Source organism: Streptomyces sp. Xyl84 (assembly GCF_059731885.1).
In genome coordinates, this window is record NZ_AP029182.1 from 6,655,696 (window position 1) to 6,711,680 (window position 55,985).

48 protein-coding genes and 3 pseudogenes are annotated in these 55,985 nt (G+C 74.8%); 23 read left to right on the forward strand and 28 right to left on the reverse strand.

The features are described from left to right. Positions 1-124: 124 nt before the first annotated feature. The 4 genes and pseudogenes from AC6I72_RS29015 to AC6I72_RS29030 all read left to right on the forward strand — a co-directional run bounded on the left by AC6I72_RS29015 (position 125) and on the right by AC6I72_RS29030 (position 2,509). Entirely contained in the window at positions 125-640 is a 516-nt protein-coding gene (locus AC6I72_RS29015; RefSeq protein WP_498004088.1) for a MarR family winged helix-turn-helix transcriptional regulator, read from the forward strand. Positions 641-684: 44 nt separating this feature from the next. Continuing rightward, positions 685-963: pseudogene (locus AC6I72_RS29020) on the forward strand (ABC transporter ATP-binding protein); the annotation flags it as partial. Further along, positions 923-1,775, forward strand: a pseudogene (locus AC6I72_RS29025) (ABC transporter permease). The pseudogenes AC6I72_RS29020 and AC6I72_RS29025, both read left to right, overlap by 41 nt. A gap of 203 nt (positions 1,776-1,978) precedes the next feature. Then, positions 1,979-2,509: a hypothetical protein gene (locus AC6I72_RS29030; protein ID WP_498004089.1), complete on the forward strand. Its 531-nt coding sequence runs from the start codon at positions 1,979-1,981 to the stop codon at positions 2,507-2,509. A 118-nt stretch (positions 2,510-2,627) separates the two neighbouring features. On the opposite strand, the gene hemC is transcribed toward AC6I72_RS29030, so the two are convergent. Beyond that, entirely contained in the window at positions 2,628-3,563 is a 936-nt protein-coding gene (gene hemC, locus AC6I72_RS29035) for a hydroxymethylbilane synthase (protein ID WP_498004090.1), read from the reverse strand. A 55-nt stretch (positions 3,564-3,618) separates the two neighbouring features. Then, positions 3,619-4,602 carry an ATP-dependent DNA ligase gene (locus tag AC6I72_RS29040; protein ID WP_498004091.1) on the reverse strand — a complete coding sequence of 328 codons (984 nt, stop codon included), beginning with the start codon at positions 4,600-4,602 and terminating at the stop codon, positions 3,619-3,621. Positions 4,603-4,816: 214 nt separating this feature from the next. Here AC6I72_RS29040 and AC6I72_RS29045 point away from each other — a divergent pair, with 214 nt between their 5' ends. Together AC6I72_RS29045 and AC6I72_RS29050 are read left to right on the forward strand one after the other, a co-directional pair. Continuing rightward, on the forward strand, positions 4,817-5,200 hold the full coding sequence (locus AC6I72_RS29045; protein WP_498004092.1) for a DoxX-related protein: 384 nt from the start codon (positions 4,817-4,819) through the stop codon (positions 5,198-5,200). Further along, positions 5,197-5,670: pseudogene (locus AC6I72_RS29050) on the forward strand (peroxiredoxin). The gene AC6I72_RS29045 and the pseudogene AC6I72_RS29050 overlap by 4 nt, the downstream one beginning before the upstream one ends. 54 nt (positions 5,671-5,724) lie before the next feature. On the opposite strand, the gene AC6I72_RS29055 reads toward AC6I72_RS29050, so the two are convergent. Continuing rightward, positions 5,725-6,342, reverse strand: coding sequence for a DNA polymerase ligase N-terminal domain-containing protein (locus AC6I72_RS29055; RefSeq protein ID WP_498004093.1), 618 nt, complete (start codon positions 6,340-6,342; stop codon positions 5,725-5,727). Positions 6,343-6,568: 226 nt separating this feature from the next. Here AC6I72_RS29055 and AC6I72_RS29060 point away from each other — a divergent pair, with 226 nt between their 5' ends. Beyond that, positions 6,569-7,654 (forward strand): LacI family DNA-binding transcriptional regulator, encoded by a 1,086-nt coding sequence (locus AC6I72_RS29060; protein WP_498004094.1) that lies wholly within the window; start codon positions 6,569-6,571, stop codon positions 7,652-7,654. Here AC6I72_RS29060 and AC6I72_RS29065 read toward each other — a convergent pair. The 4 genes from AC6I72_RS29065 to AC6I72_RS29080 are packed head-to-tail and all read right to left on the reverse strand — an operon-like array spanning position 7,617 to position 12,266. Beyond that, the gene (locus AC6I72_RS29065) at positions 7,617-9,032 is read right to left on the reverse strand and encodes a glycoside hydrolase family 32 protein (protein WP_498004095.1); all 1,416 of its coding nucleotides are present in this window, start codon (positions 9,030-9,032) and stop codon (positions 7,617-7,619) included. The genes AC6I72_RS29060 and AC6I72_RS29065 overlap by 38 nt on opposite strands. Continuing rightward, positions 9,029-9,883, reverse strand: coding sequence for a carbohydrate ABC transporter permease (locus tag AC6I72_RS29070; RefSeq protein ID WP_498004096.1), 855 nt, complete (start codon positions 9,881-9,883; stop codon positions 9,029-9,031). The genes AC6I72_RS29065 and AC6I72_RS29070 overlap by 4 nt, the downstream gene beginning before the upstream one ends. A 14-nt stretch (positions 9,884-9,897) precedes the next feature. Further along, positions 9,898-10,860, reverse strand: a complete 963-nt coding sequence (locus tag AC6I72_RS29075) for a carbohydrate ABC transporter permease (RefSeq protein ID WP_498004097.1) — start codon at positions 10,858-10,860, stop codon at positions 9,898-9,900. Continuing rightward, the gene (locus AC6I72_RS29080) at positions 10,857-12,266 is read right to left on the reverse strand and encodes an extracellular solute-binding protein (RefSeq protein WP_498004098.1); all 1,410 of its coding nucleotides are present in this window, start codon (positions 12,264-12,266) and stop codon (positions 10,857-10,859) included. Before AC6I72_RS29080 ends, AC6I72_RS29075 begins: the two co-directional genes overlap by 4 nt. A gap of 186 nt (positions 12,267-12,452) precedes the next feature. On the opposite strand from AC6I72_RS29080, the gene AC6I72_RS29085 reads away from it, so the two are divergent. After that, on the forward strand, positions 12,453-14,060 hold the full coding sequence (locus tag AC6I72_RS29085) for a glycoside hydrolase family 32 protein (RefSeq protein WP_498004849.1): 1,608 nt from the start codon (positions 12,453-12,455) through the stop codon (positions 14,058-14,060). A gap of 176 nt (positions 14,061-14,236) precedes the next feature. On the opposite strand, the gene AC6I72_RS29090 is transcribed toward AC6I72_RS29085, so the two are convergent. The 3 genes from AC6I72_RS29090 to AC6I72_RS29100 form a co-directional block, all read right to left on the reverse strand. Next, positions 14,237-15,748, reverse strand: a complete 1,512-nt coding sequence (locus AC6I72_RS29090; protein WP_498004100.1) for a metallophosphoesterase family protein — start codon at positions 15,746-15,748, stop codon at positions 14,237-14,239. A 111-nt stretch (positions 15,749-15,859) separates the two neighbouring features. After that, positions 15,860-16,618, reverse strand: coding sequence for a dienelactone hydrolase family protein (locus tag AC6I72_RS29095; protein WP_498004101.1), 759 nt, complete (start codon positions 16,616-16,618; stop codon positions 15,860-15,862). A gap of 178 nt (positions 16,619-16,796) precedes the next feature. Further along, the gene (locus AC6I72_RS29100; protein ID WP_037852315.1) at positions 16,797-17,417 is read right to left on the reverse strand and encodes an L-threonylcarbamoyladenylate synthase; all 621 of its coding nucleotides are present in this window, start codon (positions 17,415-17,417) and stop codon (positions 16,797-16,799) included. A 530-nt stretch (positions 17,418-17,947) separates the two neighbouring features. On the opposite strand from AC6I72_RS29100, the gene AC6I72_RS29105 reads away from it, so the two are divergent. Continuing rightward, positions 17,948-19,459 carry a helix-turn-helix domain-containing protein gene (locus AC6I72_RS29105; protein WP_498004102.1) on the forward strand — a complete coding sequence of 504 codons (1,512 nt, stop codon included), beginning with the start codon at positions 17,948-17,950 and terminating at the stop codon, positions 19,457-19,459. An 837-nt stretch (positions 19,460-20,296) separates the two neighbouring features. Beyond that, positions 20,297-21,778: an MFS transporter gene (locus tag AC6I72_RS29110; protein ID WP_498004850.1), complete on the forward strand. Its 1,482-nt coding sequence runs from the start codon at positions 20,297-20,299 to the stop codon at positions 21,776-21,778. Between the two features lie 30 nt (positions 21,779-21,808). Here AC6I72_RS29110 and AC6I72_RS29115 read toward each other — a convergent pair whose 3' ends face one another. From AC6I72_RS29115 to AC6I72_RS29125, 3 genes are all read right to left on the reverse strand, one after another. Continuing rightward, the gene (locus AC6I72_RS29115; protein WP_498004103.1) at positions 21,809-23,026 is read right to left on the reverse strand and encodes a PP2C family protein-serine/threonine phosphatase; all 1,218 of its coding nucleotides are present in this window, start codon (positions 23,024-23,026) and stop codon (positions 21,809-21,811) included. Positions 23,027-23,106: 80 nt separating this feature from the next. Beyond that, entirely contained in the window at positions 23,107-24,120 is a 1,014-nt protein-coding gene (locus AC6I72_RS29120) for a Gfo/Idh/MocA family protein (protein ID WP_498004104.1), read from the reverse strand. A gap of 134 nt (positions 24,121-24,254) precedes the next feature. After that, complete coding sequence (locus tag AC6I72_RS29125) at positions 24,255-24,578, reverse strand: hypothetical protein (protein WP_498004105.1); 324 nt, start codon at positions 24,576-24,578, stop codon at positions 24,255-24,257. A 226-nt stretch (positions 24,579-24,804) separates the two neighbouring features. Between AC6I72_RS29125 and AC6I72_RS29130 the strand changes: the two genes are divergently transcribed. Beyond that, positions 24,805-25,623 (forward strand): SAM-dependent methyltransferase, encoded by an 819-nt coding sequence (locus tag AC6I72_RS29130; protein WP_498004106.1) that lies wholly within the window; start codon positions 24,805-24,807, stop codon positions 25,621-25,623. Between the two features lie 216 nt (positions 25,624-25,839). On the opposite strand, the gene AC6I72_RS29135 is transcribed toward AC6I72_RS29130, so the two are convergent. Together AC6I72_RS29135 and AC6I72_RS29140 are read right to left on the reverse strand one after the other, a co-directional pair. Beyond that, positions 25,840-26,760: a helix-turn-helix domain-containing protein gene (locus AC6I72_RS29135; protein ID WP_498004107.1), complete on the reverse strand. Its 921-nt coding sequence runs from the start codon at positions 26,758-26,760 to the stop codon at positions 25,840-25,842. A gap of 129 nt (positions 26,761-26,889) precedes the next feature. Then, positions 26,890-27,123: a DUF397 domain-containing protein gene (locus tag AC6I72_RS29140; protein ID WP_498004108.1), complete on the reverse strand. Its 234-nt coding sequence runs from the start codon at positions 27,121-27,123 to the stop codon at positions 26,890-26,892. A gap of 441 nt (positions 27,124-27,564) precedes the next feature. Here AC6I72_RS29140 and AC6I72_RS29145 point away from each other — a divergent pair, with 441 nt between their 5' ends. The 3 genes from AC6I72_RS29145 to AC6I72_RS29155 all read left to right on the forward strand — a co-directional run bounded on the left by AC6I72_RS29145 (position 27,565) and on the right by AC6I72_RS29155 (position 29,431). After that, entirely contained in the window at positions 27,565-28,110 is a 546-nt protein-coding gene (locus AC6I72_RS29145) for a hypothetical protein (RefSeq protein WP_498004109.1), read from the forward strand. Between the two features lie 565 nt (positions 28,111-28,675). Continuing rightward, on the forward strand, positions 28,676-29,032 hold the full coding sequence (locus AC6I72_RS29150; protein WP_498004110.1) for a WhiB family transcriptional regulator: 357 nt from the start codon (positions 28,676-28,678) through the stop codon (positions 29,030-29,032). 141 nt (positions 29,033-29,173) lie between these two features. Then, the gene (locus AC6I72_RS29155) at positions 29,174-29,431 is read left to right on the forward strand and encodes a DUF5133 domain-containing protein (RefSeq protein WP_498004111.1); all 258 of its coding nucleotides are present in this window, start codon (positions 29,174-29,176) and stop codon (positions 29,429-29,431) included. 78 nt (positions 29,432-29,509) lie between these two features. Here AC6I72_RS29155 and tgmB read toward each other — a convergent pair whose 3' ends face one another. The 3 genes from tgmB to AC6I72_RS29170 all read right to left on the reverse strand — a co-directional run bounded on the left by tgmB (position 29,510) and on the right by AC6I72_RS29170 (position 31,145). Further along, positions 29,510-30,466: an ATP-grasp ribosomal peptide maturase gene (gene tgmB / locus AC6I72_RS29160; RefSeq protein WP_498004112.1), complete on the reverse strand. Its 957-nt coding sequence runs from the start codon at positions 30,464-30,466 to the stop codon at positions 29,510-29,512. A gap of 15 nt (positions 30,467-30,481) precedes the next feature. Beyond that, a complete protein-coding gene (gene tgmA, locus AC6I72_RS29165; RefSeq protein WP_498004113.1) occupies positions 30,482-30,673 on the reverse strand; it encodes a putative ATP-grasp-modified RiPP in 192 nt (63 codons plus the stop codon). Positions 30,674-30,794: 121 nt separating this feature from the next. Continuing rightward, positions 30,795-31,145 carry a YkvA family protein gene (locus tag AC6I72_RS29170; protein WP_498004114.1) on the reverse strand — a complete coding sequence of 117 codons (351 nt, stop codon included), beginning with the start codon at positions 31,143-31,145 and terminating at the stop codon, positions 30,795-30,797. Between the two features lie 160 nt (positions 31,146-31,305). Here AC6I72_RS29170 and AC6I72_RS29175 point away from each other — a divergent pair, with 160 nt between their 5' ends. Further along, entirely contained in the window at positions 31,306-32,556 is a 1,251-nt protein-coding gene (locus AC6I72_RS29175; protein WP_498004115.1) for a hypothetical protein, read from the forward strand. Between the two features lie 83 nt (positions 32,557-32,639). Here the strand turns inward: AC6I72_RS29175 and AC6I72_RS29180 are convergent, their stop codons facing one another. From AC6I72_RS29180 to AC6I72_RS29195, 4 genes are all read right to left on the reverse strand, one after another. Continuing rightward, positions 32,640-34,739, reverse strand: a complete 2,100-nt coding sequence (locus AC6I72_RS29180; protein ID WP_498004116.1) for a xanthine dehydrogenase family protein molybdopterin-binding subunit — start codon at positions 34,737-34,739, stop codon at positions 32,640-32,642. 164 nt (positions 34,740-34,903) lie between these two features. Next, positions 34,904-35,896 carry an FAD binding domain-containing protein gene (locus AC6I72_RS29185; protein WP_498004117.1) on the reverse strand — a complete coding sequence of 331 codons (993 nt, stop codon included), beginning with the start codon at positions 35,894-35,896 and terminating at the stop codon, positions 34,904-34,906. Next, entirely contained in the window at positions 35,893-36,432 is a 540-nt protein-coding gene (locus AC6I72_RS29190; protein WP_498004118.1) for a (2Fe-2S)-binding protein, read from the reverse strand. Before AC6I72_RS29190 ends, AC6I72_RS29185 begins: the two co-directional genes overlap by 4 nt. Before the next feature lie 614 nt (positions 36,433-37,046). After that, on the reverse strand, positions 37,047-38,297 hold the full coding sequence (locus tag AC6I72_RS29195) for a hypothetical protein (RefSeq protein ID WP_498004119.1): 1,251 nt from the start codon (positions 38,295-38,297) through the stop codon (positions 37,047-37,049). 436 nt (positions 38,298-38,733) lie between these two features. Here AC6I72_RS29195 and AC6I72_RS29200 point away from each other — a divergent pair, with 436 nt between their 5' ends. Beyond that, positions 38,734-38,967, forward strand: a complete 234-nt coding sequence (locus AC6I72_RS29200) for a chaplin (protein WP_498004120.1) — start codon at positions 38,734-38,736, stop codon at positions 38,965-38,967. Positions 38,968-39,306: 339 nt separating this feature from the next. On the opposite strand, the gene AC6I72_RS29205 is transcribed toward AC6I72_RS29200, so the two are convergent. Beyond that, positions 39,307-40,671, reverse strand: a complete 1,365-nt coding sequence (locus AC6I72_RS29205; RefSeq protein ID WP_498004121.1) for an FAD-dependent oxidoreductase — start codon at positions 40,669-40,671, stop codon at positions 39,307-39,309. A 188-nt stretch (positions 40,672-40,859) separates the two neighbouring features. On the opposite strand from AC6I72_RS29205, the gene AC6I72_RS29210 reads away from it, so the two are divergent. Together AC6I72_RS29210 and AC6I72_RS29215 are read left to right on the forward strand one after the other, a co-directional pair. Next, on the forward strand, positions 40,860-41,783 hold the full coding sequence (locus AC6I72_RS29210; protein WP_498004122.1) for a DMT family transporter: 924 nt from the start codon (positions 40,860-40,862) through the stop codon (positions 41,781-41,783). A 259-nt stretch (positions 41,784-42,042) separates the two neighbouring features. After that, on the forward strand, positions 42,043-43,701 hold the full coding sequence (locus AC6I72_RS29215; protein WP_498004123.1) for a catalase: 1,659 nt from the start codon (positions 42,043-42,045) through the stop codon (positions 43,699-43,701). A 146-nt stretch (positions 43,702-43,847) separates the two neighbouring features. On the opposite strand, the gene AC6I72_RS29220 is transcribed toward AC6I72_RS29215, so the two are convergent. From AC6I72_RS29220 to AC6I72_RS29230, 3 genes are all read right to left on the reverse strand, one after another. After that, positions 43,848-44,693, reverse strand: a complete 846-nt coding sequence (locus AC6I72_RS29220; RefSeq protein ID WP_037852345.1) for an RNA polymerase sigma factor SigF — start codon at positions 44,691-44,693, stop codon at positions 43,848-43,850. A 105-nt stretch (positions 44,694-44,798) separates the two neighbouring features. Continuing rightward, on the reverse strand, positions 44,799-46,268 hold the full coding sequence (locus AC6I72_RS29225) for an FAD-dependent oxidoreductase (protein ID WP_498004124.1): 1,470 nt from the start codon (positions 46,266-46,268) through the stop codon (positions 44,799-44,801). After that, on the reverse strand, positions 46,268-47,689 hold the full coding sequence (locus tag AC6I72_RS29230; RefSeq protein ID WP_498004125.1) for a polysaccharide pyruvyl transferase family protein: 1,422 nt from the start codon (positions 47,687-47,689) through the stop codon (positions 46,268-46,270). The genes AC6I72_RS29225 and AC6I72_RS29230 overlap by 1 nt, the downstream gene beginning before the upstream one ends. Before the next feature lie 259 nt (positions 47,690-47,948). On the opposite strand from AC6I72_RS29230, the gene AC6I72_RS29235 reads away from it, so the two are divergent. Next, the gene (locus AC6I72_RS29235; protein ID WP_498004126.1) at positions 47,949-49,526 is read left to right on the forward strand and encodes an MFS transporter; all 1,578 of its coding nucleotides are present in this window, start codon (positions 47,949-47,951) and stop codon (positions 49,524-49,526) included. A 109-nt stretch (positions 49,527-49,635) separates the two neighbouring features. On the opposite strand, the gene AC6I72_RS29240 is transcribed toward AC6I72_RS29235, so the two are convergent. Then, positions 49,636-51,249, reverse strand: a complete 1,614-nt coding sequence (locus AC6I72_RS29240; RefSeq protein ID WP_498004127.1) for a right-handed parallel beta-helix repeat-containing protein — start codon at positions 51,247-51,249, stop codon at positions 49,636-49,638. A gap of 185 nt (positions 51,250-51,434) precedes the next feature. On the opposite strand from AC6I72_RS29240, the gene AC6I72_RS29245 reads away from it, so the two are divergent. Next, positions 51,435-51,608: a CsbD family protein gene (locus tag AC6I72_RS29245; RefSeq protein WP_498004128.1), complete on the forward strand. Its 174-nt coding sequence runs from the start codon at positions 51,435-51,437 to the stop codon at positions 51,606-51,608. A gap of 202 nt (positions 51,609-51,810) precedes the next feature. Here AC6I72_RS29245 and AC6I72_RS29250 read toward each other — a convergent pair whose 3' ends face one another. Beyond that, positions 51,811-52,344 carry a DoxX family membrane protein gene (locus AC6I72_RS29250; protein ID WP_498004129.1) on the reverse strand — a complete coding sequence of 178 codons (534 nt, stop codon included), beginning with the start codon at positions 52,342-52,344 and terminating at the stop codon, positions 51,811-51,813. Between the two features lie 238 nt (positions 52,345-52,582). Here AC6I72_RS29250 and AC6I72_RS29255 point away from each other — a divergent pair, with 238 nt between their 5' ends. From AC6I72_RS29255 to AC6I72_RS29265, 3 genes are all read left to right on the forward strand, one after another. Further along, positions 52,583-53,116 carry a hypothetical protein gene (locus AC6I72_RS29255; RefSeq protein ID WP_498004130.1) on the forward strand — a complete coding sequence of 178 codons (534 nt, stop codon included), beginning with the start codon at positions 52,583-52,585 and terminating at the stop codon, positions 53,114-53,116. 348 nt (positions 53,117-53,464) lie between these two features. Next, complete coding sequence (locus tag AC6I72_RS29260; RefSeq protein ID WP_498004131.1) at positions 53,465-54,028, forward strand: hemerythrin domain-containing protein; 564 nt, start codon at positions 53,465-53,467, stop codon at positions 54,026-54,028. Positions 54,029-54,278: 250 nt separating this feature from the next. Continuing rightward, a complete protein-coding gene (locus AC6I72_RS29265; protein ID WP_498004132.1) occupies positions 54,279-55,883 on the forward strand; it encodes a N,N-dimethylformamidase beta subunit family domain-containing protein in 1,605 nt (534 codons plus the stop codon). The last annotated feature ends 102 nt before the right edge of the window (positions 55,884-55,985 follow it).

A 55,985-nucleotide genomic window follows, 5' to 3' on the forward strand; every position in this document is an offset into this window, starting at 1 on the left:
GGTCACGAAAATCTACGGCGGAAAATGATGTGCCTTCAACCAAGCCTTGGGCGTGGTGCTCGCCGCGCTCGGTTCGACCGGCCTTCGGGGATGCTCGCCTCTGCTGCAGAGGTGACGTCGGACCATGGATCCGGAAGCCGGTCCCGGCCCTGTCGCCGCACCCGTGTCCGATCCCGTGCCCGGGCCCGCACCGGACGCCTCCGCCGAAGAGCCGGCCGATGCCCTCGCCGGGGTGCAGCGGCTGATCCGGCGCAGGCTGCGGGCCGGGCCGACCGTGGCCCGGCTGCGCGGCGCCGAGGCCGAACTGCTGCGCCTGGTCGAGTCCCGGCCCGGCATCGGCGTCTCGGAGGCGGCCGAGGAACTGCACCTGGCGGGCGACTCCGTCTCGACGCTGGTCGACCGGCCGGCCGCCGACGGGCGACTGGTGCGGGAGACGGACCCCGCCGGCCGCCGGGCCGTCCGCCTGCTGCTGACGGAGGCGGCCGGGGCGCGGCTGCGGGACTGGCGCCCGCGCCGCGCCGCCCTGGTCCGCACCCAGGTCGACCGGCCGGCCCCCGCCGACCGCGACGCGCTGCGCGCGGCGGTCCCCGCCCCGCGCAGGCCGGCCGGAAACCTGCGCGAGGACGCCGACCGCCCCTGACGAACGACCTCCCCGGCGAACCGGACCGCGGCGCCCGCGACGCCATGACGGTCCTGGTCACCACGCACTACATGGACGAGGCCGACCGGTACTGCGACCGGGTCGCCCTGATGCACCGCGGCCGTGTCCGGGCGCTCGGCACCCCCGCCGAGCTGCGGCAGGGTCTCGGCGAGCGGCGCCGCGCCCGGGGCGGCCCGGCCACCGGCGCGCCGCCCGCGCTGGAGGACGTCTTCCGTGACGTGGCCGGCAGCGGCCTCGACGACACCGCAGGAGATCTCCGCGATGTCCGAAGCACCCGCCGCACCGCCCTCCGGTTCGGCTGACCCCGCCGCGCGGACGGCATCGGCCTGCTGGTGCGGCCCCCGCAGGCCCGCGCGGGCTGCTGCTGCCCGCCCGCGTCGCCGCCGTGTGCGCCGTGGAACTGCGGAAGCTCCGCCACGACCGCACCGAGCTGTACACCCGTGCCGTCCAGTCCGCCCTGTGGCTGCTGAACCTCGGCCAGACCTTCTCCCGCATCCACGCGATCCCGGCCGGCGGCCTGCCATGCCTGGACTTCATGGCGTCCGGCGTCATCGCCCGGTCTGCCATGTTAGTCGCCCTCTTCCACGGCATCCAGATCATCTGGGAGCGCGACGCGGGCGTCCTGGGCAAGCTCCTGGTCACGCCGCGCCGCGCGCGGCGCTGGTCACCGGCAAGGCGTTCGCGGCCGGGGTGAAGCCGCTGATCCAGGCCTCGTGGTCGTCGTCATCGCCGCGCTGCTCGGGGTGGTGACGACCTGGAACCCGCTCCGGCTGCTCGGCGTCACCGCGGCCGTGCTCCTCGGCCCGGCGTTCTTCTCCTGCCTGTCGATGACCATCGCCGGCATCGTGCTCGGCCGTGACCGGCTGATGGGCATCGGACAGGCCATCACCATGCCGCTGTTCTTCGGTTCCGACGCCCTGTACCCGGTGGCCGTCATGCCCGGCCTGCTGCAGGCCGTCAGCAGGGCCGACCCGCTCAGCTACCAGGTCGACGTCCTGCGCGGCCCGCTGCTCGGCCCCCCCGGCACCTCGCGCCCGACTTCGCCGTGCTCGTCGGGGCCGCCGCGGCCGGCGTCGCCGCGGCCTCCGTGCTCCTCGGCCGGCCGGCCCGGTGACGGCCGTCCGCCCGGCCGCCGCCGAAGTGATCTGCGGCACGCTCGCTGCGGCCGCTCCGGCCGCCCGTCCGGCGATTTCTCCAGCGCACGGCTTGATCACCGATCAATGCGAGGGAATTCCCTGGCCACGGCGCATTCCGCGCATTTGACAGTGCACTCGGCCCACAGATAGGAAGCAGCTCTTGGAAGTCGAGAGGTGCACTGTGTACGAGCCGAACGTGGTCGGGGACTGGCAGGAGTACGAGGAGCATGCCGGCCTGCGCGTCCGCGTCCACCGACTGGAGCAGGCCGAGCCGCCCCGCGGACGTGACGACGCCGCCGACGGGCTGACGTACTTCCGCATCCGGGTCACCGTCGAGAACCGCGGTACCGAGCACTTCGGCGTCCACCTGGAGGACGGCCAGATCGACGTGCGGATCGGCCCCGACGGGGAGGGCGCGTTCGTCGACTGGCGCAACTCGCAGTTCATCGAGGGTTACGACGTGCACCCGCTGCGCCGGGCCACCGCCGTGCTCTACGCGGCCGGTCCGGAGGAGTTCCTGACCCAGGTCGACATCCAGGTCCAGCTGCGCGTCGACGAAGAGTGGACCGACCGCCGTCTGTGGAGCGGCGGCATCGGCGTGCACGAGGGGCCCGTCGGCGCGGGCGCGTGCTGTCCGGGCGGGCAGGGCGGCCTGGCCCACCAGATCAGCGTCTTCCTGCGCGACCAGGCGGAGCCGGGCGCCACCGGCTGACCGGGCCGTCCGGCCCGGCCAGCCGGCGCGCTCTCGCCCGTCCGGCCCGGCCGCCGGCGCGCTCGCGCCGCGGCCGTCCGGCCCCGCTCCGCCCGCTCCGTGCGCCGTTCCCGTGGCGTCAGTGCGGAATGCCGTCGATGATCTCGCGGGCGCCCTGGCGCAGCAGGGCCACGGCGACCGACGTGCCCAGCGTCGCGGCGTCCAGCCGGCCGGCCCACTCGTGGGCGTTCAGCCGGGTCTTGCCGTCCGGGGTGAACACACACGCCCGCAGGGACAGTTCGCCGCTCCGGTCGACCTGCGCGTACCCGGCGATCGGGCTGTTGCAGTGGCCCTGCAGCACGTGCAGGAACATCCGCTCGGCACTCGCCGCGCGCTGCGTGTCGCCGTCGCCGAGCCCGCTGACGGCCTCGATCAGCGCGTCGTCGTCCTCGCGGCACTGCAGGGCGAGGATGCCCGCGCCGATCGGCGGCATCATCGTCTCCGCGGACAGCACCTCGGTGACCACGTCCTGCCGTCCGATGCGCTCCAGACCGGACGCGGCCAGCAGCAGCGCGTCCGCCTCACCGGCCGCCAGCTTCTCCAGCCGCCGGTTGGCGTTGCCGCGGAAGGGCACGCACGTGAGGTGCGGGTGGGACGCGGCCAGCTGGGCGATCCGGCGCACCGCCGACGTACCGATCCTGGTGCCGGGCGGCAGCTCGTCGAGGGTGAGCCCGCCGGGGTGGACGAGGGCGTCCCGGACGTCGTCCCGTTTCAGGAACGCGGCGAACGTGGTACCGGCCGGCAGCGGCCGGTCCGCGGGCACGTCCTTCAGACAGTGCACCGCGAGATCCGCCTCGCCCGCGAGCAGCGCCGCGTCGACCTCCTTGGTGAACGCCCCCTTGCCCTCGACCTTCGCCAGGTCGCCCAGCCATTTGTCGCCGGTGGTCCTCACCGGCACCACCTCGGTGCGCACACCGGGGTGCAGGACGGCCAACTCGGCGCGGACGCGCTCCACCTGAGCGAGCGCCATGGGCGAGTCGCGGGAGACGATACGGATCAGTTCGGGCACGGACATGCGGGACACGATAGACCTTCCCCGCGCCCTCCTGGCCCCGGGCCCGGCCGCTCCCTCACGGCCGCGTGTCGTCCGGCAGGTCCGCCGCCGCGTCCTCGGGGGCGAGGTCGGGGCGCAGCCGCAGCCACGACGGCTGGCGCAGCATGCCCGCCCGGGTGCGGACGCTGTAGCGCACCTCGCCGACCAGACGGGGCAGCACCCAGTGCGCCCCGCGCGCGGCCGGTACGGGGGCGAACGGGCACACGGGGGTGGCCAGCGCGGCCAGCAGCCCGGCCAGCTCCGTCCGCTCGGCCTCGCTCCAGCCGGTGCCCACACTGCCCACGTACCGCAGTCTCCCGCCGCCGCGCTGGCCCACCAGCACCGCGCCCGGCAGACCGGTGAGCCGCCCCTTGCCGGGCAGCCAGCCGCCCACCAGCACGTCCTCGCTGCGCATGTTGCGGATCTTGATCCAGGCGCGGGAGCGCACCCCCGGCTCGTACACCGAGTCCAGCCGTTTGCACACCAGCCCCTCCAGCCCGTGCTCCCGGGTCGCGGCCAGGGCACGGGCGCCGTGACCGACCACGGCGGTGGGCGTGGACCAGTACGGCCCGTGCAGAGCGAGTGCCTCCAGCCGCTCACGGCGCCGGACGTAGGGCAGTGCGAGCAAGGGGTCCCCAGCCAGGTGCAGGACGTCGAACAGCACGAGGTGGACGGAAACCCGCGCGGCCCGGCGCGCCGCGAGAGCGGGCGCGTGGGCCAGCCCCATCCGGCCCTGGAGCAACTGGAAGCTCGCCCGGCCCTCCTCGTCCAGCGCCAGCACCTCCCCGTCCAGCACCGCGGGCGTGGCTCCGAGCGCCCCGCCGAGCGGCGCCAGTTCGGGATAGGCGGCCGTGATGTCCTGCCCGGACCGGGCCCGCAGCAGCACCGAACCGTCGCCCGGCAGGTAGACCACCGCCCGCTGACCGTCCTGTTTCGTCTCGTACGCCCAGCGGGCGTCCTGCGCGGCGGGCGGCAGGGGGCCGGGCGTGGCGAGCATGGGCGCGATCAGTGGCAGGGTCACGGCTGAGGTGTCGACGCGCGGGCCGCCCGCCACGCGCCCCGCCCGCCGCTTTCCCCTGATCGGGCGCGGCCCCCGGCCGGCCGGGGGCCTCCCCGCCGTACCTACTGTCCAGTAGGATCGCGCCCCGGATCCGCCCGGGAGCCGCCCCCGGATCTGCCGTGCCCCGGCGCGGACCTGCCGCGGGCCCGCGGCAGGTCTCCTGGAAGGAGCAGCCGTGTCCCGGTCCCCACGCTCACCCCTGCTGCTCGCCGGTCTGCCGGCCACCGCGGGTGCCGCCCACTTTTGTTCGCAGCTCTCAGCCTCCCCCCGGCGGTTCGACGCGATCGTCCCGCGCGCCCTGCCGGGCAGCCCCCGCGCCTGGACCTGGGCCGGCGGCGCCGCCGAACTCGCGCTCGCCGCCGGCCTGGCCGCGCCCCGGACCCGCGAGACCGCCGCGCCTGCCACGGCCGTCTTCTTCGTCGGGGTCTTCCCCGCCAACGTGAAGATGGCGGTGGACCGGCGCCACCGGCCCGCCCGGCAGCAGGCCGCCGCCTTCGCACGGCTGCCGCTCGTGCTGTGGGCCAGGGGCGTCACCCGGGGCGCGGAGCGCGCCGCGTGAGCGCGCGCGGCGCGGTGCGCGAGGGCGACACCGTCGAGGACTTCGCGCTGCCCGACGAGACGGGCACCACGCGGACCCTGACCGCGCTGCCGGCCGAGGGACCGGTCGTGCTCTTCTTCTGCCCGGCCGCCCTCACCCCCGGCTGCACCGCCGAGGCCTGTCACTTCCGTGACCTCGCCGCCGAGTTCGCCGCGCTCGGCGCGCGGCCCGTCGGCATCAGCGGTGACCCGGTGGACCGCCGGCGGGAGTTCACCGGGCGGCACGGCCTCGGCATGCCCCTGCTGTCCGACCCCGAGGGCGCCGTCCGCGAACGGTTCGGCGTGCGGCGCGCGCTGAGGCCGGCTCCGACCTGACGCGCGACCTTAGTCGTCGCCCAGGACCGCACCGTCCTCGCGGTCGTCCGCAGCGAACTGCGCATGAACACCCACGCCGACCGCGCCCTGGCCGCGCTGCGCGCCCACCGCGCCTGAGCGCGGCGGCCCCGCGGCGGGCACCGGCCCGGGAGGCGGCCGCGGCCGGTCCGCTCACTCCTCGCCGCCCTCCGCGGCGACCTGCGCCAGCGTACGGCCGGTGCGCACCGAGCGGGCCCGCCGCGGATCGGGGGTGCCGTGCCCGCCCCCGGCCCGGCCCTCGGCCTTCTTCACCAGCAGCCAGGCCTCCTCCCCGCCCTCGTCCCGGTCGTCCCGGAAACGGGTGAGGGCGTACTCGCCGCGCAGCTTGGAGCCGTGCAGCCGGAAGGTGGCGTGCCCGCGCTCCAGCGACTCGGCGAAGTCCACGGGGCGCCCCCCGCGGTCGTGGCTCAGCGGCTCGTACGTGCCCCGGTCCCAGACGACCACGGTGCCGCCGCCGTACTCGCCCTTCGGGATCACGCCCTCGAAGTCCTCGTACTCCAGCGGATGGTCCTCGGTGGGCACCGCGAGCCGCTTGTCGTGCGGGTCGTCGGAGGGGCCCTTGGGGACCGACCAGGATCTCAGCACGTCCCCCACCTGGAGCCGGAAGTCGAAGTGCATCCGGCGGGCGTCGTGGATCTGCACCACGAACCGGGGACCGGATCCCTCACCGGTCCGCCGGCCCGACGGCTCCCGGGTCCGCCCGAAGTCCCGCTTGCCCCGGTACTCACGCAGCCGCTCGTCCCTGGCCACCTCGGCCTCCTCACGTTCGCGCCTACCCGGCCACACCGGGTACCCCCCCTGGCCGGAAGGGACCCGTGCGCCCGCGTGCCCGCGCCGGAACCTTCCCGCCGGCGCCCGGGGCCGCGGCCCGGACGCGTCCGGCGGCCCACGGCGGGCGCGCCGACCGCCCGCCGGCGCCGCGGCCCTCGCCGATAGGGTGAGCCGTGATCGACGGAACGGGCGGGAATCGGGGACGATGACGGCGGACGGCAGCGGCGGCGGCGCCGAGGACAGGAACGGCGGCAGGAGCGGCGCACGGCCCACCTCCCGTGACGTCGCACGGCTCGCCGGTGTCTCGCACACCGCGGTGTCCTTCGTGTTCAACGGCCGGGCCGAGGGCAACCTCTCGCCCGCCACCCAGGAACGCATCCGGCAGGCCGCCGCCCGGCTCGGCTACCGCCCCGACCCGGTCGCGCGCGGCCTGCGCAGCCGCCGTACGGCCGTGCTCGGCCTGGTCACCGACGAGATCGCGTCCTCGCCCTTCGCGGGACGGCTGCTGCGCGGGGCCATGGAGGCCGCCTGGAGCAGCGACCACCTCATCCTCACCGTCGACACCGGCGGCGACCGGGCCAAGGAGGACGCCGCCGTCGCCGAACTCCTCGACCGGAGGGTCGACGGGATCATCTACGCGGCCATGTCGCTGCGCCGGGTCCGGGTCCCCGAGGGGCTGCACCGCACCCACTCCGTGCTCGCCAACTGCCTTCCCGAGGACGGCTCGCTGCCCGCCGTGGTCCCCGCCGAGCGGGCCGGGGGCGGCGGTGCCGCCCGGCTGCTGCTCGCCCACGGGCACCGCAGGCTCGCCGTGATCGGCGGCCTCGACGACATCGCGTCGCGCGAGCGGCTGCGCGGCTTCCGTGACGCGCTGCGCGCCGAGGGCGTCACCGTCCCGCCCGAGTGGGTGGTGCGCACCGGGGGCGAGATCTCCAGCGGGTACGAGGGCGCGGTCAGGCTCCTGGAGGGCGCCCCCGCCGGGCAGCGGCCCACCGGGGTCTTCTGCTACAACGACCGGGTCGCGGCGGGCGTCCTGCACGCCGCGGCCCGGCTCGGCATCGAGGTGCCCGCCGGCCTGTCCGTGGTCGGCTACGACGACCAGGAGCACATGGCCGCCTTCCTCACCCCGCCGCTCACCTCCGTGGCGCTGCCCCACCGGGCGATGGGCGAGACGGCCGTGCGGCTGCTCCTGGACGCCCTCGCCACCGGCCGCACCCCGCCGGCCGCCACCCGCCGGCTGGCCTGCGCGGTGGTCAGCCGCGCATCGGTGGGACCAGTGCCCATCCGGTGACCTCCGCGGCGGGGGCGTCGACCGTGAGTTCCGGGACGTCGCCGGGCCGCCGGTAGACGCGCTCGGTGAGCGTCGCCCGGCCGGCGGCGAAGAGTTCCACGAGCGAACCGTCGACGAGGACCCGCACCGTCAGCCGTGGCCCGCCCGGCAGCCGCACCGTGCGGGGCCCGGAGCCCTCGCGGCCCGCGCGGGGGCGCTCGCCGCCGTCCAGGGTGACGGTGCCCGCGGCCGGGTCCAGCCGCACCGACAGGTCCGCGCGCCCGTCCGGGGAGCGCAGCAGGGTCGCCGTCGTGCGCCCGCGGGCGGTGACCGTGAGGTCGTAGGCGTCCGGGAGCGGGACCCGGCGGCCCGGGCGGGTGACGAACGGTTCCGGGGCGCGCAGCAGGTCGAGTTCCGGGGCGGGGAACACCCGCAGGGAGCCGTCCGGGTGGGTGCCCACGACCCGGGGGGCGGTGAGGACCCCGGCCCACCCCGCCCGTTCCACCTCCGCGGGCCCGCGCGCCTCCCACGACCAGCCCCACATCAGGGTCCGGTCCTCCTCCTGGAGGACGGCGGGCGCGTAGAAGTCGCGTCCGTGGTCGAGCAGGCCCCCGCCGCGCGCCGCGAACCGCAGCCCGCCCCGGCCGTCGTGGACCAGGTCGCCGGTCAGATGGCCGGTGGCGCACGGATCACCGTCCCACAGCGACACGGCCAGCACCCAGGTGTCCTCCGCCGTCCGGAACAGCTGCGGGCACTCCCAGCCCACCGCCCCGTCGCCGAACACGGCGGCGGCGACCGGGTCGGATCCGTCGAGCAGGACCCCGGCGAACCGCCAGTCGGCCAGGTCCTCGCAGTCGTACAGCAGCACGGACGGCGTGCCGTCGGCGTGCCCGGCCCCGACGAGCGCCCAGCGCCGCCCGCCGTGCCGCAGGACGAACGGGTCGCGGAACATGACCACGTCCAGGCCGGCGGGCGGCGCGGACACCACGGGTCCGGGCAGCGGCCGCCACTCGGTGAGCCGGTCGTCGTCCGGGTCGGCGGCCCTGGCCAGGCAGACGGCGCCCACTCCGGTGTGCCGGTGGTCGATGCCGGTGTAGACGGCGGTGGGCGTGCCCGCGTCGTCGACCACGCACCCCGACCAGCAGCCCGCCTCGTCGGGGCCGCCGGGGAGGGGGGTGAGGGCGAGCGGGTGGTGTTCCCAGTGGGCGAGGTCGGTGCTGGAGGCGTGGCCCCAGTGGATGTCGGCGTGCACCGGGGCGCCGGGGTTGTGCTGGTAGAAGAGGTGATAGCGGCCCCGCCAGCGGAAGGGCCCGTTGGGGTCGTTGATCCAGTGGGCGGGCGGGCGGACCCGGAAGCGCGGGGCGTCGGGGCCGGTGGCGGACCGGGGGGCGGGGCTCAACGGTTGACTCCTGCGGAGGTGATGCCCTCACGCAGAGGGCGCTGGCCGACGACGAACACGGCGACGGCGGGGAGCATGGACAGCACGACACCGGCGAGGACCACCGAGACGGAGCCGGTGCCGAGATTGCCCTGGAGGGAGACCAGCCCCAGCGGCAGGGTGTAGTTCTGGGCGGAGGTCTCCAGGATGAGCGGGCGGAAGAACTCGTTCCAGTGGTAGTTGAAGGCGAGCACGCCGACGATCGCGAGGCCGGGCGCGGCCAGCGGGGCGTAGACGGAGCGGAAGATCCGCCAGGGCCCGGCGCCGTCCAGCATGGCCGCCTCGCCCAGGTCCCGGGGCATACCGAGGAAGTACTGCCGCATCAGGAAGGTGCCGAACGCGGTCGGGAAGGCCGGGACGATCAGGCCGAGCAGGGTGTCGGTCAGGCCCATCGACTTCAGCACCAGGAACACCGGCACGATCGTGACCTGCAACGGCACCATCATGGTCGCCAGGACCAGCCCGAACAGCGGCTTCTTGAACCGGAACTCCAGGCGGGCGAAGGCGTATCCGGCGAGCCCCGCCGTGATCATCTGGCCCACCGCGATCAGTGCCGTGACCAGCGTGGAGTTCAGGGCGAGCAGCCACACGTCGAGCTGCTGGAAGACCCCGCGGTAGGCCGCGGCGCTCGGGTGGGCGGGGACGATGCGCGGGGGCAGGTCGAAGGACTGGGCGGGTGTGCGCAGCGAGGTGGAGACGGTCCACAGGACCGGCCCGAGGGTCAGCAGGGCGCACACGGTCAGCCCGGCGATCCGCGCCCACGGCGCGAGGAGGTGCCGGGCGCGGCTGAGGGAGGGGGACGCTTGGCTCATGGCGGTCACCGGGCTCACTGGTAGTGGACGAAGCGCCGGCTGAGCCGGAACTGGAGGGCGGTGACCGCCATGATCAGGACGAACAGCAGCACGCCCACCGCGGACGCCTCACCGAAACGGAGCTGCTCGAAGGCCTTCTCGTAGATGACCATGACGACCGTCCGGGTGGCGTCGCCGGGGCCTCCCTCGGTCAGGACGTACGGCTGCTCGAAGACCTGGAGGGCGTTGATGATGCCGACCACGGACGCGACGAGCAGCGTGGGCGACAGCAGGGGAAGCGTGATGGCGAGGTGCTTGCGCAGCCCCCGGGCGCCGTCCAGGGAGGCGGCCTCGTGGATCTCCTTCGGAATGTTGTTCAGCCCGCCGACGAAGAGCAGGAAGGAGAAGCCGAACTGCTGCCAGACGTAGACCAGGACCACCGTGGCCAGCGCCGCGTGCTCCGACGTCAGCCACGGCACCGGGGCGATGCCGGCCAGCCCGAGCAGCCAGTTGACGACTCCGAAGTCCTGGTTGAAGAGGTACTTCATCACCACGGAGATCGAGGCGGCGGACAGCACCAGCGGGAAGAAGAACGCCGAACGGAACACCGACCGCAGCCAGGCGGGCATCCGCCCGTCCACGGTGAGGGCGAGCGCGAGGGCGACGGTCAGCTGCAGGGCGACCGCGAGCACCATGAAGACGAGCGTGTTGCGGAACGAGACCAGGACGGTGGTGTCACCGAGGGCATCGCGGTAGTTGGCGCCGCCCGCGTAGCCGGGGGAGTCGATCACGTTCCAGTGGAAGAGGCTGAGCACCACCGAACCGGCGATCGGCACCACGGTGAAGACGACGATGCCGAGGACCGTCGGTGCCAGGAACAGCGCCGCCAGCAGCCGCGTGCCCCGCTCGCGCGCGGCGGGCCGGGCGGCGGCCCGGACGGCGGGGGCGGCCGGTGCGGCCGCCCGCGTCCGCCGGGACGGAAGCCGGGTGTTCGTCATGCGTCACGCTCCATGGCCTTCTCCAGGTCGCCCTGCATCCGGCGCAGCGCGGGGCCCACCGCGCGCGGCGCGGCGAGGGCCGTTCCGGTGTGCTTGAGCAGGACCTGCGTCACCTCCGCGACCTGGGGCGGGGCGGGGACGGGGCCGGTGTCGGGGAACTTGTCGAGGGTGTCGTAGAAGATCCGCCAGTGCGCCGGGCCGGTCGCGGCGTACCGGGCGGAGGTCAGCATCGAGCGGCGGGCGGGGGTGGTCTGGTTGGCCCGGAACAGCCGGGTCAGCGTGTCCCGGCGGACGGCGTACTTGATGAACTCCCAGGCGGCGTCCTGCTTCTTGGAGGTGCGCAGCAGCGCGTAGCCGGCGGCGCCGAACTGGTGGCGCCTGCTGAGCCGGCGCGGGAAGTAGCGCACGTCGTAGGCGTCGGGCCTCATGCCCGCCAGGTGCAGCCCGCCCGCCCAGAAGCCGCCCGCCGGGGTGACGCCGACCCGGCCGGTGGAGAACACCCCGACGAGGTTGCTGCCGTTGCCGCCTTCCGGACGGGTGCACAGGCCCTCCGCGACGAGGGAGGCGAGATAGTCGTACGCCTCCTCGACCAGGGCGTCCGTCGCCTGCGGGGTGGTCCACCGGAAGCCGCCGCCCCGGCCGGCGCGCTCGGCGGCGGGGTAGAAGGTGTTCCACAGCCAGTCGCCGCCGGGTGCCCGGGACTCGGCGAGGAGGTTGGTCCCGTTCGCGAACAGCCAGGGCACGACGCCGCCCCACAGGCGGTTGGTCCAGAAGTACGGGGTGAAGTGGGCGCCGCTGGAGCGCTTCATGCGGCGCAGCAGCGCGGTGAAGTCGTCCCGGGTCCAGTCGGCGGGCGGCAGTTCGGCGCCCGCCCGCCGCAGCACCTGCCGGTTGAGGTACATGTCGGCCGCGTTGAACTCGACCGGCAGCTGGTACAGGCTCCCTTCGTACATCATCGACTCCACCAGCGACGGGTGGACGTCGGCGAAGTACTCGCGCAGCTCCGCCGCGTCGCGGCGCACCCAGCCGTCCAGCGGGACGCCGAGCCGCTTCGCGAACAACTGGACGCCCTCGGTGGCGACGTAGACGAGGTCGGGAGCGGTGCCCGCGGCGATCTGGGTGAGGACCTTGGCGAAGAAGTCCGGCCAGTCGACGGCCTGGACAGCGTTGATCCGCACGTCGATGCCGGGGTGCAGGGCGCGGAAGCCGTCGCGCAGGGCGCGCACGGCGGCCGGGTCGAAGGCGGAGCCGAGGGTGGCGACGACGAGGGAGCCGTCGTCGCGGCCCGGGATGTCGGCTCCGGTGAGGCGGTCCCAGCTCGCGGCGGTGCCGGCCAGGGCGGCTGCCCCCGTGCCGTAGGCGCCGTACCTGAGCAGCGCCCGGCGGGAGGGGTGGACGTCGGTCATCGTGGACCTAACTCGTGTTAGTAGGCAGGTGACGCCCCGATGATGAAAACCGTGCGACTCCTCTGTCAAGGGGCGTGAACGCTTGACCTTTAACGAGTTAGGTCTACAGTCCTGGACCCATGAGCCGCCGTCGGCCGGGCCCGCCGCGGCGCATCCCTGCCCGTCCGAGGAGAGGAACCTCGCGTGGTGCGTGACATGTCCAGGAGAGCGCTGTTCGCCGGAACGGCCGCGGGGACGGCCGCGGCGCTGCTGCCCGCGGCCCCGGCGGCGGCGAGCGCGGGCCGGCCACGGGGGGCGGGCGCGGGCCGGCCGGGTGCGGCGGCCCCGGCCGGTCCCCGCCGGCCGGACGCCGTCCCCGCCGCCCGCTACCGTGCCGGATACCACTTCACCGTCCCCGACCAGTGGAAGAACGACCCGCAGCGCCCCCTGTGGATCGACGGCGAATACCACTACTACTACCTGTACAACGCCGACTACCTGGCTGGCGAGGTCGGCACCGCCTGGCGCCTGGCCACCAGCACCGACCTCGTCTCCTTCCGGGACCGGGGCGTCGCCGTGCCCAAGGACACCACGCCCAACGGCGACCTCTGGTCCGGATCCGCCGTGGTGGACACCCACGGCACCGCGGGCTTCGGCCCGGGGGCGGTGGTCGTCATCGTCACCATGTCACCGGGCGGCGGCACCGATCACCAGGAGCAGTTCCTGTACTACTCCACCGACGGCGGACGGACCTTCACCCCTTATGGCACCGGCCCCGTCCTGCCCAACCCCGGCGTGGCCGACTTCCGCGACCCCAAGGTGATCCGCGACGAGGAACGGGGCCGGTGGGTGATGGCCCTCGCCCAGAACGACACCATCGGCTTCCACCACTCCGCCGACCTGAAGTCCTGGACGCCCGCCGGGGGGTTCACCCACCGCGGCCTCGGCGTCCTGGAGTGCCCGGACCTGTTCCGCATCACCGCCCCGGACGGCACCGCCAAGTGGGTGCTGGGCGTCAGCGCCAACGGCAAGGCCGCCGGGCTGCCCAACACCTACGCCTACTGGACCGGCTCCTTCGACGGCGGCTCCTTCACCCCCGACGCCGCCGACCCGCAGTGGCTCGACCACGGCTGGGACTGGTACGCGGCCGTCACCTTCGACCGGCACCGCGCGGACGGCACCCCCGACCCGGCCGTCCGGTACGCGATGGGCTGGCTCAACAACTGGGACTACGCCCACACCACCCCCACCATCGACTGCGACGGCTTCAACGGCACCGACTCGATCGTCCGCGAGGTCGTGCTGCGCCGCGACGACTCGGGCACGTACCACCTGGCCTCACGGCCCGTCGCCGCCCTCGACTCCCATGTCTCGCGCACCGTGCGCCTGGGCGACCTGAGCGTCGACGGCACCCGCCTGCTGGAGTACACCGGCGTCTCCTACGAGGTGAGCTGCGAGATCAGCGCGGACCGTCCGACGGGCGCGGGCCTGCAACTGCGCCGCTCCCCGGACGGCAACCGCCACATCGACGCCGGGATCTGGGGCGACTACGCCTTCCTCAACCGCCGCGCCACCGTGAACCCCGACGGCTCGGGCACCTGGCAGGAGAGCCGCACGCCGCTGGGCGCCGCGGGCCGCCCGGTGCGCCTGCGCATCCTCGTCGACCGCACCTCGGTCGAGATGTTCGTCGACGACGGCCGTCACGTGCACTCCTCGGCGGCCTTCCCCTATCTGGTCGACGACCGGCTCGCACTCTTCAGCGCCGGCGGCCGGGCCGTGTTCCGGAACACCGTCGTACGGGAGTTCACGGTGTGAGGTGCTGTCGCCGTACGCCGCCGAGCCTGCCCCGATCGGTCCGGGACGTGCCGGGCGGCCGGCGGAGCGCGGCCACGGGGCCCGGACCGGCCGCCGGCCGCGACGATCCTGCGGGCCGGGAGCGGCGCGCGGCGCCGGGGCGCGGCGTCCCGCGGCCCCGGGAGGCCGCCGGGCGCTCAGACCCGCGGGGGCAGCGGGATGACCACCTCGTCCTCGACCGGCGGGTCGACCTCCTGCGCGCGGTTGCCGGTCGCCGCGAAGCAGCGCAGCCGGACCGAATCCGGGCTGACGTCCAGCCGCAGGAACGACTTGAAGAAGGGCGGGCTGTAGGTGACCGAACCCGGCGAGAAGAGCTGGGTGTAGATCTTGCGCACCGGGAGGCGGAACCGGGCCCGGCGGTCGGGGCGGCGGCCGGCACCGAGCAGGCTCGCGACCAGGCGGACCCGCCGGGTGAGACGGACCGGGCCGCCCGGCGTGCGGGTGGGCGGTATGCCGAGCCGCTCGGCGATCACGGCCATCCCCTCCGCCTCGGTGAGCGTGAAGAAGCGGCGCAGCCGCAGCCGGCGCGCGTACAGGGAGCTGTAGAACGCCAGCGAGTCGCCGCGCAGCGGGTAGCAGCGGAAGTCGGCCTCCGTCACGTTCGCGACCGACACCCGCGGGATGGTGTGCGTGGCGTGCATGAACGCGCCGCCGCCCCCGGAGACGACGTACTGGACGGTGCGGCCGTCCACGTCCACCGGATAGCGCTGGTAGTTGTGGATGTCACCGCCGATCGCCGCCACGTAGTGGTGGGCCGGGTCGCGGACGATGTCGTCGACGCTGCCCCCGCCCTCGATGGGGCAGGGGTGGTGCTCGCCGTCCACGTACAGCGGGGAACCGGTGACGAGGATCTTCGGGCGGGGCCCGCGGGACACCTCCCGGAGCCAGGCGCCCTGCTCCGCGTCCAGGGTGCCGAGCAGGCCCGTGTCGATGCCGACGATCCGCAGCGGCCCGGCGTCGATCGCCCAGTACGGGCCCGGCTGGACGGCCTGCTGCCCCGGCGCGGAACGCAACTTCCGTGCCTCGGCCAGCCGTTGCTCGTCGGCGGGGCGCGGCTCGTGCCACAGCAGCGCACGCCACCAGTCCCGGCTCAGCGCACGCGGCCGGGGACGTGGCGGCAGCGGCGGCGCGTCGTCGCAGAAGACGCGCATGAACCCGCCGAGGTCCTCGTACCAGTCGTGGTTGCCCGGGATCGCGTAGATGGGCGCCGGATAGTCGCGGTACGGCCGGAAGAACTTCGTGCCGTAGTCGTCCGTGCTGCCGACCGGGTAGATCACATCGCTGGCGAGCACGGCGAACGACGTGTCCCGGGACGCCTCCAGGAAACCCGGCACGACCGCGTACTGCGACTCGCCGCCCTCACCGGTGTCCCCGATGACCATGAAGGAGAAGCGGTCCGTCTCCGTACGCCGGATCACCTTGTCCGCCGGGGCCCCGGCCGCGGCCTGCTGCGCCACCCACCGGGAACGGGTCTGCCCGGTGGGGTCCCCGAACCAGGAGGCGGCCACGCCGTTGCGCGCGGCCCACAGGGTCCGGGGGTTCAGCCACGACAGTTTCTGGACGCGGTCCGGCATCAGCCGGGCGTAGGTGCCGCGTTCGGCGTCGTTCCAGCCGGCGCCTTCGACGGTATCGCGTGAGGAGTCAGACACGCGGTGCACCGTAACAACCGGTGCGCCGCGCGCAGCGGGCGGGTGGCCGGGACAGGGCCCGGACCCCCACCCCAACTGGCCCGTGCCTGGGGGGAGCTGAGTCCCCGTCGGTCAGCCGAACGTGCGCCGCAGCAGGTCGAGCAGGGCCGTCCAGTGCCGTTCGTCCGCCTTGGCGTCGTAGGCGTCGGTGTCGGCCTGGGTGAAGCCGTGCGAGGCGCCCGGATAGACCTCGCAGCGGTGCCGGACACCGGCCGCGGTGAGCGTGTCCTCCAGGCGCTCGATCTGCTCGGGCGGCAGCGAGGGGTCGTTGTCGGCGTGCCCGAAGTACAGCTCTGCGGTGACGTTCCCGGCGCTCAGGTGCGGGCTGTCGGGACCGTCGGTGGCCAGCCCGCCGCCGTGGAAACCGGCCGCCGCCGCGACCCGGTCCGGGTACGCGCCCGCGGTCAGCAGGGACAGCCGGGCGCCCATGCAGTAGCCGGTCACCGCCACCGGGCCGTCGGCGGCCAGCGGATGGCCGGCGAGCACACGGAGGTAGGCCCCCGCATCACGCCGTGCCAGTTCCGGCGTCAGGGCCTGCATGAGCGGGATGATCCGGCCGAAGACCTCCGGGCGCTCGGACAGGTCGATGAACTCCGGCAACTCCACGACGGGCGCCCGTCCGTGACGGTAGAACACATTGGGCACCAGCACGGTGTGACCGGCGGCGGCGATCCGGTCGGCCATGTTGTTGACGTGCGGACGCAGACCGAACGCGTCCGTGTAGAACAGGACGGCCGGGTGCGGACGTCCGTCCCCGGGGTGGGCCAGATAGGCGTCTGCCGTGCCGTCCTCGGTGGGGATCTCGACGGTCTGTCCCTGTACGGCGCTCATGGGGGCTGCCTTCCTGCGCGGCCGCCGGTGAGGACGTCACCGGCGGTGAGGGGTTGCCCGGGGGCCCGGGGATGCCGAATCCGGGCGCGGGGGTCGGGCGGATCATGGTCATGGTGGCACGCGCCCGCCCGCCGGGCGGCGACGGGCCCGCACGGATCCGCGACCGGGGCCGGACCCCTCACTCGAACCGTGAGGTGTCGCCCGCCCCCCGCCGCACGATCTCGGCCTCGCCGCCCGAGAAGTCGACGACCGTCGTCGGCTCCGTACCGCAGTCGCCCGAGTCGACCACCGCGTCCAGCACGTGGTCGAGCCGGTCCTTGATCTCCCAGCCCTGCGTCATCGGCTCGTCCTCGTCGGGCAGCAGCAGGGTGCTGGACAGCAGCGGCTCACCGAGTTCCGCCACCAGGGCCTGCGTGACCACGTGGTCCGGGATGCGTACCCCGACGGTCTTCTTCTTGGGGTGCTGCAGCATGCGCGGCACCTCCCGCGTCGCCGGCAGGATGAAGGTGTAACTGCCGGGCGTGGCCGCCTTGATCAGCCGGAACACATCGTTGTCGATCCGTACGAACTGGCCGAGCTGCGCGAAGTCCTGGCACACCAGGGTGAAGTGGTGCCGGTCGTCCAGGCGGCGGATCGCCCGGATCCGGTCGACGCCGTCGCGGCTGCCCAGCCGGCAGCCGAGGGCGTAGCAGGAGTCGGTCGGGTACGCGATCAGCGCGTCCTCCCGCAGGCCGTCGGCGACCTGCCGGATGGCGCGCGGCTGGGGGTTGTCCGGGTGCACGTCGAAGTACTTCGCCATCCGCCGAGCTTATGCCGTGCGCCCGGCCGCCGCCGCACGGACCGGCCGTCGGACACGGGTTGCCCTGGCTGTTGCGCCGCCGGTGACCGAGGGCCGGTGCCGGTGCCGCGGTGCGGTGCCTGCCGGTGGTGGCGGCGGGGTCCGTGCGGCCGGTCGGTGGCGGAGCGGGCCGAGCGCTGGGTGGGGGGGCGGTGGCGGTCGAGGGCGGTGACGGTGGCGGGTCCGTGCCGGTCCGGAAATTCGCCGTGTTTCCCGCGCGTACTCGGCCGAAGGCGGGGAACCAGAGCTGTGTACCGCTCGGGCGCTGTCCCCCCGGCCCCCGGGCGCGCGGCTTCGCCGGTCGCTCACCACCCCCCCCGTGACCCACCGGCGAAGCCGCCCCTTCTGTCAGCGCCCCGCACCGCGCCGGCCTGCGCGGTCCGTTGGCGCGGGAGCCTCGCACAGCGCGTCAACGGCCGCCGCTGGTAACGTCCCGGACCGAGAACGCCGAGGTCAGTGCGGTGTACAAGGAACGGGAGGAGACAGCCGACATGGCCGGCGGACAGGACGGAGCCGTCCCGGCGCACGAGCGAGGCGGCGCACACGCCACCTGGGCCGGGGAACTCCTGGACCACCTGCGGCCCACCGGGCGCGACGTGCGCAAGGTCGTGGCCTGGCTCGCCGACGCCGCCCACGGCACGGCCTGCCTCCTGGACGCCGACGGCACCCTCCGCGCCGGGGCGAGCGTGCCCCTGGCCGACGACGTGATCGCGGACCTCCGCGCCGGCCGGTTCGCCTCGGCGGCACTCCAGGACGCGGGGCGTCACGTCCGCGCGGTGCGCGTGGGCCGCCCGCAGGCACCCGCGGCCGGCGTGCTCGCCGTCTCCCGCGTCACCCCCTTCGACCGGCGGACCGCCGAGATGCTCACGCGCACCGCCGGCGTGGTCGAGCTGCTGCTGAGGGCCGACGAGACCGACGAGACCGGACGCCGGCTCGAACAGGCCACGGCCGCCCTGCGCCTCGCCATCCTGCAGTTGCTGATGGTCGAGGACACCGTCTCGGCCCGCCGGGTCGCCGCGGGACTGTGGCCCGGCCTGCTCGACACCGACACCGCGCACGTCTACGTCCTGGAGGCCCACCCCGACGAACGCGAGCGGCTGACCGCCGAGTGCCTGGACGCCACCGGCGGGCAGGCCCTGGTCGTCCGCTGCCCGGCGGTGGACGGCCACGTCATCGTCATCGCCCCCGCCGAGACCACCGGCCGCGAGCTGCGCGCGCTGGTCGGCGCGCGCCCGCAGACCTTCCTCGGCGGCAGCATCCGGCACAGCCTCGCCCGGACCGCCACGGCCTACGGGCAGGCGGTCAGCGCCCTCGCGCTCGCCCGGTTCCGCCCGGACGGCACCGCCGTGTACGCCGAGCGCACCCACCCCGAGCGGCTGATGGACCACGAGGCACTGCACGCCTGGTCGGGACGGCTGCTGCGCCCCCTGGACACCCTCGCCCACCACACCCGCGCCGAACTGGTCGCCACCACCCGGCTCGGGCTCGAGTTCCCCGCGGTGAGCGCGGCCCGGATCCTCGGGGTGAGCCGCAACACCGTCCGTGCCCGGATGGAACGGGTGGAGGCACTGCTCGGCGCGGACTTCTCCCTGCTCACCGTGCGGGCCGCCGTCCACCTCGCCCTGAACACGCAGGCGGGTCTCGTCCCGGAACCGGCCCCCGGACCGGCCGCGCGGGCCCGCCGGGCCGGTCTGGGCGAGCTGCTGACCGGGCCGGCGCTGCGCACCTGGGCTCGGGAACTCCTCGGGCGCCTGGCGGCGGACACCCGGGACCTGCGCGGCACGCTGCGCGCCTGGACCGCCGCCGGGGGCAACGCCGAGCGTGCCGCGCAGTTGCTCGGCGTCCACGCGCAGACCGTGCGCGAGCACGTGCGCGGTGTGGAGCCCGTCCTCGAACGCCAGCTCCTGGCCGTCGGCAGCGACCTCTACGAAGTCGTCCTGGCCCAGATGGCGGCGGGTGACCTGGACCCGCCGGCCCTCGACCCGCCGTCCGCGGCCGGCTGACCCTGCCCGGCCCACCTCGGCCGGCCACCTCCGACCGCCCGCCCCGAGTGGCTGACCTCGCCCGCCCCCCTGAGTGACTGACGGCCGCTCCGGCCTGCCCCGCCGTCGCCCGCTGCCCCGCGGCCGTCGGCCCGACCCGCCGACGGCGGCTGCCCGGTGCTCGCCCCGCTGCCCGCCGATCCACGGCGTTCCAGGGGCCCGACCGGCGCCGAGGCAGGGCGGCCACGGGCTCAACAGGGGCATTCCGGACTCACCTGTGCACGGGTGAGTCCTCCGCTTGCCCGAAAGGGCACTGACGCGGTTTTGACGCCCGTAAGCGCCACGTAAGTTCGACGGGCCGAGGGGGTCACGCGGGGGCCGGACGGGCGGGCGGGACCGGAACGGGGGACCGGTCCCGGCCCGCACACGGCACGGACCCCGCACCCCCGGCTTCCTCGCCCCCGCCCCGCAGCTCCGGCCGGGCGGCCTCCTGTGAGCAACACCACCGCGTCGGCAACACCGGTGCTACGAGGCAGAGTCGGGTGCCCCCGCGGACCGCGCCGACGGCCGCGCGCACCGACCGTCCCGTCCCGTCTGTGATGATGGGCAGCCGCTGTGCCCGACCACGTCTCACCGTCGAGCCGCCCCCGGCGGCACAGCACGGCAAGTCGTCCGGTCTCTCACGCAAAGCGTCCTTCCGTGGCTTCATCCCCCTCTGCTTCCTCCGCTTCTCCTGCTTCCTCGTCCGTGCCCACGGCCGCCTCCCGGCGCGTGGTCCTCCCCTCACCCCGGCGCCCGGTGCGCCGAACGGGCGAGGAGGCGGACCGTGCCCCCTGGCGGTCCCTGCGCCACCGCAGCATGCGCTGGTGGTCGGCGGCCAACCTGGTGTCCAACGCGGGCACCTGGATGCAGCTGACCGCGCAGAACCTCCTCGTCCTCCACCTCACCGGCTCCGCCGCGGCGACCGGCCTGTCCCTGTCCGCGCAGGCCGCGCCCGGACTCCTGCTGGGGCTCCTCGGCGGCGCCGCCGTCGACGCGTGGCCGCGCCGGCTCACCGCCTCGGTGAGCCAGGCCCTGCTCGCTCTGGTCGGTTTCCTGACCGCCGCGCTCGTCGTCACCGACCACCTGACCGTGCCGGTCCTCATGGTGCTCGCCGCGGTCACCGGTCTGATCGCCACCGTGGACGCGCCCGCCTGCGCCCTGCTCGGCAACGACCTCGTCCCCCCGAAGGACGTGCCGTCGTCGATCGCGCTGGGCTCGGTGGTGAGCGGCGCCGGCCGGGTGGGCGGCACCGCCCTGGCCGGAATGGTGGTCAGCTGGTGGGGGCCCGGAGCCGCGTACGCGGCGAACGGCATCTCCTTCCTGGCCGTCGCCGCGGTGATCCCCTTCCTGCGCCCCCACCCCGAGGCCGGGCAGGAGGCGTCCGCCGCCCCGTCCTCCCGGCGGCGGCCCGCCGCCCCGGCACCGTCACGGCGGGGCACCGGCGCCCGCGACGGCCTCGGCTTCTTCCTGCGCCGCCCCCGGCTCGTCGCCCTGGCCGGCATCACCGCGATCAGCAGCGTCTTCGGCCGGAACTACGGGCTGACCCTCGCGGTGCTGGTCACCGGACCGCTCGGCGGGGCCGCCGGGGCGTTCGGCACGGTCTCCACCGTCCTGGCCGTCGGCGGCGTCGCCGGCGCGGTGCTGGCCGGGCGCCTGCGCAGCCCCTCCGTCCGCCTGGTGGGCGCTCTGGCCGCGGCCGGCGCGGTGCTGCAGATCGCCGCCGGCCTCTCCCCGGACCTGTGGGTCCTGCTGCTGCTCGTCGCCCCGATGGCGGTGGTGGAGTCCATCTCCGACACCGCCGGTACGACCGTCCTGCAGACCGACCCGCCGGCGCACATGCGCGGCCGCGTGCTCGGCGTGTGGCGCACCGCGAGCACCGGCTGGAGCCTGGTCGGCCCGCCGCTGCTGGGCCTGCTGATGCAGGCCGCGGGAGCCCGGGGCGCGCTGGTTCTGGGCGGTGTCCTCATCGCCGGCACCATCGCCGTCGCGACCGTCCTGCGCGACCGCCGCACACGCCCCGCACCCGCGTCCACGCCCGTCTCCGCGTCCGCGCTCGCGTCCGTCTCCGCACCGGTCTCCGCGTCCACACCGGTCTCCGCGTCCGTATCCGAGTCCGCGTCCGCGCGGCACCCGGTGGTACCGGCGGCTGCCGCCCGGCCTGGTACGGCGCCCGGGACCGCTCCCGTCCCCGTGCTCGTGTCCGTGTCCGTTCCGTCGCGGCACCCGGTGGCGGCGGCCGCGCCCGGCGAGCCCGGCCACGACGGACTCCTCGCCGCCGACTGCACCCAGGGCGCCTGAGCGGTACCGCGGGACCGTCCCCGTGCCCCCTCAGCTCGCCCCACCGGTCCCACCGGTCCCACCGGTCCCACCAGCCTCACGGACCGGCCCTCGTCCCGCAGCCGCGGCAGCTCCCCGGCCCGCACCCGTGCCCGCTCCCGCCTCGTGCGACGGGCAGGGTGTGAGGACGAGCATCGTCACGTCGTCGCGGATCGTCCCGCAGTGCGTGAGGAGATCGGCCAGCACCCGGTCGGCGAGGACGGCCGGGTCGCCGTCGGCGAGCCGGGGCAGCCGGTCCAGGAGCGGGTAGAACGCGCCGTCGCCGTTCCGTGCCTCGGTGACCCCGTCGGAGGCCAGGAACAGCACGTCACCGGGGCGCAGCGGCTCGACGTGCCCGTCCGGCGACGGAAGCCCGTCGGAGAGGCCGAGGCCGAGAGGCGTCCAGGGCGTCACGGAGAGTTCCGTCGCGGTCCCGTCCCGCAACAGGATCGGGGGCGGATGGCCGCACGTCACCACCCGCACCGACCGCGCGTCGCCGGAGAAGTCCAGCAGCACGGCCGTCGCGAACAGCTCCGCGTGCCGCACCTCCGCCGAGTCCACCACCAGCCGGCGGTCCAGCGCCGCCACGACCTCCGTCAGACCCGGCCGGTCCAGCACCGCCTCCCGGAAGCTGCCCAGCAGCGCGGCGACCGTGGACACCGCCGCCAGCCCGTGGCCCTGCACGTCGCCCATGACCGCCCGGACGCCCCGCGGACCGCGGCGCACGTCGAAGAAGTCCCCGCCGACCAGCGTGCCGCGCTGCGCGGCACGGTAGAGCCCGGCGCAGCGCACCGGCCCGACCCGCTCGGGCAGTGGCGGCACCACGGCCCGCTGCGCGGCCTCGGCGACCGTGCGGTGCAGGTCGAGCTGCGCGTCGCGGCGGCTGCGGACGTACGACAGCAGGACGCTCAGGGCGGCGACGAAGCAGACCGTCTCCAGGTCGGTGTTGCCGGGATGGTCCAGCCGGAAGGCCGGCACGCTGAGCAGGGCCACCACGACGCCGCCGAGCAGCGCGGTCGTCAGCGGCCCGTACGACAGCACGGCGAGCGGCGGGATGGCACCGAGCAGGAACCCGATGTCGAGCGGGTTCGGGCTCAGCAGGGTCGCCACGCACACGCCGACGGCCAGGGCGGCCGGCAGGACGCGCACCCAGCGGGGCGGCGGGGCACCCCGCAGCCAGCCCCGCCGGAGCGGGTCCCGGCGCGACACCAGGGCAGGCGGCTTCACCACACCACCACGCTGCTACGCCGCCCCGGACCCCGCACCCCGGACGCGGCGGTCCGGAAGGGCACGTGAGCCCGGCCGCACCCTCAGCCGCCGTCGCCGGCGCCTCCGCGGGCCCCGTCGCCGGCGCCGTCGCGGGCCTCGACGCCGATGCCGGCACGGATCTCGTCACCGATGCCGTGACGGGGCCCGCCGGCCTCTGCCGCTCCGTGACCGTGGTCGGTGCGGTCCAGCAGTGTCTCCACGTCCGCCAGGATCTCCGTCACCCGCAGCCCGAAGGCCGCGTCGCACGGGTGCGGGCGTCCGGTGCGCGCCGCGTCGGCCAGTGCGTCCGCCGCCCGGGTGAAGGCGGTGACCGCCTCCTCGGAGCCCTCGGGCAGGACCGCCGCCCCGGCCGCGCCCCGCACCTCCACCGTCGCCCCGGCCGCGGCGGGCGGGGCGGTCAGGCTGAGGGTCAGGGTGCTGGATGCGCCGCCGGTGTGGTCCAGGACCGCGTGCACGGTGTCCCCGGGCCCGGGCGCGGCGGCCGACACCCGCCGTACGTCGCCGAGGACCGGCAGCAGCACCGACAGCGCGTGCGGGCCGACGTCCCACAGGGCGCCCTTCTCCCGCCGCCAGGGCGAGGCAGCGAACGGGCTGTCCCCGGAGAACACCGCGCCGAGCCACTGCGCGCGTCCGGTGAACCAGCCTCCGCGGTCCGCCTGTTCGTCGATCCACGCCTGCGGTGCCGTCTGGAACCGGGTGGTGAAGAAGACCACCGAGGCCACCTCGGACTCCCGGACGGCCTCGGCCACGGCCCGGCCGCCTGCCACCGTCGCCGCCAGCGGTTTGTCGAGCAGCAGGTGGCAGCGGGCACGGGCGGCGCGCACCGCCAGCCCGGCCTGGACGTCCGGCGGCAGCGCGACGGCGACCGCGTCGACGTCCGCGAGCAGCGCGTCGACGTCGTCGTAGGCACGGGTGCCGTGGCGGGCGGCCAGTTCCTCCGCGGCGGCCGCCCGGCGCCCCCAGACACCGGCGAAGTCCAGCCCGTCGTGCCCGCTCAGGGCGGGTGCGTGCACCATCCGGGCCCAGGGGCCGGTGCCGAGCAGTCCGATGCGCATACCGCTGCCTCTCCACAGAGTCGAACAGGATGACGACCGGGACCCGCAGCGGTCCGGTCCCGGCCGAGGGTGTCACAGCGCCCGGGACGCCGGTGCGGGGGAGTCCTCCGCCGTGTCAGCGCCCCGCCGGCGTCTCAGGCCGCCTCGTCCCGCCCCACGGGCGCGCCGGCCTCACGCCGCCGCGCCGCGCCGCCGCCCGCTTCCTGCGGCGCACCCGTCTTCAGGTGCCCGGCCGCGTCAGCCGGCCCCTGCGGTTCCTCCTGCTCCGCCGTCCCGGAAGCGGCGGAACCCGGGTCCCGCGCCTCCCGGCGGCCTCCCGGGATCAGCCGCAGGTGCCCGCGGTGCCGGGCGGGCCGGCCGCGCGCCGGCGCGGCGCCGGACATCCGGTCCTCGATCCGGTCCATGACGAGCAGGAGCACACCCACGAGCGGCAGCAACAGAACAGCGACGACCACCACGACGCCTCCCTCTCCGACACAGGAGGCGGGTGCTCCGAACCGTGCCTTCGATGGGTCCGGCGACGTGAAGAATGTGTGACGATCGGGCCGATCGGGACGATCGGACAGGGGGTCGCGGCCCTGTGTCCGGCCACGGACTGGTTCGGTCAAACACGGTTTCCCTAGGATGTACTCTCAGTCAAACCGGCCCAGTTGGCGCGGTGGATTCGGCGAATCTGGGGGATCGATGCCTACGGAGAACCAACTGTCCACGAAGATCGACGAGAACGTGCCGACGGCCGCGCGCATGTACGACCACTACCTCGGTGGCAAGGACAACTACGCGGCGGACCGCGTGGCGTGCGAGGAACTCGACAAGGTCGTCCCCAGCACCCGCAGGCTCGCCCTGAACAACCGCCGCTTCCTGCAGCGGGCGGTCAGAACGCTCACGCAGGAATACGGGATACGCCAGTACCTGGACCACGGCTCCGGCCTGCCCACCCAGGACAACGTCCACCAGGTCGCCCAGCGCATCGCCCCCGACACGCACGTGGTCTACGTGGACAACGACCCGATGGTGCTGGTGCACGGCCGGGCCCTGCTGCAGCAGGACGAGCGCACCGCGGTCATCCACGCCGACATGCGGGACACCGACCGGATCCTCGCGCACGAGGAGACCCGGCGGCTGATCGACTTCTCCGAGCCGGTGGCCGTGCTGTTCAACTCGGTGTTCCACTGCATCCCGGACAGTGACACCGACGGCCCGCTCGCCGTGATCGAGCGGGTCCGCGAGCGGCTCGTGCCCGGCAGCATCATGCTGATGTGCCAACTGGTCAGCGAGGATGCTGAGGTCCGTGACTTCGTCACCGACTTCATGGCCCAGGCCACCCAGGGGCACTGGGGCCGGGTGCGCCAGGAGAAGGACGTCGCCGAGTGGTTCGAGGGTCTGGAGATCCTGGACCCCGGACTGGTCGAGGTCTCCACCTGGCGCCCGGACACCGAGGTGGCGCCCCGTCAGCTCACCCATGAGTGGGTTGAGTTCGGCGGCGTCGCGGTGGTCAGGTAGCGGACCGCGGCGGCCGCACGCCGACGGCGACGCCCCCGAGCCGCTGACGCAAGTGGCCTTCGGGGGCGTGTACTTGGCGGCGCGGTACTCGCCTGTGCGCGGCGCATGTCGGCGTCGGCGCGGGTCCGGGCGGTCCTTCTCCGCTTGGCGCCTGCCCGCGTGTCCGGGCGGCGTTTGCCCGCGTGGTGGGTCCTGGCGGTGCGCGGGTGGGTCCGGTCAGCGTGCCCCGTAGCGCTCGTCCATGGTCCGGCGGAGCAGCGCCAGCGACTCCACGGGCGTCAGCGCCTGGTCGGCCAGCCGGTCGAGCGAGATCCGGTACTCCTCCGTCTCGTCCCGGTCCTCGAGGAAGTTGGCGCTCCTGATGTGCTCGAGGTAGACGACGTCCGGCAGGTCGAGCCCGCCGAAGCGCAGGTAGGTGACGGGTATCGCGGGCGCCGACGCGTTCGTCACGTCCAGCGGAACGATCTGCACGGTCACGTGCGGAAGCTGGGCCGTCTCGACGAGCCGGGCGAGCTGTTCGCGCATGACGGCGTGGCTGCCCAGGACGCGCAGGAGCACCGACTCGTCCATGATCGCCCACAGTTGCGGCGCGTCCGGACGGGACAGCAACTCGGTCCGCTTGGTGCGCAGTTCCACCCGGCGCTGCACCTCGGCCGCCGAGGCGGTCGGCAGGCCGCGCTCCACCACGGCCCGCGCGTAGGCCGGGGTCTGCAGCAATCCGGGCACGTACTGGATCTCGAAGGTGCGGATCGCGGCCGCGGCCTCCTGGAGGCCGACGAGGCGGTCGAACCACTCGGGCATCAGCCGCTTGTCGTAGCGCTGCCACCAGCCGGGCTCCCCGGCGCGGTGCAACAGCTTCAGCAGCACCGAGGACTCGTACTCGTCGGTGCCGTACAGCCGCAGCAGGGCACGGACGTCACCCTCCGTCGGAGGCCGGCGGCCCTTGCCCGACTCGATGCGCGAGAGCTTCGCCGCGCTGAAGCCCAGCTCCCGGGCCGCCTGTTCCTGCGACATCCCGGAGTCCTCACGGAAACCGGCCAGTTGGACGCCGACCAGCATCTTCAGCAGAGTCGGCGCCGGCTCGGCACGGTCGAGATAGGGTTCCAGGCGGGAGAGACGATGCGGCTCGGCGGACATCCTGACTCCCCAGTGGACCGGCAGACTTGAGGCTTACACTATCGCACCGGTCCGCCGCGGAGGGCATCCGTCCGGACGAGGCCCGGCAACTCGTCAGCTCCCTTCCGCTTCACCGCGGATGGGCGTGAATCACCTCAGCAGGTGGTCGAACTCGCCCTCCTTCGCGCCCGCCAGGAAAGCGGCGACCTCAGCCGGGGTGTAGACCAGGGCGGGGCCGTCGGGATCGCGGGAGTTGCGCACCGCGATGTCCCCGCCGGTCAGCGCGGCGACCTCCACGCAGTTGCCCTCGGCGTTGCTGTGCCTGCTCTTGATCCAGCGGGCGTCCAACGCACTGGCCCGCACTCCGTTCGATACTGGTGGCACCGCAGTCTCCTCGCTCTTCCCGTTCCGTCGTGAGGTGTGCACGGCTCGCCGACGGTCTCTGGCGGCGCCCCACCGGATCCTGCCCCTCGCCGCGCACTTTCACGAGAAATTTCGCGTGCAATTGCACGCGGACGCTGACAGCGTGGATAATAGCCGGAGCGTCAACCCCTCGGTGGGCGCGCCTCGGTGACGTCGCATCAGGGAGACGCCAGTGCCCTCACCTGCGATCCTCCCGCCCGGAACACCGGGCGTGACCGCCGCCGTCGCGCTCCGGCCGGCCCCCGCGTCCGCGCCGTCGCACGGCGCCGCGTCCCGGTGCGGCAGCGGGCCCGGACCCCGGCTCGCGCCGCGGACCGGACGCCCCGGACCGTGAAGCGCCGGCGCACCCGCCCCGCCGAAGGACCCTCCCCCCATACGACCGCCGCGGAAAGGCCCGACGCCATGCGCACCGCACCGACGGACCAGCCGAGCACACAGCGCACCGAGCGTGCGACCCCCACGACCGGCGTGGCCGCCACCACGCCTCTTGCGGCACTGGGCCAGGTGCCCTGGAGCGACATCAGGGACTCCACCGGCTCCGCGGCCGGCATCCCCGCCCTGCTGCGCAGGGTGGCCGGGGACGACGCGGACGCCGCCCGCGCGGCCCTGGACGAACTGCGCACGCGCGTCTGCCAGTACGGCTTCGTGGTCGAGCAGGCGACCGCCGCCACCGTCCCGTTCCTGTGGGAGCTGGCCCAGGCGCCGCAGGTGACCTGCCGGCCGCAGATCATCCAGCTCCTCCGGAACATCGCCGACGCCCGCCAGTGGGAGAGCGTCGCGGCCGTCTACCCCAAGGTCCTCAACCACCGGGAGAATCCGGTGGTGTGGGAGCGGCGGGCCCGCCAGGCCGTCCGTGCGCGCTCGGGCGCCCTGCGCACGCTGCTCGCGGAACAGGACGGGGAGATCACCCGGGCCACCACGGAACTGGCCGACGCGCTCGCCGGGTGAGACCCTCCGCGACCGGTCCCGCGTCACGCCCTGCGCGGCAGCGGGCAGCCCTCCCGCGGCGGCGACCCACCGCAGCCACGGCACGGGACGGCCACGGAACGCTGAGCGGCGCCCGCCGGCGCCGTCTCGCGCACCGGACGCCCCCGGACGACAGCCGTCCGGCGGACGGTGCCCCAGGAGCCGGTCCTGTTCGACGGCACCGCCCGCAAGGACGTGGCCCCGCGCCGCCTCGCCGCAAGGCGCCCTGACACGCGAGCGCGGCAAAGAGCGGGAGCGCGCACCCCGGCTTCCGGCGCGCTCGCCGGCCCCGGGAACGCCGCCCTGTGACGACCCGTCGTAATCCGGCCAGGTCGGGTCCGCGAAGAATCGTCCGCCGCTCTTGCCTCCGTGCCGCAAACCGTCCGCTCGGCGCGGCCACTGACGCCGTGTTCTCCGGTGTGTCCGGTGCGTGCCGCTCGCCCCATCTTGGCCGAAGGCCGGAAAAGCCCTATATTGCGGATACCTCTGGCGGGTCGTGCGGCGCCCTGTCGCCGTCGACGGGGGCTGTCCGCGGAGGTGCGGCCGAATGTGCAGCGGAGGCCCCGGTGAGCGTCACCCAGCGAATCGAGCGCGGCGCGCGGCCGTGCCGCCCGGCTCGTACCTCCCGCCCGGCGTCCGTCCCGCCACGGGCCCGGCCGTGAACCGGCGCGAGCGCGGAGCGTGCCGCTTCGACGACCCCGAGCGGTTCTTCCCGTCAGGAGAAGGCGTCTGGCCGCCGCGCCGGATACGCCAGGCCCGTGCGGTGTGCTCCCGGCGTCCCGTGCCGCGCGAGTGCAGGGCCTGTGCCGTGCGCCACGGCGAGTACGACGGTGCCCGGGGCGGCGCGACCGCGGGGGAGCGCCGGGCCGCGGCGCGCGGCAGCGGCGGGGACGGCGGCCGGTGACGGCCGGCAGTCACCGTCGGTCCATGGGTGATCCATCGGAAATCGACTGAATCTGGTCAATCATGTGCCGCGAGGCGGTCGGCATGCATGGCACGGCGTGCCTGGGGCATACGCAGGAAAAATTCGAGAGAGGGGCGCTCCGTGCTGGTTCCGGACCCGAAGATCGTCAGAACGTTGCTGACCCGGTACGCATCACTGAAGATCGCACAGGCGGAGAGGGAGCGGGCCGAGACGGCTCGGGAGCTGGAGGACGTGAGCTACACGTTGTGCGTCATGATGGGCACCACCAGCCTCGACGAGGCCATCGTCCGGGCGGACGCGCTGCTGCTCACCACCGGCCGGGCGGCGGACGTCGCCCCGGAGGCGGACGGCGACAGCGGCCTGTCCCTGGCCGTCTGACTCCCGGAGGGGGGGACGAGGGAGGCGCCCGCGGCAGTCGATGGCACTGCGTGCCGGTACGCGAGGAGGGCACGCGGGTCACGATGCGGCCCCGGGTGCCGCCGGCCGGGCCAGCCACTCGGCGATCGTCCGGGCGATGGGCTGGCCCGTCTCCACCTCGACGAACCCGAACTGCCCGGACTGATTGCACTCCAGGAACCACCACAGGCCGTCCGCGTCCTCGGCGAGGTCGAAGGCTCCGTAGGCCAGTCGGGCCTCCCGGAGATAGCGCCGTACGGCCGCGGCCACCCGTGGCGGCACCTCGGCCGGCAGCCACGGCGTCGCGGCGGAGGAGAAGCGGACGTCGACCTCGTCCGGGTCCGCGTCCGCGGGTGTCTCCTTGCGGGCGGCCAGCAGCGTGTCACCCACGGCGGTCAGACGGATGTCCGCCCGCTTGGCCACCCGCCGTTGCAGCAGGGTGGGCCCGTAGGCGACCGCCCCGAAGTCCGCCTCCGGCGCCACCCGGCTGGTCGGCACCGCCCGCGGCGGCTCCTGCGGATGCGCCCCGGAGACCGGCTTGACCACCAGGTCGGGGTGGCGCGCGGCGAAGTCCCGGGCCGCCTGCGGGAAGGTGGTGATCAGGGTGGCGGGCACCGGCAGCCCGCAGTGCTGGGCGAGACGCAGCTGCCAGGGCTTGACCCGGGCCCGGCGCGCCGCGTCGGGATCGTTCATCCAGCGCGCCCCGCAGCCGCGCAGCATGCCGTAGAGCGCCTGTGCCGACTCCTCGGTGAGCCAGGCCGACGGCTCGGCCGCCCGGGCCGCCGGAACGCCGGGTCTGCGCACCCAGACCGAGCGCAGCCCGCTCAGCCCCACCAGCCGTCCCCCGCACGACAGATGGCCGTGGAAGGAACCGCGTACGTACTCGCCCGACAGCTCGGCGCCCGCGGTCAGATCGGCCGGGTCGAGGCGGACCACCGGGACCGAGGAGGCGTTCAGGTGGAGCACCACCATGTCCGCCGTCACGTCCTGCTCGCCCGTGAGGATCAGTACGGTCATCGTCGCCGACCGTGTTCAGTCGTCGAAGTGCGTCTTGGAGCCCGCCGTGGAGGTGGTGGTGCCCAGTTCCCTCAGCAGCGCCCGGTCGCACGCGGCGATCCTGCCGTCGGGAAGCACGTTCAGCTGAAGTCCGGAGTCGTAGACGTACGGCGTACCGGCCTCGTACTCCACGGCCGGACGTGCGTAGTTGAGCGCGAACGGTTGCATCGTCTCTCCCCTGTCGGTGCAGCCGCGATCAAGCGGTGGTCGTCCTTGCGGTCTCGCTTGGCCCGCTGACTATGTTTCGGGTTCCGGAGACTTATACGAATCGAACGGGTGAATGGTTTCCTCACAGAGCGTGATCATGCGCGTCCGGCAGTCCCCGGGCCCCCGAACGCCCCGGCCGGCGCCCCGTCAGGACCCCGCCCGCCCCTGCCGCACCTGCGGCTCCGCGCAGCGTGCGCAGCGCGAGCAGCAGCACACCGATGTCGTCGAGGTACACCGGATCGGGCAGCAGGTCGACGGGCAGCACGAAGTAGAGGACCGCCGCCCAGAAGACCCAGCGCGGCCCGGTCGGCAGCCCGGCGCGCCGCAGGACACGCCGGGTGCGCACCAGCCGCACCAGCACGGCGACGGCTCCGGCGAGCACGGCGGCCGCGAGGACCGCGGCGACCAGGAGCACCTTCGTGGTGGAGTCCACCGTCCGCTCCCCTCCTCCTGCCTCGTCGTCCCGGGCGCCCTCACTCAGGTGCCGCGCCCCGGTGGCGCTCCCGCGGAGCCCGCCCTATCAATGGTCAGGGTAAGTCGCGTGCCGCACTTCGGGGGCGCAGGAGCGGCCGCACCCCTGCCCTGGAGCCCAGATGACCACCCGCTCTTCACCACCCCAGCCGAACCAGTCCGTCATCGCCTTCACCGAGGAGATCCACCGGTCCGGTCCGCCCGGCGGGCCCGCCGGCGGCGGTGAGACGGACGGCACGGACGGCGAGCCCGCCCATCGTCCGGTCCGGTACGCCGTCGGCGGCCGGCCCCTGGACGAGGTGGTCCGGCTCGTCACCCTCCTGGAACAGTCCCCGCGGTACGCCGACACGGCCGGGCGGGTGCTGCGCGCCGCCGCCCTCGACCGCCCCGTGGAGGAGGTCGCCCGGCTGGTCGCCGAGCTGACCCGGCCGCCGCGTCCGGCCGAGAGCGCCGACGACACGATCCGGACCGCCGTCGAGCACCGCCGTCTCGACGAGGTCGCCCGCCTGCTGGCGCTGCTGCACCAGGCGCCGCAGCAGCCGCACTGCGCGAGGGAGGCCGTCCGGGCGGCCCTCGGCACGCGCACGCCCGAGGAGCTGGTGGACCTCGTCGGCGGCCTGACCCGAAGGAGCGCCCCGGCGCCCGCCACGGCCCCGGCGCCCGCCACGGCCCCGGCGCCCGCCACGGCGTCCGCGACGACGCCCGCGCCCGCCGCCGCCGTGCCCACGGCGGCCTCCGCCACCGCCCCCGCCGCCGAGCAGCCGTACGCCGTCCGACCCGTGCTCGTGGACGGGGAAGCCGCCCCGGCCGAGCCCGTGGACGAGCGACTGGAACCGCTGCCCGGCGGCACCGCCGACATCGGCAGTACCGGAGAGCCCGTCCTCCTGGACGCCGTTCCCGTCCCCGACGCGGATCCGGAGACGGCGCAGGACCCGGACCCGCAGGACGACGGCGGCCGGCCGGCCGGGGCGCGGCTCGTGTTCTGGCCCGGCTGGGTCGCCGCAGCGGCCCTCGTCGTGTGCGGCGCGGCACACTTCCCGCTGCGCCGGGCCGGCACCTCCGGCCTCGTCTACGGCCTCGCCCTCGCGGTGTCCCTCCTGTGCGGGGCCCTGGCGCTGGCACTGGTCGTGCGCGCCGGGGTGGTGCTCCTGGTCGCGGGATCGGTGGTGCCGGCGGCGCTGGCCGCGCTCGGCTACGTCGAGGGCAGGTTCGCACCGGCCGGGATGTCCCGGACCCTCGCCGTCACGTTGGCGCCGCCGTCGAGCGCGGGGCTCACCGCCGGATGCGCCGCGCTCGCCTCGCTGGCGGCCCTCACCCTGCTGCTGATGGTGCACGTGGCCGAACGCCACCCGGTGCCCCACCCCGAGGTCTGAGCGCCGTCGCCACCGCCCCCGGCGGCAGCGCCGGTCGCGGGACGTCTCCGGCCCCCACGGGCCGGAGACGTCCCGCGACCGTGTCAGCCGGCCAGTCCGGCGAGCACCTTGTCCGGTGTCAGCGGCAGTTCCCGGAAGCGGACGCCCGTCGCGTGGTGGACGGCGTTGCCGACGGCGGCGGCGCTGCCCACGATGCCGATCTCACCGATCCCCTTGCTCCCCATCGGGTTGAGCCGGGTGTCGCTCTCGTCGATCCAGTGCGCCTCCACACGCGGGACGTCGGCGTGCGTCGGCACGTGGTACGACGCCAGGTCGGACTCGACGAAGTCACCGAACACGGGATCCATGGTGCTGCCCTCGGTCAGCGCCATGCCGAGCCCCATGATCATGCCGCCGACGAACTGGGAGCGCGCGGTGCGGGCGTTGAGGATCCGCCCCGCCGCGAAGACGCCGAGCATCCGGCGCACCCGGACCTCGCCCGTCACCGTGTCGACGGTGACCTCCGCGAAGTGCGCCCCGAACGCGTGGCGCGCGTAGGAACTCTCCGCGTCGGCCTGCCCGGTGGTGTCCGCGCGGGCGCTGAGCCCCGACCCGGGCGGGGGCCCGGCGTGGTCGGCCAGGCGCGCCGCCAGCCGGGTGCACGCCTCGTGCACGGCCCAGCCCCACGACGCCGTCCCCGAGGAGCCACCGGCCAGTGACGCCGGCGGCAGGTCGCTGTCGCCCACCTCGGTGCGCACCGACTCCAGCGGCACGCCGAGCGCGTCCGCCGCCACCTGCGCCAGAACCGTACGGGCCCCGGTGCCGATGTCGGTGGCGTTGATCCCGACCACGAACGTGCCGTCGGGCAGCGCCCGCGCCTGCGCGGCGGACGGCTGCACGTACGCCGGGTAGGTGGCGGCGGCGACGCCCGTGCCGACCAGCAGGGGGCCCTCACGCCGTGACCGGGGCCGCGGATCGCGCCGCGCCCAGTCGAACCGGCGGGCGCCCTCGCGCAGACACTCCACGAGGTGCCTGCTGCTGAAGGGCTTGCCGCTGTCCGGCTCCCGGTCCGGCTCGTTGCGCACCCGCAGTTCCACCGGGTCCATGCCCAGCTCGGTGGCCAGTTCGTCCAGCGCGGACTCCAGGGCGTACATGCCGGGCGCCTCGCCGGGCGCGCGCATCCAGGACGGGGAGGGCACGTCCAGGGGCACCACGCGGTGCGTGGTGAGACTCTGCGGCGCGGCGTACATGACGCGGGCGGGGACCGCCGCCTGCTCCACGAACTCCTTGACGCGCGAGGTGTGGGTGGTGGCGACGTGGGTGAGGGACGTCAGCCGGCCGTCGTGCTCCGCGCCGAGGCGGAGCCGGTTCAGGGTGGGCGCCCGGTGCCCGACGAGCGAGGGCAGGAGCCGCCGTGGCAGCGCCACGGTGACGGGCCGTCCGGTCACCCGCGCGGCCATCACGGCGAGCACCACGTCGGGGCGCGCGGTGCCCTTGGACCCGAAGCCGCCGCCCACGTGGTCGGCGACCACGGTGATCCGGTCCTCGGGCACCTCGAACATCTGGGCGAGCGTGTCGCGTACGGCCGTGCCGCCCTGGCTCGACGTGTACACGATCAGTCGGTCGCCGTCCCAGTGAGCCGTACTGGCGTGCGGCTCCATCGGGTGGTTGTGCAGCGGCGGCACCCGGTAGGTGACGTCGACCCGGACGGGCGAGGAGGCGAAGGCGCTCTCCGGATGGCCGTGTTCACGGCGGCCGGGGAAGCCGCCGTTCGCGGTCTTCGGTTCGTAGACCCCCGGGTGGTTCACCGTCAGGGTGACGTCGTGGTCCTCCCGCTCGTACGTGACACGGACCGCCCGCGCGGCGGCCCGGGCCGCCTCCGGCGACTCCGCCACGGCGAGGGCGACGATCCAGCCGCGGTGCGGCACGCCGGGTCCCTGCAGCACGGCGAGCGCCGCGTCCTCCGGCTCGGCGAGGCGGGGCGCGTTCTCGGGGGTGAGCACGGCCAGGACGCCGGGCAGCGCCAGCGCCGCCGTGGCGTCGACCGCCGTGACCCGGCCCCGGGCGACGGCCGCGGGCACGGGCCAGGCGTGCACCCGCCCCGGCAGCGGGTGCTCGGCGGCGTAGCGGGCACCGCCCGTGACCTTCAGGCGCCCTTCGCGGCGCTCGACGGGAGCGCCCAGCGCGGTACCGGTGCCGGCCATGGAGTCCTCCTGTGACATGACGGTCGGGGCTGACAGGTGCGGTGCGGGTGCCGGGCCCGGTGGGCCCGGCCGAGGCGGGGGCGGCGGCCTCGGACCGGCCGTGGCGGACGGCCGGCGGCGCCGGTGGGCTCGGACCGGCCGTGGTGGGCGGCCCGGTGGGCCGCTCAGACCGTGGCGGGCGCGGCGAGCCGGGTGAGGACGTCCACGGCGAGGTTGCGGGCGAGGGGCACCTTGTAGGCGTTGTCCCGCAGCGGCCTGGCCGCGGCCAGTTCCAGGTCCACCGCGTCCGCGAACGCCGCCGCGGTGGCCGGGCCGCCGACCAGCGCCTCCTCGGTGCGGCGCGCCCGCCAGGGGCGGTGGGCCAGCGCGCCGAAGGCGATGCCCGCCTGCGCCACGGTGCCCTCCGCCACCCGCAGCACCACCGCGACCGACGCCAGCGCGAACGCGTACGACGCCCGGTCGCGGGCCTTGCGGTAGGCCGACGGCAGATGCGCGGTCGCCGCCGGGAGCACCACGGCGGTGATCAGTTCGCCGGGGCGGATCTCGGTGTCCCGCTCCGGATGGTCGCCGGGCAGCCGGTGGAACTCCGAGACCGGGACACTGCGGGCGCCCTCCCGCCCGTACAGCTCCACCCGTGCGTCCAGGGCGGCCAGCGCCACGGCCATGTCCGACGGGTTGGTGGCGATGCACCGCTCGGAGTAGCCGAGCACCGCGTGGTCGCGGTGCTCGCTCTCCAGGGCGCCGCAGCCGCTGCCCGGCTGCCGCTTGTTGCACGGCTTGGACAGGTCCTGGAAGTACGGGCAGCGGGTGCGCTGCAACAGGTTGCCCCCGGTCGTCGCCGTGTTGCGCAGCTGACCGGAGGCGCCCGCGAGCAGCGCCTGGGACAGTGCCGGGTACCGGTCGCGGACCAGGGGATGGGCCGCGAGGTCGCTGTTGCGGACGGTGGCGCCCACCCTCAGCGAGCCGTCGGGCAGCTCCTCCACCGTGTCCAGCGGCAGCCGGGAGACGTCGACGAGGAAGTCCGGTCGTTCCACACCCAGCTTCATCAGGTCGACCAGGTTGGTGCCGCCGCCGAGGTAGCGGGCGCCGGGGTGGGCGGCGAACGCCTCCGCCGCCTCGTCCGCGCTGCCCGCCCGCAGGTAACCGAAGGGTTTCACGGGACGATGTCCTCCACGGCCTCGACGATGCGCGGATAGGCGCCGCAACGGCACAGGTTGCCGCTCATCCGCTCCCGGATCTCCTCCGCGTCCAGCGGCACGGGACGGCCGGAGGGCACGGCGGGGCCGGTGACGTGGGAGGGATGACCGGCGGCCGCCTCGGCCAGGGCGCCGACGGCGGAGCAGAGCTGCCCCGGCGTGCAGTACCCGCACTGGAAGGCGTCCCGGTCCAGGAAGGCCCGTTGCAGCGGGTGCAGGTCCTCGCCGTCGCCCGCCAGGCCCTCGACGGTCGTCACCTCGCAGCCGTCCAGGGCGACGGCGAGCAGCAGGCAGCTGTTCACGCGGCGCCCGTCGACCAGGACCGTGCACGCGCCGCACTGGCCGTGGTCGCAGCCCTTCTTGGCGCCGGTGAGATCGAGATCCTCGCGCAGGACGTCCAGCAGGACCCGGCGGTGGTCCAGTTCGAGGGTGTGGGGCTTGCCGTTGACCCGGAGCGTCGTTCCGGAACGGTGCCCGGTGTGGTGGTCGCTTCCCATGACCTGGATGACCTCCCGGACGGGCGGGGCACGAAGGGGCGCGGACGCGCCCGGTGCGGACGGGCGCGGTGCCGGTGGGCACACGGTGGCGGGCACACGGTGCCGAGGGGGTGGGCCCAGGGCGCCGGTGCCGTGCAGACCGCGTATCCAGCCTGCGGCACCTGACACGTTCCGGCACGCCGGACGAGGCGGGAGCGACGCCGGACCGCACCGTCCGACGCCGGTCCAGGCGGGACGGCGCCGGTCCGCACCGGAGCACGCCGGTCCGCGCGGGACGACGCAGGACCGCAACTGAAGTCCCCGGAGGGCACCGGAGCGTCCCTGGACCGCGAGCCGCGGTTGTCGTCCGGCCCCGACCGCGCGTGCGCGCCGCCGGAGTGGGGCGAGGGGCGCCCGCCGGAGCGGGGGCCGGGGAGAGCGGCCGGGGGAGCGGAAGTGCGACGCCGGGAGCCGCAGGGGCCCGCAGCGCGGGGTCAGTCCCGGCTCGGGCCTCCGCCCTGGCCGTCGGGCGGCGGGACGCCCGTGTCCCGGGCCGGGAGGGGGCCGGCGCCCGGGCGAGCGGCCGGGGGGCGGGAAGTGCGGCGCCGGGGCCGCCGCTGACCCGCAGCGCGGAGTCAGTCCGCGCCCGGGCCCCCGCCCGTCCCGTCGGGCGGTGGGACGTCCCCGTCCCGGGCGGGGGCGGGGGCCGGCGCGGCGGCGCCCTGGCCGGTCGGGGCCGTGGGGGAGGCGGAGCCGGGCGGCGCGGTCTGCGCGGCGGCGTCCGCGCGCCGCGACAGGGCGGATCCCTTCAGCCGTTCGAGGCCGCGCGCCAGGTGCTGGAACGGTGAGCGGCCGGAGGGGCCGGACGGCCGGCGGCCCGGCGGGGCGTTCTCGCCGGCCGCCTCGCGGTAGACGGCGAGCGCCTCGTTGGCCCGCTCGGCCGCGTCGCGGTACAGGTCGCGGGACTTCGTCATCGCGTCGAGGGCCTCGGCGTACATGGCGACCAGTTCGCGCGCGTGGGCGAGCTGCTCCTCGAGGGTCATCAGGTGCCACTGCTCCCGCAACGCGGTGAGCGCCTGGTCACCGCCCTCCGGCAGCGGCCTGGGCAGCGCGTCGAAGCGCCGGACGGCGGCCAGGACCTCGACGGGTTCGTTGCCGTCGAGGAAGACGCTGCGCACGGAGAACCGCTCCGCGTCGTAGCCGGGGGCCGCCGGAGCACCGGGCAGGACGACGGCGCCACCGCGGGGGACCCGGGACCCGTAGTCGTCCAGCACCCAGTTGACGGCCCGCAGCCGGTGCGGCGCGGCGCGGTGTTCCACGACCCGGTGCCGCAGCCCCTCGGGCAGCAGCCGCACCAGCGCCGACCGGCCGCGCTCGTCGGGCGTCATGGCCTCGTGCACGACCAGGTGGACGCACCACGTGTCGCGCACCGCGTGCCGCAGGACGCGCCGGAGTTCCTTGTCGTCCTCGGGCAGCGGGTTGACGTCCCCCAGCCGCAGCCCGGTGACGGCCTCGTGGGCCCAGCCGTCCGCACCGCGCTCCTGCGGCCAGAACATGGTCACGGGCGACGGCCACCGCGGGTCCCACGGCTGCTCCGCCTCCGCCACCAGCACCCACTGCTGTTCCTCGGGGGTGCCGCGCAGGGGCGACAGCGCCAGGCGGGCCCGCACGGTCACCTCGCCGGGGGCGAGCCAGCGGGCCTCGAAGACGTGCTCGCGCGACCGGTCGACGTCGTCCGGCTCGGCGTGACTGTGCAGGACGTCGTCGGCCTTGAGCTTCTCCAGGTGGCGCCGCACGGTGTCCGCGGCGGCAGGACCGGGGTGGCGGCCGCGGGCGCACCAGACGGTGGGCGGCGCCGCTGGGCGGGAGGCGGAAGAGTTCGACATGGGCCAATCTGCGGGCGGGGACGGCGTTCGGTCCCCAGTATCACCGCTGCGGATCATGATCGGTGCGGCGGGGCCCGCGATCGGTGCGGCGCCCGCGTCCCGCCCGGCACCGCCCGGCCCCCCGCGAACGGCTCCACCGGAGGTCAGCCCGCCCGCGCGCGGCCGGCTGCCTGCGCCGCCCGTCCCGCGCCGGACACCCGCGGCGCCGGCGGCGGGCGGGGGCGCGACGTTGACGCGGCGGGGCGGCGGCGGTGGGCGCCGGTGCCACGAGTGCGGCGCCGGGGCGGTGCGGGCGCCGGCTTCTCCTCCTCGTTCGGCCCAACCCGCACCCGGGGAGGCTGACGTGGCTACTCCGTTCGGCCGCCGCCTCCTGCCCCGGGCCGCCGGACGCCCTCACTGTGGAGGCACGTACCACTTCGAACGACAGGAGTTCTCCATGAGGATCCGAATGACGGCCGCCGCGGTCCTGGCGGGCGCGGCCCTGATGACGTGCGCGGGCACCGCCGCTGCCGACGCCGGCGCGGAAGGCGTCGCGGCCAACAGCCCCGGTGTGCTCTCCGGCAATGTCATCCAGGTCCCCATCGACCTCGACCTGAACGTGTGCGGCAACACGATCAACGTGATCGGTCTGCTCAACCCCGCCGCCGGGAACGCGTGCGCGAACAAGTGACCGCCCCTCGGCGCGGAGCGGTGCGCCCCGGCCCCTGGGGGCGCGCCTGACGAACGAGCCGTGCCACCGAGAAGGTGGCACGGCTCGTTCGTGTCCGGGCCCGGGCCTCGGGCGCGGCGCGGGGCGTGGGGGCGCCGGGAGCGTTCCCCGCTGTCGTCGCGCCCCGGGGGCCGCTTAGAGCTGCGAACAAAAGTGGGCCCCGGCGGCCGGCGCCCGGCACGCGCCCTCGCCGTGTTGCCGGAAGGCCCTGACAGCGCCGCTACAAGGACCTTCCGGCGCCTTGCGATCGCACGCACCGGACACCGCCCGCTGATCGGAACCCACTTTTGTTCGCAGCTCTTAGGCGCCGCTCGCCTTCAGCATGTCCTCCCGCTCGACGATCTTCACGCGCTCCCGGCCCTGCGGCTCGCCCAGGGCCTTCTCCGCGGCGTCGAGGCGGTACCAGCCCTCCCAGGTGGTGAAGCGGACGTCGTGCTCGGCGAGGAAGGCGTCCACGGCCTCCGGCTGGGGCGAGGCGGGGGTGTGCAGCCGGCCGGCCGCGTAGTCGTCCAGCAGGTTGGCGACCGTCTCGTTGGCGTCGCCCTTGGTGTGGCCGATCAGACCCACCGGGCCGCGCCGGATCCAGCCGGTCACGTACGCCGACTGCACGTGCTCGCCGGTCTCGCCGATGATCCGGCCGCCCTCGTCCGGGACGGTGCCCGAATCGTCGTCCCAGGGCAGCTTCGGCAGCCGGTCGGAGAGGTAGCCCACGGCACGGTAGACGGCCGTGACGTCCCAGTCCTTGAAGGTGCCCGTGCCCTTGACGTTGCCGGTGCCGTCCAGTTCGGTGCGCTCGGTGCGCAGCCCGGTCACCCTGCCGTCCTCACCGAGGATCTCCGCCGGGGACTCGAAGAAGTGCAGGAACAGCTTGTGCGGGCGGTCGCCGGCGTCGCGGATCGCCCAGTTCTCCAGCGTCTTGGCGACCATGTCGGCCTGCTTGTTGCCGCGCCGGGTGGCGATGGAGCCCTCGTCGTAGTCGATGTCCTCGGGGTCGACGATGACCTCGATGTTGGGGGAGTGGTCCAGCTCGCGCAGCTCCATCGGGCTGAACTTGGCCTGCGCCGGGCCGCGCCGGCCGAACACGTGGATCTCCAGCGCCTTGTTGGCCTTCAGGCCGTCGTACACGTTCGGCGGGATCTCGGTCGGCAGCAGCTCGTCGGCGGTCTTGGCGAGGATCCGCGCCACGTCGAGGGCGACGTTGCCGACACCGAGGACGGCGACCTTCTCCGCCTCCAGGGGCCAGGTGCGCGGCACGTCCGGGTGGCCGTCGTACCAGGAGACGAAGTCGGCGGCGCCGTAGGAGCCGTCCAGGTCGATGCCGGGTATGGACAGCGCCCGGTCGGCCGTGGCGCCGGTGGAGAAGATCACCGCGTCGTAGAAGGCGCGCAGGTCGTCCAGGCTGATGTCGCCGGGGTAGTCGACGTTGCCGAACAGGCGGATCTGCGGCTTGTCCAGCACCTGGTGGAGCGCCGTGACGATGCCCTTGATCCGGGGGTGGTCGGGGGCGACGCCGTAACGGATCAGGCCGAACGGCGCCGGCATCCGTTCGAAGAGGTCGACGGACACGCCAGGCTCGGCGGCCACGCCGGACTTGAGCAGGGCGTCGGCGGCGTAGATACCGGCGGGGCCGGCACCGACGATGGCTACCCGCAGGGGGCGCGGCATGATCAGGTTCCCTTCGAGCGGTGAAACGACGACTCGACGGCAACCCTAAGCTGAGGCAAGCCTAAGTGAGTACACGGGTCCGGTCTATGAGGTCATAAGGACCGCTTATGGGAAGGCCAAGGTGCGGTGATGGGTGCTCGTAGGCGCCGCGGCAGGACGGGAGGCCGTCCGTCGGGCATGGTGGACCTGTGATCGGGCTGGCCGTGTTCTTCGCCGTCATGGGCGCCGCGAGCAACGCCGTGGGCACCGCCTTCCAGCGGAAGGCCGCCTCCACCGTGCCCACCGGCGGCGGCCTGCGGCTGCTCCTCGCCCTGGCCCGGCGGCCGGTGTGGCTGGCCGGCATCTGCGGGGTGATCGCCTCCGCCATGTTCCAGGCGCTCGCCCTGGTCAACGGGCCGATGGCGCTGGTGCAGCCGCTGTTCATCATGGAGCTGCCCTTCGCCCTGCTCATCGCCGGCTCCCTCATGCGCCGCGGCCTGCCCGCCGCGGGCTGGTGGGCGGTGGCGGCAGTGGTCGGCGGACTGGCGCTCGTCCTGGTCTCGGCCGCGCCCTCCGGCTCGCACGACCAGGCACCCATGGTGCGCTGGGTCCCCGCGCTGATCGCCTGCCTGGGCGCGATGGCGGGCGCGGTCGTCCTGGCCCGCGCCCGGCGCTCCCCGCTGCTGCGGGCCGCCGTCCTGGCCGCCGCCGCGGCCGTCGGCAACGCGCTGACGGCCGCCATGCTGAAGTCGGCCAGCGGCATCCTGGACGCCGACGGCTTCGCCGCGTTCCTCGCCACCTGGCAGACCTACGGGTTCGCCGTCGTCGGGGTCAGTTCGCTGCTGCTCCTGGAGAACGCGCTGCAGGCCGGTTCGCTGGCCGCCTCCCAGCCCGCGCTGACCATCGGCGACGCGACGGTGAGCCTGCTGCTGGGCGTCACCCTGTTCGGCGAGCACATCCGCACGGGCGTGTGGCTCCTGCCCGAACTGGCGGGCGCCGGGCTCATCGTCTGGGGTGTCCTGCGGCTGATCCGGGTCGTCCCGCACGCCCAGCAGACCCTGGCCGGCGAGTCCCCGTCCGGCGACGCCGTCAGCCCGGCCGGCCGCGGCGCGCCGGGCCCCGCGGACGGCTGACCCGGGCGGCCGGCCCCACGAGAACGCGGCGCCGTTTCCCGGTGGGGCGAGGGGCGGGGCGGGCTGCGCGGCGAACGGGCTAACACCGGCCGTGCGGCAGGCACAACGGTGCGAAGGTGGGCTTATCCGCGTGGATGCGGGCAAGCCGGGTATCCGTCGGTGCGTGTCCGGGCCGCCGCCCCGCTGTGCCGGACGGGCGTTCCCGGCCCGGTCCGCTCCGCGACGCGGTCTCGAGTCGACGTCGAAGGAGTCCACGGGCATGACGGACGCATCCAGCAAGGGGCCCGCCCCGGGCGACGACCGGAAGGTCCTCACCAACCGGCAGGGCCATCCCGTCTACGACAACCAGAACCAGCGGACCGTCGGCGCCCGGGGCCCGGCCACGCTGGAGAACTACCAGTTCCTGGAGAAGATCAGCCACTTCGACCGCGAGCGCATCCCCGAGCGGGTCGTGCACGCGCGCGGCGTGACGGCGTACGGCTACTTCGAGGCGTACGGCGCCTGGGGGGACGAGCCGATCGGCCGCTACACGAGGGCCGCGCTCTTCCAGGAGCGCGGCAGGCGCACCGACGTCGCCGTGCGCTTCTCCACGGTCATCGGCGGCCGGGACTCCTCCGAGGCCGCCCGCGACCCGCGCGGCTTCGCCGTGAAGTTCTACACCGAGGACGGCAACTGGGACCTCGTCGGCAACAACCTCGGCGTCTTCTTCATCCGGGACGCCATCAAGTTCCCCGACGTCATCCACGCCCTCAAGCCCGACCCGGTGACCTTCGAGCAGCAGCCCCGGCGGATCTTCGACTTCATGTCGCAGACGCCCGAGTCCATGCACATGCTGGTCAACCTCTTCAGCCCGCGCGGCATCCCCGCCGACTACCGCCACATGCAGGGCTTCGGCGTCAACACCTACAAGTGGGTCAACGACGAGGGCCGCACGGTCCTGGTGAAGTACCACTGGATGCCCAAGCAGGGCGTGCGCAGCATGACCGAGCAGGACGCGGCCGACGTCCAGGCCCACTCCCTCGGCCACGCGACCAAGGACCTGTACGAGGCGATCGGACGCGGCGAGTACCCCGAGTGGGAACTGCTCGTGCAGATGATGGACGACCACGACCACCCCGAGCTGGACTTCGACCCGCTGGACGACACCAAGACCTGGCCCGAGCAGGACTTCCCGCCCCGGGCCGTGGGCCGGATGGTGCTCGACCGGATGCCGCAGGACTTCTTCGCCGAGAACGAGCAGATCTCCTTCGGCACCGGCGTCCTCGTCGACGGCCTGGACTTCTCCGACGACAAGATGCTGGTCGGCCGCACCTTCTCCTACAGCGACACCCAGCGCTACCGGGTCGGCCCCAACTACCTCCAGCTGCCGGTCAACCAGCCGAAGCACGCCCAGGTGCGCACCAACCAGCGCGACGGGCAGATGACGTACCACGTCGACGGCGGCGGGGCGAACCCGATCGTCAACTACGAGCCGTCGATCACCGGCGGTCTGCGCGAGGGCACGTACCCGGCGCACGAGGAGCAGGGGCCCGAGATCCGCGGCCGGCTGACCCGGGCGCGCATCCCGCGCGCCAACGACTACCTCCAGGCCGGCCAGCGCTACCTGCTGATGGAGCAGTGGGAGCGCGACGACCTCGTGAGAAACCTCGTCGGTCAGCTGTCCCGGTGCGACCGCCCGGTGCAGGAACGCATGGTGTGGCACTTCCTGCTGGTGGAGAACGACCTGGGGCTGAAGGTCGGTGAGGGCCTCGGCATCTCGCCCGAGGACGTGGCACGGCTGGAGCCGCTGGCGGGCCAGGACCTCACCGACGAGGACCGCAAACGGCTGTCCGCCCTGGGCAAGAACCCGCCGCGCGACGTCGAGGGCCTGACCATGACGCACTGCGTGCCCGACGAGCGGCACACCGTGACCCGCTGACCGGCCCGCCGCCGCGACGCGAGGGGCCGGGCGCCACCGCCCCGGAGGGAGGTGGCGCCCGGCCCCTGATGGTCTGCCCGCCGCTCGCACCTGTCCTCAGCCCCGTCCGTGCCGGCGCAGGGCCGGCGGACGGTCCCGCGGCCGGGTCAGCGCACCGTCAGCAGTCCTTGCCGCAGCCGGCCCAGCAGCCGGTTGAGCAGGCGGGACACGTGCATCTGGGAGATGCCGAGCCGCTCGCCGATCTGCGCCTGGGTGAGTTCCTCGACGAACCGCATGTGGATGATCTGCCGGTCCCGCTCGTCCAGCTCCGCCAGCAGGGGAGCGAGGCTGTGCAGGTCCTCCACCAGCTCCATGCTCATGTCCTCGGCGCCGATGAAGTCGGCCAGGACGCTCTCGCCGTCCTCGCTGCCGCTGACGGCGGCGTCCAGGGACGCGGAGGTGTACCCGTTGGAGGCGACGCGGGCGTCGATGACCTCCTGCTCGGGCAGGTTCATCAGCTCCGCCAGCTCCTTGGTGGTGGGCTTGCGCCCGAGCCGGCTGCTCAGCTCCTCCGTGGCCTTGGCCAGCTCGACCCGGGCCTCCTGGAGCCGGCGCGGCACGTGCACCGCCCAGGTCGTGTCGCGGAAGAAGCGCTTGATCTCGCCGACGATGTAGGGCACCGCGAAGGAGGTGAACTCCACCTCGCGGGACAGCTCGAACCGGTCGATCGCCTTGATCAGGCCGATCATGCCGACCTGGACGATGTCCTCCATCTCCTGCGGACCCCGGCTGCGGAAGCGGCCCGCCGCGTACCGCACCAGGGACATGTTCATCTCGATCAGCGTGTTGCGGGCGTACTGGTATTCGTGCGTGCCCTCTTCCAGGTGCGCGAGCCGGTCGAAGAACACCCGTGACAGGGCGCGCGCGTCGGTCGGTGCGACCTGGGAAGGATCGGGCACCTCCGGCAGCTCCGTCCGAGCACCAGTAGCCTTCGCCTCCGTGGTCACCGCCATCGTGCGGCCCTCCCTCTCACCCGATGTTCTCTGCCGGACGTGACCGCCCCGTTACGCAGGGGCGGGCTCCGCAGCGTGTACCCGGCTTCCGAAGCCTCACACCTATTATTTCTCCGCCCGGCTGGTTTCACCTGTCGGGAGGGTGCCGGGAGCGGCCGTCCGCAGCCGGGCGCCCTGGCGGCCCAGCTCCTGCTGGACCAGGGCGTAGGGCACCTCCCGCGGGCTGCGCCCCAGCCGGGTGGCCAGCGCGGCGCAGACCCCGGCGGCCTGTCCGGTGGCCATGGCGATGGGCATCACCCGGTACGACGAGTGCGCGACGTGCGAGCCGGAGATGCAGCGCCCGGCCACGAGCAGCCGGTCCGTCCCGGCGGGCAGCAGACAGCGCAGCGGGATGTCGTAGAAGCGCCCCCGGGGGACGCGCCGGATGACGGTGCCGCTGCCCTCCGGGTTGTGGATGTCGATGGGGTAGGCGCCGTGCGCGACCACGTCCGGGAAGGCGCGGGCGTCCAGGATGTCGTAGCCGGTCAGCCGGTAGTCCCCGAGGACGCGGCGGGTCTCGCGCACCCCGATCTGGGTGCCGCTCTGCACGGCGTACGACTCCTCGAACCCCGGCACGCGCGAGCGCAGGAACCGGTCGATCTCGGCCATCTGCCGCCGGGCCGTCCACTCGGCACGGCTCAGGTCCCACACGTCGATGCCCAGGGCGCCGGTGACCCGTGTGCTGTTGACGGAGAGTTCGTGCGGGTGCGGGGTGCCGAAGAACAGCATGTCCTCGCGCGGCAGGCGCAGCTCGCCCGCCTCGGTGGCCTCGCGGACGAGGTCCCACAGCCCGTGCACGCCCCGCCACTGGTCGGGGTGGGCCCGGACGTACTCGGCGAACCGCGGCCGCGCGAAGTCCGCGACGCGGAACATCAGGGTCATCGGCTGGACCCGCCCGTCCTCCTGGCGCCCCACCTCGAACGGCGCCCCGCAGGAGGCGGCCACGTCACCGTCGCCCGTGCCGTCCACGACCACGTCCGCGTCGATCACCACCGGCCCCGACTTGGTCTCGAACACCACCCGCCAGCCGTCCTCCAGCGGCAGCGCGGCCGACGCGAAGGAGTGGAACAGCATCCGCACCCCGGCCTCGTCCAGCAGGTCGAGCAGGACCAGCTTGAACAGCTCCGGGTCGAACGGGACGGTGTAGCCGGTCTCCAGGGACGGCGGCACACAGCCCCCGCACGCGGTGAGCCGGTCGAGCAGACGCCACAGGAACCCGGCGACCACCGGTTCGCCCTCCCCGTGGTCGGTGGGCAGCAGCCGGTCCCCGGCGCCGTCCTCGGCGAACACCGCCTGCCGGTGCTCGTTGTGGAAGGACATCAGCGGCATCACCAGGGCGACGGTGGCGTTGCCGCCGAGGAAGGCGTAGCGCTCCACGAGGATCACGTCGGCGCCCGCGCCGGCCGCCGCGTACGCCGCCGCCGTGCCCGCCGGCCCGCCGCCCACCACCAGCACGTCCGTACGCCCCGCGTGCAGCGCCGGGCGGGCGGGGACGGTGACGGTGCGCGGCTCCTCGGGCCGGTGCAGGACGGGCATCACGCCTCCTGTCCGGCGCCGTGGCCGGGCACCGTGCCGTCCCCGGGTCCCGCGCCGAGCAGACGCAGACCGTGCGGCCCCGGCGCCGCCGGGCCGGTGACCGGACCCGCCGGACCCGCCGGCCCCACGCCCTCCCGGCCCGCGCCGCCCGTGCCGCCCCGCTCCAGCGGATCCGTGCCGCCCCCGCCCGTGACGCGCCGGTCCGTCCGGTCCGGGTCCTCCCGGCCCGCGAGGCCCTGGTCCAGCTGATCCGCGCCGCCCCGCCCCTGGGCGTCCCGGTCCATGGCGTCGAGCAGGGCCCCACAGCGGGCGCAGGTCTCCGAGGCGAGTTCCCGCAGGTCCCGGACCCGGGCGGCGAGGTCCCCCCGGCGCTGCGGGAACTCGTCCCACAGCCGGTCCACCTCCGCCAGCAGCAGTCCGACCTGCTCGCGCGCCACACCGACCAGCGCCGGGGCGCCCAGCCGGCGCGCGAAGTCGAACACCTTCCCGGCGTACGGCAGCGGCAGCACGGGCAGCCCCGAGACCGCCGCGAAGATCAGGAAGTGCAGGCGCATGCCGACCACCAGGTCCAGATGGCTCATCAGGCCCAGCACCTGCCCCGGCGTGTACGCGCTGTGCAGGATCCGTCCCCGGTCGGGCGCGGTCATCCGGGAGAGCACGGCGTGCGCGTGCCGGACGTCGTGGCGCTCCATCGGCATGAACACCACATGCGCGTCCAGACGGCGCACCAGGAAGTCGGCGACGTCCGCGAGCAGCGCGTGGTAGTCGCCCTCGTCCAGCTTCTCCGCCGCCCTGCCCGGCTCGCGCACCGACATCCCGACCAGCCGCGCGTTCGCCGGCACCCCCTCCTGCCGCATCATCTCGGCGGTGAACGGCTCCGGCGGCAGCAGCAGCGCCGGGTCGGCGGTGACGACCAGGTCCCGTTCGACGCCCACCTCCTCCAGGACCAGCCGGGACTCCTGGTCGCGCACCACCACCTCGTCCATGTCCGCCAGCACGGTGCGTACGGCCTCCCGGTCGTCGCTCTCGCGCAGCGGACCCGCGCCGACCGCGTAGGCGAACGTGCGCACGCCCCGCACCTGGGCCGCGCGGACCAGCTTCAGATAGCGGCGCGCCTCGCCGTCGTAGAGGATGCCGCCGCCACCGAGGACCAGCAGGTCCAGGCCGGCGAGCACGTCGGTCACCTGCTTCTGCGGCACGCCTTCCCAGTCCACCACCTCGTCGGCCGCCGGCTGGTGCGCCCGGGTGTGCTCGGCGTCGCGGCTGAAGACGATCAGGCGGGCCTGCGGCCGGTGGGACCGCAGACAGCCGAGGACGCACTGGAGGATGGCTTCGTCGCCGATGTTGTAGCCGCCGTAGGAACCCAGCAGGCCGATGCGCGGCACCCGCGGGCGGGGCGGCCGGGGCGGTGAGGTGGTCATCCGGAACTCCCGTTCCGTGGGGCGGGCGGAGCGCGGGCCGAGTTGCCCCCACCCCACGAGGAAAACACCTCCGTGGCCGTCCGGCAGCCGCTGCCCGTCCGGCCGGGTCGGTCGCGGGCGCTGGAGTGGCCCCGGCGGCGGGAAGCGGCGATCGTGTCCGTGAGGGTGTTCCGCTCCGTGCCTCGGGGGAACGCGCCCCTGGGGCGCGCTGGACGACGAGGACCGGTGCGCGCTCGAGCCGCGACCGGGAGGAGCGTTCGTGAACAGGCAAGTGCGGTCGGGCGGTGGCCGCGGCGATCCGGCGGGCACGCCCGACCCCAGGCGCTGGAAGGCCCTGTGGGTCACCCTGGCGACCGGTTTCATGAGCCTGCTCGACGTGACGATCGTCGCCGTGGCCCTGCCGTCGATGCAGCGCGACCTGGGGGCCTCGGCGGCCTCCGTGCAGTGGGTGGTGTCCGGGTACGCCCTCGCGTTCGCCCTCGTCCTGGTCCCCGCGGGGCGGCTGGGCGACGCCATGGGCCGGCGCCGGATCTTCCTGTGCGCCCTGGCCGCCTTCGTCGCGTGCAGCGCCGCCGCGGGCGCCGCGCCCACCATCACCTGGCTGGTCGTGGCACGCCTCGCCCAGGGCGCCTGCGCCGGCTGCCTGGCCCCGCAGAACTCCGCGCTGATCCAGCAGATGTTCCGCGGGGCCGAACGCGGGCGCGCCTTCGGCCTCTTCGGCGCGGTCGTGGGCGTCTCCAGCGCGGTGGGACCGATCACCGGCGGCCTGATCCTCGCACTGGCGCACGGCACGCAGGGCTGGCGCTGGATCTTCTACGTCAACGTCCCCGTCGGCGCCCTCGCGCTCCTGCTGGGCCTGCGGCTGCTGCCCCGCGTGGCACCCGGCCGCAGGGAACGGCTCGACCTGCCCGGGGTGGCCCTGCTGGGCGTCGGCGTGCTGGCCCTGATGCTGCCCCTGGTGTTCGCGGAGAGCGGCGGACTGGGCAGGCTGTGGTGGCTGTTCCTGCTCGGTCTGGTCCTCCTCGTCTGCTTCGTCCGGTGGGAGAGCAGGGTGGCGGGACGCGACGGACAGCCCCTCCTGGACCCGAGGCTGCTCACCGCCACCCGCGGCTACGGGCTGGGCACGGCGCTGGGCGCGCTGTACTTCGTGGGGTTCAGCGGCGTGTGGCTGGTGTTCGCGCTGTTCTTCCAGAACGGCCTCGGCTACGAGCCGCTGCGCTCGGGCCTCGCGGTGACGCCGTTCGCGATCGGCTCGGCGGCCGCCGCGGTGATCTCCGGCCGGCTGGTGGAACGGCTGGGCCGGCTGCTCACCGTCTGCGGGCTGGTGGCGGTGGTGGCGGGGCTGGGCGCGACCGCGCTGATACTTCGCTGGGCCCCGTCCGGGGCCCTCACCTGGCTGGCCGCACCCGCCCTGCTCGTCGGCGGACTGGGCAGCGGCTGTGTCATCTCCCCGAACGTCACGATGACGCTGCGGGACGTGCCGGTCCGGATGGCGGGCGCGGCGGGCGGCGCCCTCCAGACGGGCCAGCGGCTGGGCGGCGCCGTCGGCACGGCCGCGCTGCCGGGCCTGTTCTACACCGTGCTCGCCGCCACGGCCGGGGACTACCGTGCCGCGGTGTCACTCACGGTGGGCTTCGCCCTGGTGGCCATGCTGGCGTCCCTGACGGTGGCGGTCCTCGACTGGCGCCGCGACCACCATGAACGGCCCCCGCGCCGGTCGCCCGGCCCCTCCGGCGGACCCGTCCGCCCTCACCCGGACGACGAGCCCGCTCACCCGGACGGCCGTACCGGGCGGACGCGGGGACGGGACACCTGCGAGGACGCCGGCCGCGGGTGAGGCGCCCGGCGCCCGGCCCCCCCGGCAGCGCCGCCGCGTGAAGGCGCCGAGCGGGCGGGGCCGGCCGGGGTACCGCATGCCGTACGCCCGGTTCCGCCGGCCGGCGCCGTCACGCGCCGTCGTCCCGCCACAGCCCGCCCGCGGGCCGGGTGTCGAAGCAGGTGGCCTCGCGGGCGTTGCCGCTCAGGTCGTTGTCGAGGACGCGGCCGTCCGTCCAGCTGCCGTCACCGGTGATCCGCATGCCGTGGGTCTGCGTGCTGACCGGCTGGTCGTCCCCGATCCGGTTACCGTCCATCCGCGCCCGGAGCACGGCCGCGTCGACCGCGAGCCCGGCCCGCACCGCGGGGGCGGCGGGCAGCCGGTAGGCGCAGCCGTCCCCGGGAACGCCCTGCGGCCAGGCGGTGTCCGCGCCCGGCCGCAGCGGCGCCAGGTGCAGTTCCGTCCGGGTGTTGCGGGTGACCAGGGCGCTGTGGCCGCCCACCGAGACCTCCTTGCCGAGGTGTCCGTCGGCGGGCCAGCCGGCGTTCTTGTCGGTGAGCGACAGCTCGGAGCACCGCACGCCGCTGCCGGTGCTCCCCGCGGCCCCCGCGCACCGCCGGCCGTTGTCGCAGATCCGGTTGCCGAGGATCGCGCAGTCCCGCACGGCGGCACCGATACGCACGCCGTCCAGGCCGTTGTCCCGGATGTCGTTGGCCTCCAGCACGATGTCCGCCGCCGCTTCCTCGTCCCCGCCCGCGAGGTTGTGCTCCCAGTAGCCGTACCGTCCGTTGCGGCTGATCCGGTTGCCCCGGAAGGCGTACGGCCCCGGGGTGTTGCCCAGCGCCACACCGTCGCGGACGTTGCCGTCGATGACACAGCCCGTGACGATGCCGCCCCGGCCGCCGATGCCCGAGGTGCCCTGGGAGGACACGTCGAACCCGGCCTGGTGGTTGCCGAGCATGGTCGAGGAGGTGACGAGGAGCCCGTCGGCCCCCCAGTCGGAGATTCCGAAGCGGTTGTCCTCGGCGTGGCAGGCGGTGATGCGGATGCCCGCGGGAGGCTCCCACTCCTCGTTCTGCAGTTCGAGGAAGATCCCGTTGGTGCCGTTGCCGACCGCGGTGCACGCGGTGACCGTCAGCCGCTCGACCCGGCCCCAGCCGCCGATCCCGATCCCGATGCCGGCCCCGCCCATCTGCTCCCCGCTGTCCTGCCGCCCGCACCGCTCGGCCAGCACACCCTCCACGACCGTGTCCTGGAGGAAGTCGCAGCCGAACCCGGTGGCCGCCGTGTCGTGGACGTACAGGTCGCTGAAGCGTCCGCGCAGCACGTACTGCAGACCGAGCCCCTTGGCCAGCGGGTCGTACTCCTCGGTCGTCACCCCCGAGCCGTCGATCTCGAAATGGGCGAAGGTGACGTCCGCCAGGTGGTTGTCCGGACCGGCTCCGTGCTGCCGGGCGGTGAACCAGGCCAGCGGCACGGGCGTGCTGCGGTCACCGGGGTTGCACAGCGCGAAGCAGGTGGCGCCCCGGCCCTCGCCGACCAGCGAGACGCCGCTGCGCCAGAGCGTGGGCCGGTCGCGCATCAGGTACCGCCCGGCGGGCACGCGCAGCACGCGCGGGCGCCCGTCGGCGGCACAGGCCGCGCCGAGCGCGTCCACCAGACGCTGGAACGCGGGCTGGTCATTGGTGACCCCGTCGCCCGCGAGACCGCGCTCGCGGGCGTCGACCGTCAGGGACTCCGTCATGGCACCGCTCCTTCCGGGCTGCTCGCCACCGGGTACCCCGGCGCCGTCGGCGGCCACGGCCCGGCCGCGCCCCCGTGACCCCGCCCGGCGGGGCCCGTGCGTGCGGGGGCGGGTGAGGTTTGCCGAGCCGCGCACCGGACACCCGGCGTCCTGACACCGATCTCGACCGCTGGGAGTGAGTGACAGTGGCTGGTGACCAGAAGGCCAAGGCCAAGAAGGAACAGATGAAGGGCAAGGCCAAGGAGACGGCCGGCCGCGCTGTGGGCAACGAGCGGATGACCGCCGAGGGCCGCACCGAGAAGGCCAAGGGCGACGCACGTCAGGCCAAGGAGAAGGGGAAGGACACCCTCAAGCCCTGACTGCCCCTGCCCCTACGGGTGGGCATGTGTCTGAGGGCTCCCCGAACCCGGTTCGGGGAGCCCTCAGACACATGCCCACCGGCATGCCCGGCGCAGAGACACCACCAGGGAGACACGCAGACGTCACGGGGCCGGACGGTTCACCGTCCGGCCCCGTGACGTCATCTGCCCCCCGTGATCCGCCCGTCCGGGCGTGCCGCCCTCAACCCGGCAGCTTCGCCCGGATCCCGCCGATCGTCGCGGCCGGAACCGCCGTGGCCCGCACCGAGCGGCGCACCAGCCCCGCCCCGCGCCGCACCTCCCGGGCGCCGTGCCGGCCCCGCCACAGCCACGACGGCGCGCCACCGGTGTCGTCGGCGGCGATCAGCAGACCGCCGAGCATGGAGAGGTTCTTCAGGAAGTGGATGCGCTGCTGGGCGCGTTCGGCCGGATCGTCCGCCTCCCAGAAACGGTGCCCGGCCAGGGTGGTGGGCACCAGCGTGGCCGCCAGGGCCAGCGCGGAGAGCCGGGGCAGCCGTCCCAGGCCCAGCAGGACACCGGCGGCCACCTGGACGCCGCCGCTCAGCCGTACCACCTGTTCGGTCCGGTCCGGCAGGACCGCCACGCGTTCGGTGAGCGGGCGTACGACGCGCTCGGCCAGCGGAGTGACGCCCTCGGGGTTGCGTACGGAGTTCATCCCTCCGGCGACGAACATGGAGGCGAGCAGGGGACGGCCGGCCACGCGCAGCAGACTCATGGTCCTCTCCAGACGTGTGGGGGTGTACGGCCTCCGCCGGGTTCCCCGGACCCGCCGGATGCATGCGAGCCGGAGGGCCCGGCCGGATCGGCCGGAACACCGGGCAACCTTCTTCGTCTTTCGGAAGTGTGGCAATTTTCCGGGACATTACGGAACCGGCGAGCGGCGTGGGCCGGTCTTACCTGCCGACCGACGTGCCGGGAACCGCCCGGCCCCATGGACTGGGGGAAACACTCACATGCCCACGCGTGTTCGCACCCGACGCGGCCTGATCGCCGTCTCCGCCCTCGCGGCGGCCCTCTCGCTCGCCGCCGTGACACCGGCCCTGGCCGGCACCGCGGCCTCCCACCCGGCACCTGCCGCCCCCGGCATCGCCCGGCCGGCGTCCGGGCCGCCCACCGCCGTCCAGGGCGACCCGCGCAGCGTCACGCAGCGGGTCGCCGACTTCTACGGCGCCTACATCGACACGGTCTGGGACGGCTCCGACCCGGCCGCCGCCGCCGACGCCAGGGCCCTGAAGGCCTTCTACCTGTCAGTGGACGCGCGCAGGAAGGTCGCCGCGTACGAGGCCAGGGAGCACGCGGACGGCATCCTCTTCGCCCAGAACGTGCCGGTGAAGTGGAAGGTGGCCTACGCCGGTTCGGGCGGCGGCCACGCCACCAGCAGGGTCACGCTCACCTGGAGCGACGGCCGGAACGCCCAGGTGACGAAGATCGACGTGCGGTCCGATTTGAGGACCCGCAAGATCACCGACCTGAAGCCGGTCCGCTGACGGAGCCCCTCGACGTGCGCCGCCGCCCCCGCGGGCCTGCCCCGCGGGGGCGGCGGCACACCCGCGTCCGCTCCGGTCCGGTCCGGACGGCGCCGGGTCCCGCGGTTCCGCCGCCGCGCCCGGGGCACTCGGCGGTCCGCGGACGCCGAACGACGCCTCCACCCGCCGCCGCCCGGACCGGCCCCGCCCCCGGCCACGACCCGCGCCACGCGCACCCCGAGCCGGACGGCAACCCGGACGCGCCCGCTCGCGTGAGCCTTCGTCCGGCGGTGTGTTCCGGTCCGCCCCGGGAACCCGGCGGGCGGTCCACCGGTGACACACCACCTTCGAGGAGCGAGGAGCGCTGCCATGGGACACGGCGGAGACGTCATCCAGGAACTGACCACCGACCACCGCGAGGTGGAGGAGATCTTCGCGCAGATCGAGGCCCTCCCGACGGGGGACAAGAGGCGCAAGGACCTGGCGGACCAGGCCACGATGGAACTGGTCCGGCACTCCGTGGCGGAGGAGATGTACCTCTACCCGGCCGTGCGTCAGTACCTCCGGGACGGCGACGCGATCGCCGACCGGGAGATCCACGACCACGCCGAGGCCGAGCGGACGATGAAGGACCTGGAGGGCTGCAAGGCCGACGACGCGCGGTTCGACCAGCTCATGGGCCGTCTGATGCGGGAGATCCGCGAACACGTGACGGACGAGGAGCAGAACCTGTTCCCGCAGTTGCGCGAGGCGGCCACCCCCGAGGAGCTGGAGCAGCTCGGCGAGAAGGTGCGTACGGCGAAGAAGACGGCGCCGACGCGGCCGCACCCCTCCGCCCCCGACACGCCTCCCGCGAACAAGCTCCTGGCACCCGGTGCCGGCATGGTCGACCGGATCAGGGACGCGCTCTCCGGGCGCGGCAAGACCGGCTGACGCGCGTGGCAGTCCCGGCAGCGCGCCGGTGAGTCCGCTCGCGGGGCCGCCGTGACCGTACCGGTCCAGGGCGGTCCCGTCGCGACACGCCTGCCCGAGCCCGCGCGACGACGCGGACCGCACCCTGGGAGGACGGGTGAGCCCCGAGCACGGACAGCCGCGCCACCCGCGGCGACCCCACCGGCGCCATGAACTTCGGAGGGACCCGAGGGACCTCACGGCCCCGGACCTGACGGATCCGACGGACCTCATGGATCCGACGGACCTCACCGACCTCGCGCACACGGACCGCGCGACCCCGGCGGACCACGACGGGGGACGCAGCAGCCGCGGGTTGCCGCGCAGGGCCTTCCTCGGGGTGTGCGCCGGGGCGGTCGGGCTCGGCGCGACGGCCGCCTGCGACTCCCCGGCCGCCCGCCGCACCCCGAGCGCCGCAGACCGCCACCGGCCCGAGGCGGAACGGGACCGTCCGGGCAGCGGCGACTGGCGGATCACCTCGGCCGGCCCGCCGGACGCCGTGGCGGGCTACACCGACCGCGTCAGCGTCGTCCCGGGGGAGGAGTGCGGGCTGCACGTGTCGACCACGGCCGCGTCGTTCCGCATCTCGGCGTTCCGCGTCGGCTGGTACGGGGGGAGGTACGCCCGTCTCGTGTGGCGCTCGGCGCCGGTGCGGGGCCACGCCCAACCGCCCGGCCGCCTGCTGCCCGCGACCCGGACCGTCCGGGCGCAGTGGCCGCGTACGCTCACCGTCGGCACGGACGGCTGGCCCGAGGGCGCCTACCTCCTGCGCCTGGACGCGGACAACGGCCACCAGCGCTACCTCCCGCTGATCGTGCGCTCCGCCCACGGCGCCGGCCGCACCGTCCTGCTGCACGCCCCGGCCACCTGGCAGGCGTACAACCGGTGGGGCGGCTACAGCCTCTACGACGGAACCTCGGGCGCCTACGCCACCCGCTCCCTCGCCGTCAGCTTCGACCGGCCCTACGACAAGGACGGCGCCGAGAAGTTCCTGACGTACGAGTGGGCGGCCGTCGTCCTGGCCGAACGGCTCGGCCTGCCCCTGGCGTACACCACCGGCACCGACCTGCACCGCGACCCCGGGGTCCTGCGGGGGGCCACCGCCCTGATCTGCCTGGGGCACGACGAGTACTGGACACCCGAGCAGCGCGGGCACGTCACCGCCGCCCGGGACGCGGGCACCAACGTGGCCTTCCTCGGCGCCAACACCTGCTTCCGCAGAGTCCGGCTGGAGGCCGGTGAGGCGGACGAGGGGCGCACCGTCGTCTGCTACAAGTCCTCCTTCCGGGACGATCCCTGCTACCCGTCCCGTCCGGACCAGGTCACCACCGACTTCCGGCAGGCCCCGGCCGCCGATCCCGAGTCGTCCCTGACCGGGGTGCTCTACGAGGGCTACCCGGTGGACGCCCCCTACGTGGTGCAGGCGGCGGACCACTGGCTCCACGAGGGCACCGGAGTGCGCGCCGGCGAGAGCTTCGCCCACCTGGTCGGGGTGGAGTACGACCGGGTCACCCCCGGCGTGCCCGTCCCCGCCCCGCCGGAGATCACCGCTCACTCGCCGCTGGTGCACGCCGGGGCCCGCAGCCACAGCGACTCGGCGTACTACACGGTCCCCAGCGGCGCGGGCGTCTTCGCCACCGGCACCATGCGCTGGGTGGAGGCGCTGATGGCGGGAACCGGTGAACTGGGCCGCGACCACGGCATGGACGCCCGCACCCGCGCCTTCGTCACCCGCACCACGGAGAACCTGCTCCGGGCGTTCGCCGAGGGCCCCGCCGCCCGCCACCGCCCGGCACCACGCCCCAACGCGCACCGGCTGTACGGAACGAGGGTGTGAACCCACCGTCCCGGCCACCCCGGCTGCTTCCACCGCCCGACCGGGTCCGCTGGGCGGCGCCGAGGCGGACCGGCGGGGAGGCTGAGACGGACCGCCGGGACG

Coding starts and splice junctions, on each gene's coding strand:
- AC6I72_RS29015 (WP_498004088.1), top strand. CDS start 125: ATGGATCCGGAAGCCGGTCCCGGCCCTGTCGCCGCACCCGTGTCCGAT.
- hemC (WP_498004090.1), bottom strand. CDS start 3,563: ATGTCCGTGCCCGAACTGATCCGTATCGTCTCCCGCGACTCGCCCATG.
- AC6I72_RS29060 (WP_498004094.1), top strand. CDS start 6,569: ATGACGGCGGACGGCAGCGGCGGCGGCGCCGAGGACAGGAACGGCGGC.
- AC6I72_RS29070 (WP_498004096.1), bottom strand. CDS start 9,883: ATGAGCCAAGCGTCCCCCTCCCTCAGCCGCGCCCGGCACCTCCTCGCG.
- AC6I72_RS29075 (WP_498004097.1), bottom strand. CDS start 10,860: ATGACGAACACCCGGCTTCCGTCCCGGCGGACGCGGGCGGCCGCACCG.
- AC6I72_RS29080 (WP_498004098.1), bottom strand. CDS start 12,266: ATGACCGACGTCCACCCCTCCCGCCGGGCGCTGCTCAGGTACGGCGCC.
- AC6I72_RS29095 (WP_498004101.1), bottom strand. CDS start 16,618: ATGAGCGCCGTACAGGGACAGACCGTCGAGATCCCCACCGAGGACGGC.
- AC6I72_RS29100 (WP_037852315.1), bottom strand. CDS start 17,417: ATGGCGAAGTACTTCGACGTGCACCCGGACAACCCCCAGCCGCGCGCC.
- AC6I72_RS29105 (WP_498004102.1), top strand. CDS start 17,948: ATGGCCGGCGGACAGGACGGAGCCGTCCCGGCGCACGAGCGAGGCGGC.
- AC6I72_RS29110 (WP_498004850.1), top strand. CDS start 20,297: ATGCGCTGGTGGTCGGCGGCCAACCTGGTGTCCAACGCGGGCACCTGG.
- AC6I72_RS29120 (WP_498004104.1), bottom strand. CDS start 24,120: ATGCGCATCGGACTGCTCGGCACCGGCCCCTGGGCCCGGATGGTGCAC.
- AC6I72_RS29130 (WP_498004106.1), top strand. CDS start 24,805: ATGCCTACGGAGAACCAACTGTCCACGAAGATCGACGAGAACGTGCCG.
- AC6I72_RS29135 (WP_498004107.1), bottom strand. CDS start 26,760: ATGTCCGCCGAGCCGCATCGTCTCTCCCGCCTGGAACCCTATCTCGAC.
- AC6I72_RS29145 (WP_498004109.1), top strand. CDS start 27,565: ATGCGCACCGCACCGACGGACCAGCCGAGCACACAGCGCACCGAGCGT.
- AC6I72_RS29150 (WP_498004110.1), top strand. CDS start 28,676: ATGTGCAGCGGAGGCCCCGGTGAGCGTCACCCAGCGAATCGAGCGCGG.
- tgmB (WP_498004112.1), bottom strand. CDS start 30,466: ATGACCGTACTGATCCTCACGGGCGAGCAGGACGTGACGGCGGACATG.
- tgmA (WP_498004113.1), bottom strand. CDS start 30,673: ATGCAACCGTTCGCGCTCAACTACGCACGTCCGGCCGTGGAGTACGAG.
- AC6I72_RS29175 (WP_498004115.1), top strand. CDS start 31,306: ATGACCACCCGCTCTTCACCACCCCAGCCGAACCAGTCCGTCATCGCC.
- AC6I72_RS29180 (WP_498004116.1), bottom strand. CDS start 34,739: ATGGCCGGCACCGGTACCGCGCTGGGCGCTCCCGTCGAGCGCCGCGAA.
- AC6I72_RS29190 (WP_498004118.1), bottom strand. CDS start 36,432: ATGGGAAGCGACCACCACACCGGGCACCGTTCCGGAACGACGCTCCGG.
- AC6I72_RS29195 (WP_498004119.1), bottom strand. CDS start 38,297: ATGTCGAACTCTTCCGCCTCCCGCCCAGCGGCGCCGCCCACCGTCTGG.
- AC6I72_RS29200 (WP_498004120.1), top strand. CDS start 38,734: ATGAGGATCCGAATGACGGCCGCCGCGGTCCTGGCGGGCGCGGCCCTG.
- AC6I72_RS29205 (WP_498004121.1), bottom strand. CDS start 40,671: ATGCCGCGCCCCCTGCGGGTAGCCATCGTCGGTGCCGGCCCCGCCGGT.
- AC6I72_RS29215 (WP_498004123.1), top strand. CDS start 42,043: ATGACGGACGCATCCAGCAAGGGGCCCGCCCCGGGCGACGACCGGAAG.
- AC6I72_RS29220 (WP_037852345.1), bottom strand. CDS start 44,693: ATGGCGGTGACCACGGAGGCGAAGGCTACTGGTGCTCGGACGGAGCTG.
- AC6I72_RS29225 (WP_498004124.1), bottom strand. CDS start 46,268: ATGCCCGTCCTGCACCGGCCCGAGGAGCCGCGCACCGTCACCGTCCCC.
- AC6I72_RS29230 (WP_498004125.1), bottom strand. CDS start 47,689: ATGACCACCTCACCGCCCCGGCCGCCCCGCCCGCGGGTGCCGCGCATC.
- AC6I72_RS29240 (WP_498004127.1), bottom strand. CDS start 51,249: ATGACGGAGTCCCTGACGGTCGACGCCCGCGAGCGCGGTCTCGCGGGC.
- AC6I72_RS29250 (WP_498004129.1), bottom strand. CDS start 52,344: ATGAGTCTGCTGCGCGTGGCCGGCCGTCCCCTGCTCGCCTCCATGTTC.
- AC6I72_RS29255 (WP_498004130.1), top strand. CDS start 52,583: ATGCCCACGCGTGTTCGCACCCGACGCGGCCTGATCGCCGTCTCCGCC.
- AC6I72_RS29260 (WP_498004131.1), top strand. CDS start 53,465: ATGGGACACGGCGGAGACGTCATCCAGGAACTGACCACCGACCACCGC.
- AC6I72_RS29265 (WP_498004132.1), top strand. CDS start 54,279: ATGGATCCGACGGACCTCACCGACCTCGCGCACACGGACCGCGCGACC.